49 protein-coding genes and 1 riboswitch (1 of these 50 running past the window's edge) are annotated in these 57,534 nt (G+C 51.3%); of the genes, 27 read left to right on the forward strand and 22 right to left on the reverse strand.

Going from position 1 to position 57,534, the window contains the following annotated elements; genetic code table 11:
- Positions 1-192, reverse strand: partial view of a DUF4301 family protein gene (locus tag BN8_RS27635; RefSeq protein WP_009285251.1) — the 5' end (the start) only. Its footprint begins 1,335 nt before the window's first position; only the first 192 of its 1,527 coding nucleotides appear in the window; it begins with the start codon at positions 190-192; its stop codon lies beyond the left edge, outside the window.
- 149 nt (positions 193-341) lie between these two features.
- On the opposite strand from BN8_RS27635, the gene BN8_RS27640 reads away from it, so the two are divergent.
- On the forward strand, positions 342-1,058 hold the full coding sequence (locus BN8_RS27640) for an HAD family hydrolase (protein WP_009285252.1): 717 nt from the start codon (positions 342-344) through the stop codon (positions 1,056-1,058).
- Here BN8_RS27640 and BN8_RS27645 read toward each other — a convergent pair.
- The 4 genes from BN8_RS27645 to BN8_RS27660 all read right to left on the reverse strand — a co-directional run bounded on the left by BN8_RS27645 (position 1,055) and on the right by BN8_RS27660 (position 8,563).
- On the reverse strand, positions 1,055-1,693 hold the full coding sequence (locus tag BN8_RS27645) for a hypothetical protein (protein WP_009285253.1): 639 nt from the start codon (positions 1,691-1,693) through the stop codon (positions 1,055-1,057). The two genes, BN8_RS27640 and BN8_RS27645, sit on opposite strands and share 4 nt — an antisense overlap.
- A gap of 65 nt (positions 1,694-1,758) precedes the next feature.
- Complete coding sequence (locus tag BN8_RS27650; protein WP_009285254.1) at positions 1,759-3,261, reverse strand: DUF1501 domain-containing protein; 1,503 nt, start codon at positions 3,259-3,261, stop codon at positions 1,759-1,761.
- A 36-nt stretch (positions 3,262-3,297) separates the two neighbouring features.
- Positions 3,298-6,051, reverse strand: a complete 2,754-nt coding sequence (locus tag BN8_RS27655) for a DUF1553 domain-containing protein (protein WP_009285255.1) — start codon at positions 6,049-6,051, stop codon at positions 3,298-3,300.
- Between the two features lie 199 nt (positions 6,052-6,250).
- Positions 6,251-8,563: a sialate O-acetylesterase gene (locus BN8_RS27660; protein WP_229368363.1), complete on the reverse strand. Its 2,313-nt coding sequence runs from the start codon at positions 8,561-8,563 to the stop codon at positions 6,251-6,253.
- A 244-nt stretch (positions 8,564-8,807) separates the two neighbouring features.
- On the opposite strand from BN8_RS27660, the gene BN8_RS27665 reads away from it, so the two are divergent.
- Positions 8,808-10,955, forward strand: a complete 2,148-nt coding sequence (locus BN8_RS27665) for an FUSC family protein (protein WP_009285257.1) — start codon at positions 8,808-8,810, stop codon at positions 10,953-10,955.
- Between the two features lie 8 nt (positions 10,956-10,963).
- Here BN8_RS27665 and BN8_RS27670 read toward each other — a convergent pair whose 3' ends face one another.
- Both BN8_RS27670 and uvrA read right to left on the reverse strand, forming a co-directional pair.
- Entirely contained in the window at positions 10,964-11,548 is a 585-nt protein-coding gene (locus BN8_RS27670; protein WP_009285258.1) for a hypothetical protein, read from the reverse strand.
- A 163-nt stretch (positions 11,549-11,711) separates the two neighbouring features.
- Complete coding sequence (uvrA, locus tag BN8_RS27675; RefSeq protein ID WP_009285259.1) at positions 11,712-14,657, reverse strand: excinuclease ABC subunit UvrA; 2,946 nt, start codon at positions 14,655-14,657, stop codon at positions 11,712-11,714.
- Positions 14,658-14,812: 155 nt separating this feature from the next.
- Here uvrA and BN8_RS27680 point away from each other — a divergent pair, with 155 nt between their 5' ends.
- Both BN8_RS27680 and BN8_RS27685 read left to right on the forward strand, forming a co-directional pair.
- Entirely contained in the window at positions 14,813-15,442 is a 630-nt protein-coding gene (locus BN8_RS27680; RefSeq protein ID WP_040006611.1) for an MgtC/SapB family protein, read from the forward strand.
- Between the two features lie 41 nt (positions 15,443-15,483).
- Complete coding sequence (locus BN8_RS27685; RefSeq protein ID WP_040006949.1) at positions 15,484-16,119, forward strand: hypothetical protein; 636 nt, start codon at positions 15,484-15,486, stop codon at positions 16,117-16,119.
- Positions 16,120-16,172: 53 nt separating this feature from the next.
- Here the strand turns inward: BN8_RS27685 and BN8_RS27690 are convergent, their stop codons facing one another.
- Positions 16,173-17,360, reverse strand: coding sequence for an SGNH/GDSL hydrolase family protein (locus tag BN8_RS27690; protein ID WP_009285262.1), 1,188 nt, complete (start codon positions 17,358-17,360; stop codon positions 16,173-16,175).
- Between the two features lie 138 nt (positions 17,361-17,498).
- Between BN8_RS27690 and BN8_RS27695 the strand changes: the two genes are divergently transcribed.
- From BN8_RS27695 to BN8_RS27705, 3 genes are all read left to right on the forward strand, one after another.
- The gene (locus BN8_RS27695; RefSeq protein WP_040006612.1) at positions 17,499-18,623 is read left to right on the forward strand and encodes an alginate O-acetyltransferase AlgX-related protein; all 1,125 of its coding nucleotides are present in this window, start codon (positions 17,499-17,501) and stop codon (positions 18,621-18,623) included.
- 173 nt (positions 18,624-18,796) lie between these two features.
- Positions 18,797-20,239, forward strand: a complete 1,443-nt coding sequence (locus tag BN8_RS27700; protein WP_009285264.1) for an MBOAT family O-acyltransferase — start codon at positions 18,797-18,799, stop codon at positions 20,237-20,239.
- Between the two features lie 15 nt (positions 20,240-20,254).
- Positions 20,255-21,436 carry an alginate O-acetyltransferase AlgX-related protein gene (locus BN8_RS27705; protein ID WP_009285265.1) on the forward strand — a complete coding sequence of 394 codons (1,182 nt, stop codon included), beginning with the start codon at positions 20,255-20,257 and terminating at the stop codon, positions 21,434-21,436.
- On the opposite strand, the gene BN8_RS27710 is transcribed toward BN8_RS27705, so the two are convergent.
- The 3 genes from BN8_RS27710 to BN8_RS27720 form a co-directional block, all read right to left on the reverse strand.
- Positions 21,437-23,095, reverse strand: a complete 1,659-nt coding sequence (locus tag BN8_RS27710) for a GMC family oxidoreductase (RefSeq protein WP_009285266.1) — start codon at positions 23,093-23,095, stop codon at positions 21,437-21,439.
- Between the two features lie 143 nt (positions 23,096-23,238).
- Positions 23,239-23,904, reverse strand: coding sequence for a phosphatidylserine decarboxylase family protein (locus BN8_RS27715; protein WP_009285267.1), 666 nt, complete (start codon positions 23,902-23,904; stop codon positions 23,239-23,241).
- 108 nt (positions 23,905-24,012) lie between these two features.
- Positions 24,013-25,287, reverse strand: coding sequence for a Glu/Leu/Phe/Val family dehydrogenase (locus BN8_RS27720; protein WP_192579096.1), 1,275 nt, complete (start codon positions 25,285-25,287; stop codon positions 24,013-24,015).
- A 338-nt stretch (positions 25,288-25,625) separates the two neighbouring features.
- On the opposite strand from BN8_RS27720, the gene BN8_RS27725 reads away from it, so the two are divergent.
- The 5 genes from BN8_RS27725 to BN8_RS27745 all read left to right on the forward strand — a co-directional run bounded on the left by BN8_RS27725 (position 25,626) and on the right by BN8_RS27745 (position 28,629).
- Positions 25,626-26,012, forward strand: coding sequence for a TraR/DksA family transcriptional regulator (locus BN8_RS27725; RefSeq protein ID WP_009285269.1), 387 nt, complete (start codon positions 25,626-25,628; stop codon positions 26,010-26,012).
- A 405-nt stretch (positions 26,013-26,417) separates the two neighbouring features.
- Positions 26,418-26,870 (forward strand): phage holin family protein, encoded by a 453-nt coding sequence (locus BN8_RS27730; protein WP_009285271.1) that lies wholly within the window; start codon positions 26,418-26,420, stop codon positions 26,868-26,870.
- 51 nt (positions 26,871-26,921) lie between these two features.
- A complete protein-coding gene (locus BN8_RS27735) occupies positions 26,922-27,464 on the forward strand; it encodes a hypothetical protein (RefSeq protein WP_009285272.1) in 543 nt (180 codons plus the stop codon).
- Entirely contained in the window at positions 27,370-28,191 is an 822-nt protein-coding gene (locus BN8_RS27740) for a phosphoglycerol geranylgeranyltransferase (RefSeq protein WP_009285273.1), read from the forward strand. The genes BN8_RS27735 and BN8_RS27740 overlap by 95 nt, the downstream gene beginning before the upstream one ends.
- A gap of 3 nt (positions 28,192-28,194) precedes the next feature.
- Positions 28,195-28,629, forward strand: a complete 435-nt coding sequence (locus tag BN8_RS27745; protein WP_009285274.1) for an energy transducer TonB — start codon at positions 28,195-28,197, stop codon at positions 28,627-28,629.
- A gap of 51 nt (positions 28,630-28,680) precedes the next feature.
- Here the strand turns inward: BN8_RS27745 and BN8_RS27750 are convergent, their stop codons facing one another.
- From BN8_RS27750 to BN8_RS27760, 3 genes are all read right to left on the reverse strand, one after another.
- Positions 28,681-29,607 carry an AraC family transcriptional regulator gene (locus tag BN8_RS27750; protein WP_009285275.1) on the reverse strand — a complete coding sequence of 309 codons (927 nt, stop codon included), beginning with the start codon at positions 29,605-29,607 and terminating at the stop codon, positions 28,681-28,683.
- Between the two features lie 171 nt (positions 29,608-29,778).
- The gene (locus tag BN8_RS27755) at positions 29,779-30,948 is read right to left on the reverse strand and encodes an acyl-CoA dehydrogenase (protein WP_009285276.1); all 1,170 of its coding nucleotides are present in this window, start codon (positions 30,946-30,948) and stop codon (positions 29,779-29,781) included.
- A gap of 197 nt (positions 30,949-31,145) precedes the next feature.
- Complete coding sequence (locus BN8_RS27760) at positions 31,146-31,616, reverse strand: MaoC family dehydratase (protein ID WP_040006615.1); 471 nt, start codon at positions 31,614-31,616, stop codon at positions 31,146-31,148.
- A 134-nt stretch (positions 31,617-31,750) separates the two neighbouring features.
- On the opposite strand from BN8_RS27760, the gene BN8_RS27765 reads away from it, so the two are divergent.
- Entirely contained in the window at positions 31,751-32,566 is an 816-nt protein-coding gene (locus tag BN8_RS27765) for an alpha/beta fold hydrolase (protein ID WP_009285278.1), read from the forward strand.
- Here BN8_RS27765 and BN8_RS27770 read toward each other — a convergent pair.
- Positions 32,546-33,217, reverse strand: a complete 672-nt coding sequence (locus tag BN8_RS27770) for a TVP38/TMEM64 family protein (protein WP_009285279.1) — start codon at positions 33,215-33,217, stop codon at positions 32,546-32,548. The genes BN8_RS27765 and BN8_RS27770 overlap by 21 nt on opposite strands.
- An 85-nt stretch (positions 33,218-33,302) precedes the next feature.
- On the opposite strand from BN8_RS27770, the gene BN8_RS27775 reads away from it, so the two are divergent.
- Complete coding sequence (locus BN8_RS27775; RefSeq protein WP_009285280.1) at positions 33,303-34,442, forward strand: cystathionine gamma-synthase; 1,140 nt, start codon at positions 33,303-33,305, stop codon at positions 34,440-34,442.
- 97 nt (positions 34,443-34,539) lie between these two features.
- Here BN8_RS27775 and BN8_RS27780 read toward each other — a convergent pair whose 3' ends face one another.
- Positions 34,540-36,921: a TonB-dependent receptor gene (locus tag BN8_RS27780; protein ID WP_009285281.1), complete on the reverse strand. Its 2,382-nt coding sequence runs from the start codon at positions 36,919-36,921 to the stop codon at positions 34,540-34,542.
- Between the two features lie 59 nt (positions 36,922-36,980).
- Positions 36,981-37,078, reverse strand: a riboswitch (TPP riboswitch).
- Between the two features lie 79 nt (positions 37,079-37,157).
- Here BN8_RS27780 and BN8_RS27785 point away from each other — a divergent pair.
- The 5 genes from BN8_RS27785 to serS all read left to right on the forward strand — a co-directional run bounded on the left by BN8_RS27785 (position 37,158) and on the right by serS (position 41,601).
- Positions 37,158-37,385: a DUF4926 domain-containing protein gene (locus tag BN8_RS27785; RefSeq protein WP_009285282.1), complete on the forward strand. Its 228-nt coding sequence runs from the start codon at positions 37,158-37,160 to the stop codon at positions 37,383-37,385.
- Between the two features lie 82 nt (positions 37,386-37,467).
- Entirely contained in the window at positions 37,468-38,163 is a 696-nt protein-coding gene (locus tag BN8_RS27790) for a tetratricopeptide repeat protein (RefSeq protein WP_009285283.1), read from the forward strand.
- A 160-nt stretch (positions 38,164-38,323) separates the two neighbouring features.
- Positions 38,324-38,830: a 6,7-dimethyl-8-ribityllumazine synthase gene (ribH, locus tag BN8_RS27795; protein WP_009285284.1), complete on the forward strand. Its 507-nt coding sequence runs from the start codon at positions 38,324-38,326 to the stop codon at positions 38,828-38,830.
- 85 nt (positions 38,831-38,915) lie between these two features.
- Positions 38,916-40,247 (forward strand): aspartate kinase, encoded by a 1,332-nt coding sequence (locus tag BN8_RS27800; protein ID WP_009285285.1) that lies wholly within the window; start codon positions 38,916-38,918, stop codon positions 40,245-40,247.
- Positions 40,248-40,299: 52 nt separating this feature from the next.
- Complete coding sequence (serS, locus tag BN8_RS27805; protein WP_009285286.1) at positions 40,300-41,601, forward strand: serine--tRNA ligase; 1,302 nt, start codon at positions 40,300-40,302, stop codon at positions 41,599-41,601.
- Here serS and BN8_RS27810 read toward each other — a convergent pair.
- Both BN8_RS27810 and BN8_RS27815 read right to left on the reverse strand, forming a co-directional pair.
- On the reverse strand, positions 41,598-41,867 hold the full coding sequence (locus tag BN8_RS27810) for a hypothetical protein (RefSeq protein ID WP_009285287.1): 270 nt from the start codon (positions 41,865-41,867) through the stop codon (positions 41,598-41,600). The genes serS and BN8_RS27810 overlap by 4 nt on opposite strands.
- A gap of 91 nt (positions 41,868-41,958) precedes the next feature.
- On the reverse strand, positions 41,959-43,236 hold the full coding sequence (locus BN8_RS27815; protein WP_009285288.1) for a DUF349 domain-containing protein: 1,278 nt from the start codon (positions 43,234-43,236) through the stop codon (positions 41,959-41,961).
- 72 nt (positions 43,237-43,308) lie between these two features.
- Between BN8_RS27815 and ettA the strand changes: the two genes are divergently transcribed.
- From ettA to BN8_RS27840, 5 genes are all read left to right on the forward strand, one after another.
- Positions 43,309-44,976, forward strand: coding sequence for an energy-dependent translational throttle protein EttA (ettA, locus tag BN8_RS27820; RefSeq protein ID WP_009285289.1), 1,668 nt, complete (start codon positions 43,309-43,311; stop codon positions 44,974-44,976).
- A gap of 9 nt (positions 44,977-44,985) precedes the next feature.
- A complete protein-coding gene (locus BN8_RS27825) occupies positions 44,986-45,282 on the forward strand; it encodes a type II toxin-antitoxin system HigB family toxin (protein ID WP_040006617.1) in 297 nt (98 codons plus the stop codon).
- Between the two features lie 3 nt (positions 45,283-45,285).
- Positions 45,286-45,639, forward strand: coding sequence for a helix-turn-helix domain-containing protein (locus BN8_RS27830; protein ID WP_009285291.1), 354 nt, complete (start codon positions 45,286-45,288; stop codon positions 45,637-45,639).
- Positions 45,640-45,687: 48 nt separating this feature from the next.
- Positions 45,688-46,551, forward strand: coding sequence for a CE1 family esterase (locus BN8_RS27835; RefSeq protein ID WP_009285292.1), 864 nt, complete (start codon positions 45,688-45,690; stop codon positions 46,549-46,551).
- 295 nt (positions 46,552-46,846) lie between these two features.
- Positions 46,847-47,668 carry an aminotransferase class IV gene (locus BN8_RS27840; protein WP_009285293.1) on the forward strand — a complete coding sequence of 274 codons (822 nt, stop codon included), beginning with the start codon at positions 46,847-46,849 and terminating at the stop codon, positions 47,666-47,668.
- Positions 47,669-47,730: 62 nt separating this feature from the next.
- Here BN8_RS27840 and BN8_RS27845 read toward each other — a convergent pair whose 3' ends face one another.
- Together BN8_RS27845 and BN8_RS27850 are read right to left on the reverse strand one after the other, a co-directional pair.
- Complete coding sequence (locus BN8_RS27845; RefSeq protein WP_229368369.1) at positions 47,731-48,720, reverse strand: isoaspartyl peptidase/L-asparaginase family protein; 990 nt, start codon at positions 48,718-48,720, stop codon at positions 47,731-47,733.
- 62 nt (positions 48,721-48,782) lie between these two features.
- Entirely contained in the window at positions 48,783-49,298 is a 516-nt protein-coding gene (locus BN8_RS27850; protein WP_009285295.1) for a KdsC family phosphatase, read from the reverse strand.
- A 47-nt stretch (positions 49,299-49,345) separates the two neighbouring features.
- On the opposite strand from BN8_RS27850, the gene BN8_RS27855 reads away from it, so the two are divergent.
- The 3 genes from BN8_RS27855 to BN8_RS27865 all read left to right on the forward strand — a co-directional run bounded on the left by BN8_RS27855 (position 49,346) and on the right by BN8_RS27865 (position 52,727).
- Positions 49,346-50,752, forward strand: coding sequence for a methyltransferase RsmF C-terminal domain-like protein (locus tag BN8_RS27855; protein WP_009285296.1), 1,407 nt, complete (start codon positions 49,346-49,348; stop codon positions 50,750-50,752).
- Positions 50,749-51,786, forward strand: coding sequence for an alpha/beta hydrolase (locus BN8_RS27860; protein WP_009285297.1), 1,038 nt, complete (start codon positions 50,749-50,751; stop codon positions 51,784-51,786). Before BN8_RS27855 ends, BN8_RS27860 begins: the two co-directional genes overlap by 4 nt.
- Positions 51,787-51,899: 113 nt before the next feature.
- Positions 51,900-52,727 (forward strand): enoyl-ACP reductase FabI, encoded by an 828-nt coding sequence (locus BN8_RS27865; RefSeq protein ID WP_009285298.1) that lies wholly within the window; start codon positions 51,900-51,902, stop codon positions 52,725-52,727.
- 41 nt (positions 52,728-52,768) lie between these two features.
- Here the strand turns inward: BN8_RS27865 and BN8_RS27870 are convergent, their stop codons facing one another.
- Together BN8_RS27870 and BN8_RS27875 are read right to left on the reverse strand one after the other, a co-directional pair.
- Entirely contained in the window at positions 52,769-55,852 is a 3,084-nt protein-coding gene (locus BN8_RS27870) for an AAA family ATPase (RefSeq protein WP_009285299.1), read from the reverse strand.
- Positions 55,824-57,080 carry an exonuclease SbcCD subunit D C-terminal domain-containing protein gene (locus BN8_RS27875; RefSeq protein WP_040006619.1) on the reverse strand — a complete coding sequence of 419 codons (1,257 nt, stop codon included), beginning with the start codon at positions 57,078-57,080 and terminating at the stop codon, positions 55,824-55,826. Before BN8_RS27875 ends, BN8_RS27870 begins: the two co-directional genes overlap by 29 nt.
- Positions 57,081-57,534 lie beyond the last annotated feature (454 nt).

Raw genomic sequence — 57,534 nt, forward strand, 5'->3', positions numbered from 1 at the left:
TGCGTCGAACCGGTGAATATAAGCCGACAGTTCCGTTTCGGGAACCTGCACAATCCCATCGCCGACGGTAGCGGCCTTGATTACGTTCAGGAAAGGAAAGCCCTGGACAAAATGCTGTATCTGCTGATCGATCTGGTCGAGTGAAATACCCTGTGCCAGTATCTGGTCCTGATCTTGTTCGGTGAACTGCATGGAAAAAGGCAAGAAAATTCGTTTAGAACTCCGGCAAATTGGAAATTTAGGGAACGTGACGCAAATCAAATTTACGGGGTAGTCCGAATCTTATTATCACCAACCGCCAGACCGTTGTAATTTTATCACAAAAACTATATTGCTCCACTATGCAGGTCGGAATAACAACCTCCTCGCTAAAGCTGATTGCTTTTGATGCTGATGATACGCTGTGGGTGAACGAACCCATGTATGTGAATGTACAGCAGCAGTTCCGAACGTTACTGATGCATCATGTCAGCGAAGAAACGATTGGTGCCCGGTTCTACGAAGCGCAGATGCGGAATCTGCGGCTGTTTGGATACGGGGCGAAAGGATTTATGCTGTCTATGATTGAAACGGCCATTGAACTGACCGAAGGCACCATCACGGGCTCTGAAATACAGCAAATCATTGACATTGGCAAAGAGCTACTGGCGTTCCCGATTGATATTCTCGATGGTGTACAGGACGTACTGGAAACGCTTTCGGGCCAGTATGACCTGATGGTGCTGACTAAAGGCGATCTGCTCGATCAGGAAAGCAAAATTGCGCGGTCGGGCCTGGGGCATTATTTCAAGTACGTTGAGATTGTCAGCGAGAAAAACGAGCCGGCTTATCAGCGTATCATACAACGCTATGGTTTGCAACCGGAAGAGTTTCTGATGATCGGAAATTCACTACGCTCCGATATACTGCCCGTGGTTCATGTGGGAGCCAACGCCATCCACGTGCCGTATTCTGTTACCTGGGCGCATGAGCAGGTCGAGAAAGAGCAACTGGAGGGTAAGGCGTTTCTGGCGTTTGAGCGGATTGCCGATGTTATTCCGGTTCTTAGCCGGAACTAATCAGCCGGCCGTTGCCGGGTTGTAGGTCCCTGACTGGACAGCAAGGCGGTGATGGGTGCCGCTACGAGGTCGGGGTGAAAAACCAGGCTGAAATGATCGCCGGGCACCATCACGTAAGGTTCGTCCGGCGGAGCAATGATGTTGTCGGGTCGGGCATGGATGCGTAAATCGGGTTGTGCCGACAATGGGGGGACCTTTGCAAAAAGCGTTTGAATCTGGAACCACAGGTAGCGTCGATCCATCTGGCGGGAATTGAAGAGGAGCGTCTGATAAAGCGGTCGTGATTCATTAAAAGGGTACTGTCTGACCGAAAGCTTAGTTAAGAACTGGCTTTGCGTCAGGCCCGTAAGGGATAGCAAACGAAGAAGGCTAAGGTTATGAGTGGGAAACAGAATCTTTTTCTGATTTGTCCATGAAGCAATCTGTATGACCGTAGAACCGGTCAATTCCTTGACAAAAATGGCAACCCAGCCACCCATCGAATGACCAATGACCACATCCCCGGCGCTAATGGCGTACTGACTGACCAGATAATGAGCCACCTGCCGCACATTGATTGAGCCGGATGGCTTCCAGCGCAAAAATTCATCCGTCAAGTTGATTCGTACCGGCTCAATCGTAGGTAATAACGGCATTATCTGGTCAAACACCGTTGCATCTTCAAGATAGCCGTGTATGAATAGGACGCGGGTCAAATCAACTAAGCGAGTAAAGGTTTGACAATCTTACCGGCTACATCGGTCAGACGGAAGGGGCGCCCCTGGAACTGATACGTCAGTTTTGTGTGGTCAAAGCCCAGCAGATGCAGGATAGTGGCCTGTAGGTCGTGGACATGCACTTTGTCTTTAACACCGTAGTAGCCGATTTCGTCGGTCTCGCCGTACGTAAAACCGCGCTTCACGCCCCCGCCGGCCATCCAGACGGTAAAGGCTTCGAGGTGATGATCCCGACCCATGAAGGGGAGTACCTGACCATCGCGGTTTTCCTGCATGGGTGTCCGGCCGAACTCCCCGCCCCAGACAACCAGCGTTTCGTCGAGGAGACCACGCTGCTTCAGATCTGTCAATAGGGCCGCAACAGCCTGATCGGATTCTTTACACTTCTGACGAAGGCCAATTTCAATAGCGCCATCGGCACTGGTACCGTGTGAGTCCCAACCCCAGTCAAACAACTGGACAAACCGGACCCCCCGTTCAACCAGTCGGCGAGCCAGCAGGCAATTGCGCGCAAAAGACCCTTTGTTGGGGTCAACACCGTAGCTATCAAGGATGTACTGCGGTTCACCCTTAATGTCCATAGCGTCGGGCACGGACATCTGCATCCGGAACGCCAGTTCGTACTGAGCAATACGGGTCAGGATTTCGGGGTCTTTAACATCCTCGTAATGCTGCCGATTGATTTCGCTGATGGCGTCAATAGTCTGCTTTCGTGTATCGCGGTTCATACCCGACGGGTCGGATACGTACAGCACCGGATCGCCGTCCGTACGGCACTGAACACCCTGGTACACCGTTGGTAAGAATCCACTGCCCCAGATGGATTTACCCGCATCGGGCTGTTTGCCACCCGATGCCAGCACGATAAAACCCGGGAGGTTGTCGTTTTCAGTGCCCAGGCCATACGTCACCCACGAACCAAGGCTCGGGCGGCCCAGCCGGGCGCTTCCGGTGTGCATCAGCAATTGCGCCGGCGCATGGTTAAACTGGTCCGTATGCATGGCCTTGACGAACGTAATGTCATCAACAGCGCCTTGCAGGTGAGGCAGGTAATCGGATACCCAGGCCCCCGACTGACCATGCTGCGCAAATTTGCCCTGCGGTCCCAGCATCTTCGGAACACCCCGGATGAACGCGAACTTCTTGCCTTCGAGTAGTTCCTGCGGACAATCCTTGCCGTGGTATTTGACCAGTTCGGGCTTGTAGTCAAACAGCTCAAGCTGCGAGGGTGATCCGGCCATGTGGATGTAGATCACTCGCTTGGCTTTCGGCAGATACTGCGCTGCCTGCGGTGCCATTGGCTCATCCGGTTGAAGGGCTGCGTCGGCTACGTTGACAGCCTCATCGCGACGGCCCAGGAAACCACAACTGCTCAGGATCGAACCAAGCGCCATAGCGCCCAGGCCTGTGGAACAGGTATGCAAAAAGTGCCGCCTGGTTTCGCGCAGGGCGGCCATTTGCCGAAGTTCGTTTTGAAGGTCGCTCATGGTTGTATCCGTAATAGGCTGCGGCCTGTACTACGTTTATTCTTTCGTAATGACTTCGTCCAGATTCAACATCGTATTGGCCGTTACGGTCAGGGCGGCCAGTTGCGGAGTCGCATCAGGACAACCCGCAATCTTCTTTATGTCGTCGGGCTCCTGCTGGTATTGCTGTTCTGTGGTACGATACAACCGGGCCAGCACCGCGAGTTTTTTAGGCGACAAGTCCCTCAGCATAATCCGCCGGAAACCCGCCTGAATCTGCTGCTCGGGCGACCGACCGTTTTTCTGCATGTACTCAGCCAACCGTTGTGCGGCCTCAATGTATACCGGATCATTAAGCGTAACGAGTGCCTGTAACGGCGTGTTAGTCCGTAGCCGCCGAAGCTGGCAGAACTCCCGGCTGGGGCTGTCGAATGTGATCATGGAAGGGTACGGGGCCGTTCGCTTCCAATACGTGTACAGGGCCCGGCGATACCGATCGTCGCCCTCGCTCAATTTCCACGCTTCGCCGTTATAAGGTGATTGCCAGATGCCATCGGGTTGCGGAGGCATTACGCTTGGTCCGTACATTTTCAGACTCAATAACCCACTGACAGCCAGCATCTGATCGCGTACCTGTTCGGCCGACAGGCGAACCCGTGGGCCCCGCGCCAGCAGCCGGTTAAACGGATCTTTGGCCAGCAGTTCGGGCGACGCTTCTGACTGTTGCTGATACGTAGCCGACATGACCATTCGTTTCAGCAGTTTTTTTATGCTCCAGCGGTCGGTTTCCATGAACTCAACGGCCAGGTAGTCCAGCAGTTCGCGGTGGGTTGGCTGGATGCCCTGGGTACCCATGTCCTCGACCGTCTCGACAATGCCCGTTCCAAAAAGCTGCTCCCAGAAACGGTTGACGGCCACCCTGGCCGTCAGGGGATGATCGCGGGTCACCATCCACCTGGCCAGACCCAATCGGTTGCGGGGCATATCGGGGCTCAGAGCCGGCATTGACTTCGGCACATCGGGCTTGACCTCTTTACCTTTCACCATCCAGTTGCCACGTTCAAATACGTGAGTTTTTCGAATCAGGTCGCCGGTTCCGTCGTACATGATCGGCGTCTGGTCGGTGTCTTTATTAAGCAGGTCAACGTACTGTTGTTCCTGCGGACCGATTGCATCCGCAGGCTGACCGGGTAATGCCGACTGGAAAGCTACCCACTTGATCATCACCCATTTCTTCGGCTCTTTAGGGCTATTGAGCGTTACAAACAGGTTATGCCGCCCTTGAATTGACGGAATTGGAAAGAGTTGAACCGAGTCTTTCCATTCGCTGCCGGTTTTGGGTACGGAAGTGGTCAGCAACACCGGACCATTCAGGCTGTCTTTATGCACCGTAACAACTGCGTCGGGAGCACCGGTCCCCCACGCAATCAGCAGGCGGTTTTTGCCTGTGAGCGTTACGTTCCTGATCCGGGCCGAACCCAGGTGTTGAACCCCGAAATACTTTGCATCAAGCAGCGACGCGTTGACGTACTGGTCGAAGTCGTGGGAGTTGACTTTTGGCTCCATCACGCGCAGGAACCGTTCGTATTCGGTTGCTTTCTGGCGAGGAAGCTGCGTCGTTAACCAGCGCTTCATGTCCAGGACCGCTACGGAGTCCTTTTCTTTATAGAAACGCAGTGTCGGTGTTTCGCTGACGATGTCCTCGTCGCGGCTGTTGTTAAAAAACGCCAGGTATTTATAGTACTCGTCGTTGACGAACGGATCGTAGGGGTGGCTGTGACATTGCACGCACGAGAAGGTTGTGCCATGCCAGACGTCCCAGGTTGTATTAACGCGGTCGAGAACGGCGGCAATGCGAAATTCTTCATCCTGCGTTCCGCCTTCGTCGTTGTTCATCGTGTTGCGGTGAAAACCGGTCGCAATGAGCTGGTCGTCGGTAGGCTGGGGGAGGAGATCGCCGGCCAGTTGCTCAATCGTGAACTGATCGAAGGGTTTGTCCTGATTAAACGCCTTGATCAACCAGTCGCGGTACCACCAGATCTTCCGGCCGGCATCCCGTTCATACCCCTTGGTGTCAGCATAGCGGGCCAGATCGAGCCACATACCGGCCCACTTTTCGCCATAGGCCGATGACGCCATAAGTCGGTCAACTACGTTTTCGTAGGCGTTGGGCGATGTGTCCTTCACAAAATCGGCCATCTCCTGCTCGGTTGGTGGCAGCCCCGTCAGGTCCAGCGATACGCGCCGGAGCAGCGTTGGACGATCAGCTATCGGCGAAGGTTTCATCCCTTCGGCTTTCAGCTTGTCCAGCATAAAATGGTCTATTTCGTTCCTGACCCATTTTGTTTCATCACTCTCGGCTAGGCCAAGGCGACTCCAGAACGTACCGACGTTGGGAACGTCCGGCTTTTCAATACGCTGGTATGCCCAGTGATCACCCCATTCGGCACCCTGGTTAATCCAATCGCGAAGCAGGTCAATTTCGTTTTCTTTGAGAGGAGGGTGATCGAGCGGCATCCGCTCGTCGGGGTCGGTCAGGGTCAGCCGCCGGATCATCTCACTACCGTCGGCATCGCCGGGAATGATGGCGGGCTTACCTGATTTGGTGGGAGCCAGCGCTTCGTGCTTGAACAGCAGCGAAAAACCCCCGGCCTTCTTAACACCCCCGTGGCAGGCTATGCAGTTCTTGTTCAGAAGCGGTTTTATCTGAGTATTATAATCGACCTGCCCCCCGAACATACCGAGAAACGACGAAGAGATTAACCCGATCGCCACAATCCCTACCCCAACGACTACCAACTTGAGTTTCATAGTGCGCACCCTGACAACTGGCTTACGTATAAAAGACTCGGCACCCTGTTTTTTAACCTGATTTCCAACCGCGAGAACGTCACTTGCTGAGAACTAGCTGACAAGAAACCGGATGCAGGGCGTTATTGTACAAATCGCATCTCTTATTTTAACAAACGAAGATAGGGTGTAAGTCGTTCATCAGCAATCAGATTGCCGGTTAACGAACGCGAATTTCGACCCGGGCAGTGTCGTCTTCGCCATTGGTGGTGCCATTGCCGGGTGTCGAATCGGGGTCTGGTACACCGGCAGCCGTAATTTGAGCCGGACACACCAGACGGCCCGCCTGGGTAGCTCTGGCGCGAAAACGTAATGAATACGTTGTTTTAGGGGCCAGGCTGCTTATACCGCCCGACACCGTTCCGGCACCAGGTGCCATGTCGCTGCTCGATTCGAAAACCAGGCCGGCGGGCAAATAGGCCGTTACATTCAGGAGAGTGGCTGTATGACCGCCGAGATTTGTCAGCGTCAGGGTATAGGTCAGCGTATCGTTCAGCGCAATTGACTGGCGGCTGGCCGATATAGCAAGTTGTACGTCGGCTTTGTTCGGGTCAGGAGCTGGCTGGTTACTAACCACGGCTGGTAAAGGTGCCTGGTTTGGATTGGGCGATGCGTAAACGGCTGAGCTTGTTTCGCGGGTGCGGAAACTTAGCTCCGCAGAATCGTCCTGCCCATCGGCGGTGCCTGTATCCGGCTGGCTGTCAGGGTCAATGTTGCCGGTCTGAGCAATCTCGGCGGCATTGCGGTACGTACCGGCGGCAGTCGGTCGGGCTACAAAATTGAACATAACCGATTTGCCGCTATCCAGACCGGCGACGGTGCCGGTCAGTACACCATCGGCGAGGGTTAGCCCGGAAGTCGACAGAACAGCGAGGTTTGCCGGTAGTCGATCGCGAACCGTTACGTTAACTGCACGCTTGGGTCCAGCGTTCTGAAGCAGCAATGTAAACGTAGTCTGATCGCCGGTGCCGGGCGTTCGATTGCTGACGGATAGCGTCAGGTTCAGGTCAGCCGGTCCAGCCGTAGCGGGCGGTGTACCGAGTCGGAACAGGTTGGACGGTACGGCCGGTAACCAGGGTGAAGTGGCGACCACCCGAAGCTGAAAACGGCCTGAGGTCAAATTGCCGGGTAACTGAACAGCCACGGGGCTGCTTGGTCCGGAGCCAAGGGTGGCCTTGTAGTTCCCGACAGAATCAAGCAACTGAACCTGCCATTGGTTATCGGCTGCAAAAGTACCCAGCGTAGCAAACGAAACCTGTAGCGTACTACCCGGCGATACGTACTCGGCAATGGTGCCGGTTACGGCAAACTGTTGCGGCAGTACGGGCTGCGCATTCTGAAAAAAGCTGTTGTCCAGGCTGTTGTTCCAGTTACGGGCAAACCGCGAAAGCCCCATTCCGGCAGGAATCGCGCTGGTGTTCTGATAATATTGGGGATGGGGCGAAGGCCGGAAGCTATTCCGGAAATGCACATCGGGCTGGCCGGCATTCCGGTTCACGATGGTGTCGTTGTAAGGCCCCTGAAATACGTTCAGGCTTGGGGTATTAATCACTTTCTGCTGTTCTGTAATCAGGTCCGGGCGTGTTACTGTGCCATCGTAGGAGACCCGCGCGACGACCCAGGGCATGTTGCGCCCACCGAAGTCCTGCCGGGATTTCTGGATAAGTGACTGGAGCCGACTGCGGTAGTCAGGAATACTACCCGAGCCAGCGTCGCCGTACTCGGCCTCGCCCTGGTGCCAGAGCACCGACCGGATACCGGCCATGGACGCATAATAACGGAGTACGTTCTTGAGGTTAGTATACGGTTGCAGATTCGGCCAGTTTTCGGCGCAATAGTAGCGGTTGCAGGTGGGAATGCCGTTGGCTGAGTTGATCCAGTTCTCGATGGTCGACGCATCCCAGCCAGCCGTATAGAACGCTACGGGTACGTTGTAGCGATTGACGATGTAGTCGCCGAGTTCGCCCCAGCCCCATGAGCTTTCCGCCATTGGGAATATCCGGCGGCTAGCGGTCAGGGCTTTGTACGTAGGAACCGGCATCGGATCTCCCGAAGAAAACAAAGATTGGGCGCCGGGTGGATAATAATGATTGATGGAGTCAATGGCGTTGACCCGGTCGGTCGCCGTACCCAGATCATTATCGGCAATGCCCAATCCCCTGGAGTTCGACTGACCGGCTGTGATGAACACCTCACCGATGCCGACGGGTTGTATAGTGGCCTGGCCGATGCTGACATTATTCCGAATTGCCCGGACAGTCAGGACGTACCAGCCCCCTGCACCGGTGACGAAGCCGAGAAACAAATTGCCGGTTGGGTTAGTCTGGATGGTTTGCCAGTCGGTAGCGGTTCCCTGGCCGACCGCAATGGGTGTTAACTGGGCCTCGACCCGATCAGCGACGCTGGTGAGTCGGCCGGCGATGTACAAACGACCGATGTTGTCGATACCCCGCTGAACAACCAGACGAGGCATGGGATGGGTTATGGTTACCTGAGCAAAACTAAAAAGGGGGAAACTGACAAACAGTAGGAACCACCTCAACGAACTGGGCATGAATGACGGAAAAATCAACCGCGAAAATAGATTAATTTCTGGTCATATCCGTATAGGGTTAAGTATGGAACAAAAGCCCGTTGTTCAGCGGCACAAAGGCGGTCTGAAATAGGTTTTGAGTAGATGGACACCCCTCGTCTGGGGTTCTGGTTATATTGTCGGTATGAAAGAGCAACTACGGAAAATTCGCTATTTTTTATTCGGACAGCATTTTTCCGATGGGGTACGTATTACGCTGGCGATCCTGATACCAGCCATGGTGCTGTCGCAGTTTGGGCTGTTTGATATCGGCCTGACAATTTCGCTGGGCGCTTTGAGTGTAAGTATTGTCGACTCGCCGGGGCCCGTTACGCACAAGCGAAATGCCATGCTTGTTTGTTGCCTGATGGCTGCGTTGGTGGCCATTATAACGGGCTTTGCCCGAATGAACACCTGGGTGTTGGGGGCTGAGATTCTGCTGCTAAGCTTCATGTTGTCCATGCTCGGCGTGTATGGCACCCGAGCTACGGCCATCGGTACGGCGGCTTTGCTCATCATGATTCTGGTCATGGACCGTCCCCTGAGCTTTATAGCTGTGTGGCGTTTTGGCGCATTGGTCCTGGCCGGTGGGCTATGGTACATGCTGATCAGCCTATCGTTTTTTCAAGTGCTACCCTACCGGGCTTCGCAGCAGGCACTTGGTGAGTGCATCCACGAGATTGCCAAACTTTTGTCTATAAAAGCTGACTTTTATTCCGTACAGACCAGCCTGGACGAAGATTATAAAAAGCTGTTTGCCCAGCAGGTGGTCGTTAGCGAAAAGCAGGACGCTGTTCGGGAGTTGCTTTTCAAAAGCCGCCAGATCGTGCAGGAATCAACCCCCACGGGTCGACGCCTGGTACTGACGTTTGTGGACGTAATGGACTTGTATGAGCAGATTGTTGCTTTTTACTACGATTACGCCGACTTGCGCGAACGGTTTGGGGCAACCGGTATCCTGGACGATATTTCCCGGATCATTCACCGTATTGCAATCGAGATGGATTACGTCGGTCTGGCCGTTCAGGCTAACCGACCGCGGCAGTCCCGGCTGGATCTGGGCCGTGATCTGGAACGGTTGAAGGGTAAGGTGGATACTATTGAAGCAACCGCTAAAGACAGCCATACCCTGGTGCTGAAAAAAATTCTGGTCAGTCTGCGGAACGTAGATCAGCGGTTGAGTAGTATCCTTCGCTACACTACCCGTTCAATTGATACACAGCCGGATGATTATGACCTGGAGTATGATCGGTTTATCACTCACCAGACCGTAAGCGTAACAACGATTCGCAATAATCTTACGCTTACTTCTTCCATCTTTCGGCATTCGGTTCGGATGAGCCTGGCGTGTCTGGTGGGGTTCATAATCGCTAAGTTGTCAGACTACGGTACGCACAGCTACTGGATTCTATTGACGATTACGGTTATCCTCAAACCGGGGTTTAGTTTGTCCAAACAGCGCAACTACGAGCGTCTGATGGGAACGCTGGCGGGTGGTGCCATCGGCGTGGCAGTGTTATTGACCATATCGAACCAGACCGTACTGTTCCTGATCATGCTGGTGCTGATGATTGGTACGTTCAGTTTTCAGCGGACTAACTACATCGTAATGGTAGTACTAATGACGCCTTACATACTGATCCTGTTTACGTTACTGGGAATGGGCGGTCTCCGCATTGTCGAAGAACGTGTTCTGGATACGCTGATCGGGTCAGCCATTGCCTTTGCGGCCAGCTATTTCCTGTTCCCTCGCTGGGAGTCGCAGCAATTGAAAGAGTTTCTGCGCGATGTTCTGAAGGCAAACCTGAATTACCTGCGCATCCTGGCCGACGGGTTATCGGGGCGTACCATTACCGAAACGGAGTATAAACTGGCCAGGAAAGATGTGTACGTCAGTTCTGCTAATCTTTCGGCGGCTTTCCAGCGCATGACGTCAGAGCCTCGCAGCAAGCAATGGCACCAGAACGAAGTGAATGAATTTGTGGTGCTGAATCACATTCTGTCTGCTAATGTGGCTACGATTGCCTCGACCCTACTGACCGAACAAACGTTGATAGGACACTCGGAAGAACTACTACGGCTGGTTCGGCGGGCAATCGTAGCGCTGGAAGAAAGCCTGCGTAAGCTGGGGTCATCCGTGGAGGCTTCGCTTTCCGACAGCTCAGCGATCGAGTTGGAGCACAAAGATTACCTATCAAAACCGACAAATGATCCATTGCTTAAAAGCCAGCTTGAATTTATTCAACGCGTCAGCTACGATATCGGTCGACTAACCGATACCATTCTTGTGTGATGAGTCTTTTACACCGGTTTGATTTCCTGCTGTCGGCGCGACTTGGTGAGCCTGCGTATCGCCAACCGTACTAACCCGTACAGAATCGTAGCGATGATCGTAAAAAAGGCAATCCATTTCAGATTAGTACAAACCAGACACATAGTCACGACCAGAGGTGATAGGTGAGGGTAGGTATTAAGTAAAACGACAACGCAAGCGTTTTCGAGCATGTCAATAGCCCAAACAACCAGCGGCAGCAGGTTAATCAAGCTGGAAGGCGATGCTGACGTTTGTCGGAATACCAGTGAGAGGACGATACAAAGCAAAAAGGTGTACACGATCGGATAAGCCAAGTCGGCTGTCAGTTCGGCTTGGGCGTAGTAAGCACGACCTTCCGCGCCATACTGAGCGATCATCTGCTCAATCACGGACGGATTTCCATTAAAAATCAGCAAGTCGAGCGGTCCAATGGCCTTTCTGGCGTATAGATTGAGTTGCGTTTCTATGTTTTTCAGGATATAGCCCGGAAACAGCGCGTATAAAACAAGGGATACCAGTAGAGTCTGCCAGGAGGCAATCCGATAGAAGAATGCAGATAGACGGTGTCGCATGGAGCCGGTAAGAGTTTGACAGCCAAAATACTAAACGACCGTACTCATCATCTGCACTTTTGAGTTTTCGGATATGGACCAGGTAAACGGGCTTTTAAAAATAAACCCCGGCAGAAGAATTTATTCTCTACCGGGGTGCACAAGTAATACTTATAGAAGCGAATTACACCTTCCCACGCAGGAAATCAGCCGTGTAATTCTGGCCTTCTGGTAGCTCTACCATCTGCTCGGGCGTACCGGTAAAGGTTACGTAGCCGCCCGCTTCGCCACCTTCCGGGCCGAGATCGATGATGTGGTCGGCGGATTTGATAACTTCCGTATTATGCTCAATAATGAGCACCGAGTCACCCTGATCGACCAGCGCGTTTATGGCTTTCAGCAGCTTACGGATGTCGTGGAAGTGCAGGCCGGTGGTGGGTTCGTCGAAAATGAACAGTGTCTGTCCCTTGTTTGGATTGCCCTTACTCAGAAACGACGCCAGCTTCACCCGCTGGGCTTCCCCACCCGAAAGCGTATTCGCCGATTGGCCCAACCCAATATAGCCCAATCCCACTTCCTGGAGCGGCATCAGTTTATCGGCCATCTTAGGTTCGGCTTTGCGGAAGAACTCGATCGCTTCGTCGACAGTCATATCCAGAATATCCGATACGTTCTTGTCGTGCAGGGTCACTTCCAGCACTTCCTGCTTGAAGCGTTTGCCGTTACAACCCTCGCATTTAAGGTAAATATCGGCCATGAACTGCATCTCGATCTTTACTTCGCCCTCGCCCTGACAGACCTCACAGCGCCCTCCATCTACGTTGAATGAGAAGTGCGACGGTTTGTAGCCACGTGCCTTCGCTATCTGCTGATCGGCCATCACCTGGCGGAGGTAGTCATACGCTTTGATGTACGTAACAGGGTTCGACCGGCTGGATTTGCCAATGGGATTCTGGTCAATCATTTCCACAGCCGCGATCCGATCAACGCTACCCTCCAGCGAGTCGTACTTGCCTGCTTCCTCGGCCGCGTCGCCTTTCAGACGGCAGAGTGCCGGGAACAGCACTTTCCGGATCAGCGTACTTTTGCCCGAGCCCGAAACGCCCGTCACGACCGTAAGCGTGTTGAGCGGGATGCGGACATCAACGTTCTTGAGGTTGTTTTCCCGAGCGCCTTTCAGCTCCAGAAAATTAGTGGCTGTCCGCCGGAACTTCGGCACCGGAATTGTTTCAGCACCAGTCAGGAAGTCAATAGTGTGGGAGCGTAGGGCCTCGCTACCGTTATCATTACCCTTTGCCCCATGCCCTGCTCCCTGCGCAATATCATCCCACGTGCCCTGAAACACTAACTGGCCGCCATTTATGCCCGCATCGGGGCCAATATCGATGAGTTGGTCGGCAGCTCGCATAACTTCCTCTTCGTGTTCAACTACGATCACGGTATTACCCATATCGCGGAGTGATTCCAAGACGCTGACCAGCCGTTGTGTATCGCGGGGGTGCAGGCCGATGCTTGGTTCGTCGAGAATATACATGGACCCTACCAGTGCCGAGCCGAGCGAGGTCGCCAGCTTGATTCGCTGGTATTCACCCCCCGACAGCGAGTTGGTCAGTCGATTCAGGGTCAGGTACCCCAGGCCCACGCGCTCCATGTAATCGAGCCGGTTCCGGATTTCGACCAGAATGCGGTTGGCAACCTGCTGCTGGTGAGCGGGCAGTTCCAGCGATCGGAAGAAAGCGCCCACCTGTGTGATCGGCATCAGCACCAGATCCGTAATCGACTTACCGGCCACCTTCACGTAGCTAGCGTCTTTGCGAAGTCGCGACCCCCGGCATTCCGGGCAGGTCGTTTTGCCCCGGTAGCGCGACAGCATCACCCGGTACTGCACCTTGAACGTCTGGCTCTCAACAAACTCAAAAAATGCGTTGAGACCGTTGAAGTATTGATTGCCTGTCCAGAGTAGCTCCTGCTGCTCTGGCGTCAGGTCTTTATAGGGCCGGTGAATGGGAAAGTCGAAACGAATGCCGTTTTTGAGCAGGGGTTTCAAAAACTCCTCACTCATCTTCTCACTCCGCCACGGCATAATGGCTCCCTCAAACACCGATAAGTTCTTGTCGGGGATAACCAGGTCCGGGTCGATACCCAGCACTTTGCCGAAGCCATCGCATCGGCGGCACGCGCCGTATGGGTTGTTGAAGGTAAAGAGATTGACACTCGGCTCTTCGAAGGCAATGCCGTCCAGTTCAAACTTATCGGAGAACGTTCGTGATTCTGCCGGACCGCCGGACCGCCCGACCACATCGACCCGGCAGATGTTGTCGCCCTCGTTGAAGGCGGTCTGCACTGAGTCCGAAAAGCGGTACTGCGTATCCTCATCGGGCTGGCCGGAATCGTCGAACAGTACGGTGCCGCGGTCAATCAGGATTTCGAGCGTAGCGCCGGAAGCCAGCGCGTTGATCTGCTCCTGCGGATGCTCCAGCAACTCCTCAATCTGAACCACCTGCCGACCCGTCGGACCGCCATCAGCAACAATCCGGGTGTAGCCCTTCTGCAACAGAATCTTCAATTCATAGTCGAGGGTCCGGCCGGGGTGGATAATCAGCGGAGCCATGATCATGACCCGCTGCGATGAACCATCCGGCTCGGGCTGGTGCTGGAAGATGAAGTTAACGACATCGGTAACGGTGTCTTTCTTTACTTCTCCGCCCGATATGGGTGAATACGTAACGCCCGCCCGCGCAAACAGCAGCTTGAGGTAGTCATAAATTTCGGTGGAGGTTCCAACCGTTGACCGGGGGTTGCGGGTCGTTACTTTCTGTTCGATGGCAATGGCCGGCGAAACCCCCTTGATGTACTCAACCTCGGGTTTTTCCATCCGGCCCAGAAACTGCCGGGCGTAGCTGCTCAGGCTTTCGACGTACATCCGCTGCCCTTCGGCAAACAACGTATCGAACGCCAGCGACGATTTGCCCGACCCCGACAGACCGGTCAGTACGACCAACTGGTTGCGGGGAATGGCAACGTCAATATTTTTAAGATTATGTACTTTCGCCCCCTTAATGATAATAAACTGCTTGGGGTCGAGGTAGTCAACGGAACGTAGGTTCTCGGTTTCCGTGGTCTGAATCATTCCGGTTCGTTAGCAAACTCTATCTAAGTTCTAACGGTTTTGATTGAAAGTTGGTTTCTATACACGAGGATGATTGCTAAGGATTACACAGAATTAACAAACAAGCACGTAGTCAGCCAACTGCGTAATCCGTGGCAACAACACTGTCGATGAGTATGGATTTCGCCGAAGAAGATATTATCCGATTGGTTGCCGCACTGTTGGTTGGCGGACTGATTGGGGCCGAACGTGAATATAACGGCAAAGCGGCCGGATTTCGGACAACGATCATGATCTGCGTCGGGTCGACTTTGTTTACGCTGGCCTCCGGGCGTATTGGCGGCAGTGGCGACCGGATTGCGGCCAATATCGTTAACGGCATCGGCTTTCTGGGCGCTGGTATTATCTATCGTGAAGCGAACCGGGTCAAAGGATTAACAACGGCCGCCACCATCTGGGCTGTATCGGCGCTTGGGATGTGCCTGGGCGGAGGCCAGTACGACATTGCCCTCATTGGCTTCGTCGTGATCATGGGCGCGTTGCTGTTGCTTAGCGGATTTTCGCGCCGGATCAGCAGGGTGAACCAAAGCCGCGATTATAAAATTGTGACGCAGTTTCGTAATAAGACGCTGATTCAGTACGAAAAGTTTTTTGAAGAATGTGGCCTGTCGCCAACCCGGCGCCAGCAACAACGGATTGGTACGGAGATGATTGGCCACTGGCACGTAGAGGGCTCTGAAAAGAACCACGAAAAGTGCATCAGGCGACTGTTGAATGACCCGGACGTAAAAGAATTCACCTTCTAAATTCGTTACTGTAAATGATTTTCAATTTTGTACAAACAACCATGAATCATATCGGAAAACTAATGTTACTCACCGCACTGCTGAGTAGCAGCGTTGCATTCGGGCAGTTGACCGAAGACCCTGAAGACCGCCGGGATCAGGGGAAAGACCCGCTCCGGACGCAAACGCCTGAAGGCCGTCCGTTGCCCTTTGGCCAGCGACTACGCTTTGGGGGAGGCATCAACGGCTTCCGGTTCGGAAATCCGTTCAGCCTGGGTGTGTCGCCAGTCGTAGCCTACCAGGCTACCGAACGGCTGCTGGTCGGCGTCGGTGGTACGTATAACTACACCCGCTATAAAGGCTATACGACGTCGGGTACTACGGTGCCTCTCGAAACATACAATCAGTTTGGAGGGCGTGGCTTTGCGATGTTTGAGATGATTCCGGCTATTCTGCCAAATCTATATGCTCACGGCGAGGTAGAAACCACGACTATTCAGGTAACGGAAAATCAAACCGGCCGTAAAGCCAGCTACGGCCTGACGGCTCCGTTGCTTGGCCTGACGTATTCGCAGCCAATTTCGCGCCGGTTCGGTATCAACCTCACGGCGCTGTACAACCTGAATTATAACCAGAATCAGTCATTGTCGCAGGCTATTTATGGTAGCCCGTTTGTGCTTCGGTTGTCGTTCTTCTAAGCGAAACGCATCTAAACGCAAAACGCCAGCCGGACCGGCTGGCGTTTTGCGTTTTATTTCTGAATCTGTTCCCAGACCAAATCAGCTATGACCTGCATGCCCGCGTCGTTAGGGTGAGCCGCCACGCCGGGGTCGGCGTACTGGCTGGCAAAATATTGGCCTTTCCCCTCGATCACGCTGACTTCAGCCAGTGCATACCCTTTCCTGGCCACTACGTTGCGGATAGACTGGTTGGTGCGTGGCCGGTTCCAGACGCTGGTTGTACAGACGACTTTAGCCGGGCCGGAGAATTGCACCAGCCGGTTAAGCAGGCGCTCAAACGCCTGTTCGAAATTGGTCCCATTGACGTCACCCTCGTTGACATTCTCGCCAATCCGGACAACGATCAGGTCGGGCTTGAATTCCTGCAACGGCGCATTGAATTCGTCGAGGTTGTACGAAACAAAATTCCGTTCGAACCCACCCCCCGATTGTAGTCTGAATGTTGCCTGCGGGTGGATGTTGGTCAACTGCTTATCGAGCAGATGAACAAAATCTTTATCGAGCGCAGAAGCCGCCATGCCGTTGAAATTAAACCAGCCCAGATTAGGTGCCGGGGCGTGGTTCATGATGCTGTTGCCGACCACGAACATACGCTGGAAATAGGGCGAAAACGTGGCCTGCGTCGTTTGTGATACCAGCTCGTTGATTCGAGTGCGGGCCAGAACGGGCGTTTTGGTAACAGCCGCCATCTGATTGCCTTCTGTCCAGGTCTTGCCGTTATCATACGAGTATTCCAGTACGGCGCCTACGGGCATTGATGAGGCCGACAGACGAACGTTGGTACCATAGGCGATCTTGCCTCCCTGTGGCTCAAAGCTGGGCTTGGGAAGGCCCTGCGGAGGAAGCTTAGGCGGTTGTAGGCGTTGAATGGCAATGGAAAGGCAATTGGGTTCGCAGGCTGATTTAACCGGCTTTTTAACGTCCTGTACACGCCCGATAGTTTCCAGTTGAGCGCAACCAGATTGCCAGAAACACAGCACGAGCAGACAGGTGAAAAAATAGCGAACACCTATTCGGCCGACCGTATAACGATACAAAAGCTTATCCAAAACAAAAGCAACTAAGGTCCAGCCGAGCATAGCGCCAAAAGTGTGCCAAATTTTTGCGTCAATAACCCACGGTATCAAGCCATTGACAAGCTGGCTGTCTAACACGGTTTCCATCCGTAGCGTACTATAGAACAGTAGGTTTACGAGCATATAATCGGAACAAGTCGAAAGTTGTTGGCGAGGATGCTTAATTTTGCTGACGTCTACCCATACGGCTGTTTGCTGTGTAGCAGTTGGTACTGGATAATCATCTTTCCCAGGCCGACACCGTATGATCAGCACTACTGTATGAAGAGAGTTCGCTTTTACTCATTAGCGATTGGTTTTGCCCTGATGCTGATACTGCCGACACTGGACAACCTGTTTCATCTGTCGGACCGCTTCGCCGGAAATGAAAATCGTCGGTTGAGCGAAAGACCAACGTTTCACTTTCCGCACGTTGGTACGTACGTCAGTCAGTTCGATCGGTATTTCAAAGAAAACTTCGGATGGCGAAATTTCCTGTTTTTTGTTTACAGTCGCTGGAAATATTACGGTCTGGGCACGTCGCCCCTGCCCGAAAAAGTCGTAGTTGGTCGTAACGGCTGGTTTTACCTGGGTAACAGCTATAACAACGTAGTGCAGCAGCACCAGGGGTTGATGCCGCTCTCGGTCGATTCGGCCCGGATCATCACCCAGCGGCTCGTAGAACACCAGCAGCAACTGGCCCAGCGAGGTATCAAACTGTATGTATTCATCGCCCCCGATTCGCACACGATTTATCCGGAATACCTGCCGGATCACCTGCGGGTATCAGATCGCCCCTCGCGACTCGACGTATTCAAGCAGTACGCAACGCAGCATTCGTCGTTGCCGCTGGTCGATGTGCGCGATACGTTGATGCGTAGCCGGCAGCAGTACGAAGTGTATTACCGGACCGATACGCACTGGAATGATTACGGAACGCTGGTAGGCTGCGCGGCCCTGATCGAGCGGATTCGGCAGGATGTACCAACAATCCCCCCTGTGCGCAAAGCCGATTTTCGCATCACCTCCATGAGCGGTGGCGGGGGCGATCTGGTGCAGATGCTGACACTCGAAAAAGAGGTAAAAGACCGCGTTTTCTACGACATAAAACCCGCTCCGTTTTTAACGGGCCGGCAAACGGCCACCGTACCGGATACCGTCACCGGCCCGGCCCGGTCGGGCTTCCCGTCGCTCCGTTTCATCGGCCCGGACCCCAGACGCCCCCGGCTATTGCTCATCGGCGATTCGTTCAGCCACAGCATGACCCAGTTTATGCCCGGCTACTTTGGCGAATCCTATTTCGTTCGCACCAGTCGGCTCGATCCGGCCTTAATTAGGGCCGAAAAGCCGGATGTAGTGGTGATTGAAATTGTAGAGCGAAATCTCGATTGGCTAGCTCGTTTTTAAGCAGGTTGCTCATCAGCAAGCGCGTAATTATCTACCCGCCAAGATTAATTTATGATTAAAATAATGAGAAATTGTAATAAGGGACGAATTATGACACTACTGCCCCATTTTTGTATAGAAGCAGAATAAGCGTACTTTACAGAAAATCAGTTGTAAGACCATTTGCTATAATTATGCTGTTTAGCTCAGCGACATTTCTCTTTTTCTTTCTGCCGCTCTTTCTGCTGCTTTATTACCCCTTGCCACATCGCTGGCGAAACGCGTTTTTGTTCGGTGCCAGCCTGATTTTTTATGCCTGGGGTGAGGGGCCAGTCGTGCTGATTCTGTTGTTATCGGCTTTTATCAACTTTGCAGCGGGCTGGCTTATTGAGCGCGGTCGCCGGAAAGCCGGCTTGGGATTATCGCTGGTAGGTAGTCTGTCGCTGCTGTTTTACTATAAATACACCAATTTTCTGGTTGATTCCGTACGGGGAACCATTCAGGTGCTGGGTCTGTCGGGAGCGGATAGTATGCAACTGGCGCAGATAGCCTTGCCAATCGGGATCAGCTTTTATACCTTCCAGGGTATCTCGTATACCCTCGACGTGTACTGGGGACGTATCCGGGCTAACAAAAGTTTTCTGGACTTTGGTACCTACGTGGCCATGTTTCCGCACCAGATTGCCGGTCCCATCGTTCGCTACGCCGATATTGCCCCTGAGTTGGCCGACCGCCCCGTGTCCATCGAAAAGTTTGGTGTCGGTGCCGAACGGTTTATCATTGGTCTGGCCAAAAAAATTCTGTTGGCTAATACGTTCGCCAGCGTTGCTGATACCATTTTCAACGCTCCGTCCGATAGTTATACGGCCGCTACGGCCTGGCTGGGTATCATTGCGTATACACTCCAGATTTACTTCGATTTTTCGGGCTATTCCGATATGGCCATCGGGCTTGGTAAGATGGTCGGGTTTGATTTTAAAGAGAACTTCAACTACCCATACATTTCCCGTTCTATTCAGGATTTCTGGCGTCGCTGGCATATCTCGTTGTCGAGCTGGTTCCGCGATTACCTGTACATTCCGCTGGGTGGCAACCGGGCCAGCAAGCTTCGGACGTATCGCAACCTGCTGATTGTGTTCTTCGTAACGGGTCTGTGGCATGGTGCCAGTTGGAACTTTATCATCTGGGGCCTCTATCACGGTGCGTTTCTGCTTGTCGAACGTGCTGGCCTGGGCAAGCGGCTGGAACGGACCTGGCCCCCCATCGCTCACGCTTACACCCTGCTGGTGGTGATGATCGGCTGGGTGTTTTTCCGGGCTGCCGATCTGACCTCGGCCATAACGTACCTGCAAACAATGTTTGGGTTGACGCCCGCACCGGTTGTTATGGCTTACCCATTATCGTATTTCCTGAATGCCGAAGTGCTGGCAACGTTGGTGTTGGGAATCGTGCTGGCTACCCCCGTCTACCACCGTTTTCAGCAGGTCTGGCAGCGGTTGCAGGCCCGGCTGGTGGTATCGGCCGCTCGTTATACGCTGGATCTGATCTACGTCATGAGCCTGTTTGGGCTGTTTATCATGGCCGTAATGTACCTGGCTGCTGATACGTACAATCCGTTCATCTACTTCCGATTTTAACCATTTTCCTCTCAAATGGCTGCCGCACCGACACAGTATGAAGAACAGACACCAGTAACGCTGAGTGCTGTGCAGAAGGGGAGAGGTATTAACCGATCCATACGAACGTGGCTGCTGGCGTTCGGATTTGGTTTGCTGCTGGCCCTGCCGACCGCTGAACGCTGGATGGGGTTAACAGCCAACTTTCAGAGTACGGAAAATCGTCGGCTTACACCATTTCCCACATTCCACTACCCGCACATCCTAACGTTCATTCATGAACTGGATCAGTACTGTAAGGAAAGTTTCGGCTTTCGGAACGCCCTGTTTTACGAGTACAGTACGTGGAAATATGATGTCCTGCATACATCGCCCCTGCCCGAAAAAGTAGTAATTGGGAAAGGCGGCTGGTTGTTTGTTGGAAATAGCTACAACCGCGTTATTGATCAGCACCGGGGGTTTGTTAATCTGTCGGACGACGCGCTACAACAAATTGAACAGAAATTACTGGCACGGCAACAGGAATTAAAGCGACTGGGCATCCGCTTCTACGTACTGATTGCGCCGGATTCCCACACCATTTACCCCGAATACCTGCCGGACGAGTTGCGGTCAGGGGTGCAGGATCCGTCGTCGCTCGACCGGCTTACAACCCGTATTCGTCAGCATGGAACGCTGCCCCTGATCGATTTGCGTGATACGTTGATGCAGGCTAAGAAACAATACCAGGTCTATTATCAAACCGACACCCACTGGAATGAACCCGGTGCCCTGATTGGTTGCGTAAGCCTCGTGGATCGTATGCGAAGAGACGTACCGTCGATACCGAAACCTTCTGCATACCATATCCACCGACAGGCGGGTGGATACGGGGACCTGGCTCTGATGCTTGCTCTACAGAGCCGCTTGCATGATACGTTCAAATACACAGTTGAGGTGACGCCCGATCGAAAGGCGCAGCGACTGGCTGAATATGACATGCCGGGACACTACCTGCCGTCTGGCCGTTACGCCGGACCCGACCAGGAGGCTCCCCGCCTGTTGCTGTTCGGTGACTCATTCAGCCACAACCTGATCAAATTTTTACCCGGCTATTTCAGTCAGACGTACCACGTCTACCAGACTACGTTCGACGCCGAGCTCGTCAACGCTGAAAAACCAGATATTGTCGTACTTGAAATTGTGGAGCGCGATTTGGAAAAACTGGCCTTGTTCTGATTAATTAGCCCGCGACCACGACGCGGATGCGGCCGAGGCTGGCTGACGACCGAGAATGAGATCGGCCGCTTTTTCGCCAATCATAATCACTGGCGCGTTAGTGTTGCCCGATACGATAGTGGGCATGATCGATGCATCGACCACCCGCAGACCATCGATGCCCCGGACCCGTAGCTCAGGGTCAACCACGGCCATCGGATCGGCCGAACCCATCTTGCAGGTGCCTACGGGATGGTATACGGTTTCCAACTGCTTACGAATATGGACCAGAATGGCTTCATCAGAACTCCGGTCAGGTGGGGTTTGTAAGCGTTGGCAATACGAACCAAAAGGCTCGGCCTGCATCACCTCCACCGCTTTTTTTACGCCTTCGACCAGCACTCGCTGGTCATCGTCGTGCGACAGGTATCGCGGATCGATTATAGGAGCGTCGAGTGGATTAGCGGACCGAATGCTTACGTACCCCACGCTTTTCGGTTTCAACAGCGTCGGTAGAATTGTATAGCCGTCTGTTGTCGGGTAGGTAGTTATATCATACATGTCGCCCGTGTAATCATCGCCCAGGTGAATTGGCGCAAACTGGAATTGTATGTTTGGGCGATCCGCAGCCGGATCAAGTTTAATAAAGGCGTTCGCTTCCAGCGGACTGATCGTCATGGGGCCTTTTTTGGAAAGCACATACTGCGCTAAGGCCTTAAACTGGTTAAGAGGCTTCAGCACCGAATTGCTCGAAACGGGTTGTGTACACAAGCTGCTAACGCCGGTAAACAGATGATCCTGTAAATTCTGGCCAACGCCCGGTAAATCCCGGACAACGTCGATGCCTTGTTGCCGTAACGTATCGGCGGGGCCAATTCCCGACAGCATCAGAATCTGGGGCGAATTAAACGCTCCGGCCGATAATATCACCTCCCGCCGGGCTTCGGCCGTTTCGGTCGTGTTTTTACCCGTCAAAAACTCAACACCCGTTGCCCGGCCGTTTTGGATAATAACCCGGCGAGTGTGGGCATGCGTAACGACTTTTAGGTTTGGGCGATTCAGCGCCGGTTTTAGAAAAGCCGTAGCCGCACTGTGCCGCCGTCCGTTTTTGATCGTAAACTGGAAATAACCGGCTCCTTGCTGTTCCGCGCCGTTGTAATCAGGATTGCGCCGTATGCCCGTTTGTTCGCAAGCAGTAACAAACGCTGTTGCCAGAACGGTGCGGTATTGCTGAGCAAACGTTACGTTCAGCGGACCATTCTGGCCATGGTAGGAAGAGTCTAACTGCGCAATTTGCTCATTATGTTCGGAACGAATGAAATACGGTAAAACATCGTCATAGCCCCAGCCGGTGTTGCCAAGGGCAGCCCAGTCGTCGTAGTCGAGTCGGTGCCCGCGAACGTAGGCCATGGCGTTAGTTGAACTGCAACCACCCAAGGTTTTACCTCGGGGTTGGTACATTCTCCGGTTATCTACGTCTGGCTGAGGTTCTGTCCAGTACGCCCAATCAACCGCAGAGCCGTGTAATTTCGCATAAGCAGCCGGTATGTGTATTTCCAGTTGCTTGTCTGGCCCTCCGGCTTCAAGTACTAACACCGAAATAGCTGGATCAGCAGAAAGCCGGTTAGCCAGCACACAGCCCGCCGAACCGGCTCCAACGATGATGTAGTCGAATTTCATAGCTGTACGAGCATGTACCGGTTATGAAATTACAATTTTCCCGCGAAAAAATTTAAAATAAAAAAGCTGGTGGGTGTCGTAGGGGTAGTGTCAAGTTCCGAATCTGACATCACCCCTACGACACCCACCAGCTTTTTTGTACGCTACGAAGGAAGCTCGGCCAGGACTGTCACGCCCCCTTTCGTACGGTCCCCAATTTTTACCTTTACGTCGGCGTCAAGAGGCAGGAATACATCGACGCGCGACCCAAATTTGATAAAGCCAAGTTCGGTCCCCTGTTCAACGGGCTGGTTCTCTTTCACGTACCAGACAATTCGGCGGGCTACAGCACCGGCGATCTGGCGCAACAGTACCTCGACCCCATTAGCCAGTTGGATGACAATAGTGGTACGTTCGTTTTCAGTGCTCGATTTAGGATGCCAGGCCACCAGGTATTTTCCAGGGTAATACTTGAAATACCGAACGATACCGGTCACGGGATTGCGGTTGACGTGTACGTTCAGGGGCGACATGAAGATGGAAATCTGACGGCGCCGTTCTTTAAAATACTCGCTTTCCTCGGTCTCTTCAATAACGACAATGGTGCCATCCGCAGGTGCAATGACCTGGCTTTCGGCGCGGGTTAACTGGCGGTTCGGAACTCGAAAAAACTGAACAACCAGCCCGAAGAGAACCAGACTTGCCACTAACAGGACAATGATGGCAGTCGGTTGGCTGGAAAACAGATAAAAGTAAGCGAGAAGATTCAGGGCTAGTAAAACCAGCCCTGTCGTGAGCATAATCGTATACCCTTCGCGGTGTAAGCGCATGAATGTTCGGTTCGGTTTTCGGTTTATGGCAAACTAACCCTGACGGGGGTTATGTACCCGGCAAAGATAAGCAACCTGTTGCCGTAAACCGAAAACCTACTACCGTTGTTAATAACCACCCCGATACTTATACGTACTGGCTACCTTGTCGATCGCGACGATATAGGCTGCCAGACGCATCGGAACCTGGAAGCGCTGCGACGTTTCGAACACCCGATCAAAAGCATCTTTCATGACCCGGTCGGCCCGGCGATTGATGCGGTCGAGCGTCCATTTGTACCCAATGCGGTTTTGTACCCACTCGAAATACGAAACCGTAACCCCACCGGCGTTGGCCAGAATATCCGGTACGACCAGAATCCCCTTGCTGTTGATGATTTCATCGGCGCTGGCCGACGTAGGACCATTTGCGCCTTCAACAATCATCTTGGCCTGGATAGACCCGGCGTTCTCATCCGTGATAACGTCTTCTTTGGCAGCAGGAACCAGAACATCGACCGCCAGCGAAAGCAGTTCTTCGTTCGTAATCTTTTCCGCTCCACTGAAGCCGTCCAGCGTACCGTTGTTCGCGTTACGGTAGCTCATAGCCGCCGTGATGTCGATACCTTTCGGGTTGTAGTAGCCACCCGAAATATCACTGATAGCCACTACGGTAACGCCCCGTTCGTGAAGTAGTTCGGCAGCGAAAGAACCAACATTACCAAAGCCCTGAATAGCCGCCGTTGCCCGGTACGGGTTCATGCGGAGCTTATCCATGGCCGACAGCGCTGCAACGGTTACGCCCCGACCGGTAGCCTCCGTACGACCCAGCGAGCCGCCCAACACCAGCGGTTTACCCGTCACAACGTTGTTGATGGTCATGCCCTTCGATTTCGAGTATTCATCAACGATCCAGGCCATTTCGCGGGGGCCGGTTCCCATGTCAGGGGCCGGAATGTCGCGATCGGGACCAATAACATCGAGCATCGCCACCGTATACTGGCGGATGAGTCGTTCGATTTCGCCGGCCGACATCTCCCGGGGGTTACAGGCGATACCGCCCTTGGCTCCTCCATATGGAATATCAACAACCGCGCATTTCCAGGTCATCCAGGCTGCCAGCGCCCGTACCTCGTCGAGGTTTACGCCCGGGTCCAGCCGGATACCGCCTTTGGCCGGGCCAAGAATGTTAGAGTGTATGACGCGATACCCTTCAAATACCCGAATGGCACCGTTATCCATTGTAACGGGCAAGCCCACAATAACCTGACGGGCGGGCACTTTCAGAATATCATACATCTCATCGGAGATGCCCAGCATCCGGGCTGCCGCATCGAAGCGCGACATCATTGACTCAAGTGGATTTTCCTTATCTTTTATAGGAGCCGGTTCAATATAAGCCATGGCCATAGTATTACTTCTCTCTTAAAACAAGTTTATTGATGAAGTGTCTTACAAACATAACAAAACCTAAACGATAATGTGAAAGGTATATTTTTTCCCAATTTAATCTAAAAACAAACCAGCCGTATATTACCCAACCGGCAGTTAGTTTACCCCAAATTGTTGTTCACAATGAATTAACATAGCCAAATAATAGTTTGAAAAATAGAGTGATAGCATTTAGATAAAAAACGAAAAATTTTGCCGGTAAGCGGTTAATCAATTGAAAACCGCTAAGATTCCGTTAATTTTGTAATATACTTGGTCGTTCACTATTACACTACTTTCGACTACTCGCTATGGTTCAGGAAGAAAAGAAACGCTATTCGGAGGAAGAGCTAAAGGAGTTTGAAGAGTTAATTAGCCAGAAGCTCGATGCTACCCGGAGCGAGCTGAACTACATTAAAGAGACGCTGAGCAAGCGTAATGATAGTGGTACGGACAATACGTCGGGTAACTCAAAACTTCTTGAAGACGGTGCAGATACCAGCGAACGTGAAAACCTCAGCCAGTTAGCGGCCCGTCTGCAAAAATTCATTCAGCAACTGGAAGCGGCTATGGTCCGCATCAAGAATGGTACGTATGGCATCTGCAAAGACACCGGTAAGCTAATTCCGAAAGAAAGACTTCGGGCTGTGCCTCATACGCAGCAGACCATTGAAGCCAAGCTGCGGCAGGCAAACTAGAGAATACGTACATACGCGGTAAATTTCGTAGTGTAAAGGCCGCTACGGTTGGTTTACCTGCCAAACAATAAAGGAGGTCCGGCGTTTCGCCGGACCTCCTTTATTGTTTGGCAGGTAGAAAACGTAACAAATTGGCATCTCTCATGAACTCGCCTATTGCATACAAAGTGCGAGTTTTTTCCACATACCTGTTACCAAAAATCGCTAACTTTTTACAGCTCCAGATGTTGCGTCAGATCAAGAGCTATTAAGTAATCGATAAAAAAGGTTTTGAATACCTTTTTAGCGGTGAAAAAGGCGGTGTAACGCAAAAAACGATCATTTAATACACTACTGGCTATTTTTTCAGAACAAAATGGACAATTTTTTGTAGATACGGCAGGGTAAAATCAAATACATACGGTCATGTTAGAACGCCTTGAAGAAATACGGGAAAATATATTCCGCTATCTGGAGGCCCGGATCGAGTTGTTTACGCTCGAAACGCGGGGTAAAGTAGAGGAAGGAGTTGTGGTGGGAGTTCATGGAATTGTACTGGCTTTACTCGGTACAATGACGACAATTTTTCTATTTAGCCTCCTGGCTGCCTACCTGAATGAATTGACGGACAGCCGCTACATTGGCTTTCTGATCGTCGCGCTCTTTTTTCTGGTATTAACGGTTATCTGGGCCGTTGCCAAAGACTTTTTCAAAGGGAAGATCCGTTCGATTGCGTACGGTATTTTAAAGAAAAACCAGGAGAAAAAAGCAGAAGATAAATCTCAGGCTGTTCAGGACCTGATGGATCAGGCCCGTACGACCATCAGCAACGATGATCGCTATAACCAGACAACTCCTTCTAGCCAGCCGGTTCGCTAAAAATCGGTACGCTCATCAATTCGTTTACACTAACTTTAATTTGTTAAAAGCATGGAAGACCCTAAGGTACCTTTTGCTGACACAACCGCCCGCCGGGCTCAATTAATGGCTGCTACGGAGCGCTTTAAGTCATCAATCAACAATAGTGTGGATGCCATCAAAGGCGATGCAACTGAAGTTGGTAAAACGGCTGCGCTTGTGGCAGGTGTTGGATTAGCCGTATATTTGATAGCAAATGCCATTTTGCCAAAGTCGGATGAGTACCGGTATGCCGAAAAGTACGGTGAGCCAGACGACGATGACTATGAATATGACGACGACGGAGTAAGCGCTGATGTTAAGTCGGCTCCAACCCATCGTAAAGTAATTGAACAGCAAGCAAAAGAGACGCAAAAATCATCAGCTATCAGCGGTCTGATTGGCGGTTTGGTTACGTCCGTTCTGACCAACATTGCCCGCGAACAGCTGTCTGGTCTTTTGGCCCGTATCCGTAATAATAATGCGATCAATCCAACCGCAGAACCAAAGCATCGGGAAGAGCAGTATCACGAAATGGCCCCAACAGGACCTGCTGACTACTCTACGCAATTATAAACAAACAGGCCAGAAGGCGTTTGCTGTCTTGCTCGATCCGGATAAGGTCGAGCAAGACGCGTTTATAGCCCTGTTGGACCGTACGCATACATATCCGGTCGATTTCTTTTTTGTAGGCGGTAGTTTAATCACCAGTTATACCCATAAGGAACTGATTAACACAATACGCCAGCATTCGGCAACGCCGATTATCCTCTTTCCGGGCAACCCGCTGCACATCGAGCCATCGGCAGATGGTATTTTGCTTCTTTCGCTTATTTCCGGCCGTAACCCGGAGTTTCTGATTGGTCAGCACGTTATTGCGGCTCCGCTGCTTAAGCAAAGTAATCTTGAAATTCTGCCCACTGGCTATATGCTCGTTGACGGGGGCGCACAGACGACCGTTTCGTATGTCAGTGGTACCATGCCGTTGCCGTACGACAAACCCAGCGTAGCAGCCTGTACGGCTATGGCAGGGGAGTTGCTCGGTCTTCGGTTAATATACCTGGATGCTGGAAGTGGAGCCCGTCGGCCTGTATCACCCGCTATGATTACGGCTGTCAGGGAAGTAGTTGATTTGCCGATTGTTGTAGGTGGCGGTATCAATACGGCTGAAAAAGCGTATGCGGCTTTTCAGGCTGGAGCCGACCTCGTTGTGGTAGGGAACGGTATTGAGCAAAATCCGGATCTACTGCCCGAGCTATCGGCGGTCGTGCAGGGGTTTAACCAATCATTAGTGCAATCGTAGCGTATGAAATCAATTATTACCGGATTGCTGCTGGGTACAGCAATTCTGTTGGGACAGCCGTCGTTTGGTCAGACGTCCATTCAGCGAAACGGCGAAACAATCTACACCGAAGTCGAGCGACAGCCTGAGTTCCCGGGGGGCAAGCGGGCTCTGAGTACGTACCTGATGAAAAATGTCAAGTACCCAAGCGCCTTATCCAAAACGAACTACGATCCCGGTAAGATTATCGTCAGGTTTGTTGTCGGCAGAAATGGAGTAGTCAAAAACGTCGAAATTTCGTCGAAGCCGGCGGCTGCTGAAGCGCAGCAAAGTCTGCAAAATTACCTGGCTTCCATACTGAACGCGATCGAGAGGATGCCGCGCTGGCGACCTGCCGAAGTAAACGGGGAGCGTGTGGCCAGTTTATACGTTCTGCCCGTACAAGTTTTTGTAAATTAAAAAAAGGAGTGAGAAGGGGAGAAATCCCCTTTCTCCTTTCCTCCCTTCTTATTACACATTCATCAGCGATTCGCGACGACGCATCTTACCGGCTGGAATACCGAACATCATCTTGAATCGGCGGCAGAAGTACGCTGTATCCTTGTAGCCGACCTCAGCCCCAATGGCCCGGATGCTCTTCTTACTGGTCCGCAGTAAACCAACGGCAGCCTCCATACGCTGGTATTCAATGTAATCCTGTGGGTTAATACCCGTCAGCATCTTGAAATACTGACCAACGTAATCTTCCGATACGTTGGCCACGTTAGCCAGAACTTTGTTCGACAGATCGCCCCCCAGGTTTTCTTTGATGTAAGCAAAGATGTCGATCAGGCGAGGGTCCTTGAAATACGTGCTATTTGTCACAAGCTGCTCAACAAACAGTCGATTCTTCAGGATGTACCGAATTACCTCGATGACGATTTCCTCGGTCTTGATCTTAATAATCCGCCCTTTACCAGCCAGATCGGTCATTTCTTCGGCCAGGATCTGGTTGATTGTATTGGACAGATGATCCTCACCTTTGATGATGAACGGCGGTACGTCCAGTGAATTGAAAAAGTTAACCGAGTCAAACACCTTGGCTTCGAACGATACGAAGCCGAATGAGTTCGGCTGGTGACCAATGAGCCGGGGGTCGTGGTTACCTTCAAAGTACAACTCCCGGTGCGTCATAAACTCTTCGTTCGAGACAACTTTCGTGTTCGACGAATCACCGTATGTAACCGTCACGTGTTTGCCGCCCGGAATAAAGAGCATATCACCTACGTCGACCTTGATTTTTTCTTCGCCGATTGATACTTCACCACTGTAGAGAATCAACAGCGTATTCTCAACGTCGTAGTAGTTTTTGATCGTAATCGGTTGCAGAATCCGGATGTTACGGGCCTTTATAAACTTAACACCCAGCGATTCGATAATTTTATTGTAATCTTCCATGGCTGAAAGGGATGTTCCGCGTGGTTGCTTGTTGTTGAAATTTGCACAAAACTAATAATTTGTACAAAACTAATACAAGTATAAAAGTTTCCAAAAAATAAAAAAAAGAGTGCGTATTCGCAATGAACACGCACTCATGTTTTAAAAAATTTACTTTTATCGAGAAACGAGCTAGTGAACAAGCTCCCGGGCGATCACCAATTTTTGGATTTCAGAAGTACCTTCGTAAATCTGAGTAATTTTAGCATCCCGCATCATGCGCTCCACGTGAAATTCTTTCACGTAACCGTACCCACCGTGTATCTGAACCGCTTCGGTAGTGGCCCACATGGCTACTTCAGAAGCATACAGTTTAGCCATGGCGGCTGCCTGAACGTAATCTTTGTGTTCATCTTTCAGGCGGGCGGCTTTGTACACCAACAAGCGAGCAGCTTCAATCTTAGTTGCCATTTCTGCCAGTTTGAATTGAATGGCCTGATGGTCAAAGATTTGCTTGCCAAATGCCTTCCGTTCCTGCGCATAGTTGAGCGACAGTTCATAAGCACCTGCCGCAATACCCAGTGCCTGAGCCGCAATACCAATCCGTCCACCGTTTAGAGTAGACATGGCAAATTTGAAGCCGAAGCCATCGTCGCCAATGCGGTTTTCTTTTGGCACCTGTACGTCCGTAAACAGCAGCGAGTGGGTATCCGACGCCCGAATACCCATTTTATCTTCTTTCTTACCAACCGTAAAACCGGGCGAACCTTTCTCAACAATCAGGCAGTTGATGCCGCGGTGTTTCTTCTCCCGGTCGGTCTGGGCGATGACCAAGGCCACACCGGATGAATTACCGTTCGTAATCCAGTTTTTGGTACCGTTCAGTAAATAGTAATCACCTTTGTCTTCGGCAGTGGTCTGCTGCGACGTAGCGTCCGAACCGGCTTCAGGCTCAGACAGGCAAAAAGCACCAATCATTTCGCCGGTTGCGAGCTTCGTCAGGTATTTTTGCTTTTGAGCTTCACTGCCGTATGTTTCGAGGCCCCAGCACACCAGCGAATTGTTAACCGACATGATAACCGAGGAAGAAGCATCAACCTTAGAGATTTCTTCCATGGCGAGTACGTAGGAAACGGTGTCCATACCCCCTCCGCCATATTCAGGCGAAACCATCATGCCCAGAAAGCCGAGTTCGCCCATGCGTTTTACCTGCTCAGCCGGAAACCGGGCTTCGTTATCACGCTCGACGATACCTGGCAGCAGTTCGTTCTGCGCAAAATCGCGGGCAGCTTCCTGCACAGCGAGGTGTTCTTCAGATAAATTAAAATTTAAACCCTGTAATTCCAGCGTTGCTGTTGCCATGGCAAATACGTGGTTATGCGTTTGTTGTGAATGGTGTAAAGATAAGAAAAAGTTGACTTTAACCGTATGCACGCATACTGTTACAGAAGGGTATTATCGCCGGTTGTACCGACTTATAGAGGCTAAACTTCAGTTTTAGTTGCTTTATTGAATCCTTGAACTTGTGAGAATCTATGTATGCTCCGGCTATGAAGTTTCTATTCAAAAAGTAGCATAATAAGCTCGGCAACACAGGCAGGTTTGTGTTCGCCCTCTATCTCAAATGCACATTCGATGATGGCTCGCACCCCGTTACCGTCCTCGTTTTTGTTTTGTGGTTCGGCATGATGAAGCCAGGCCTTCGCCCGCAGACGGCTACCAGCAGGAACGGCATTGGTAAAACGAATTCTATTAGCACCGTAATTAATCGCCAGTTTCACCGACTCAACGGAATAAATTTCACCAAGTAGTTTGGGGGCCAGTGACAACGTCAGGAAACCATGGGCAATAGGTGCTTTGTAGGGTGATTCCCGAGTTGCCCGTTCGGGGTCAGTATGAATCCACTGATGGTCGCCGGTGGCCTGAGCGAACAGGTCAATCATTTCCTGGTTGATCGTCATATACTCCGATTCACCGAGCGATTGGCCCGCGTGGGCCGAAAATTCTGCCAGATTAGCAAAGGTTTGCATGAAACGAGTTGGGTAAATGTAATAGGACGCAAAAAGAAATGGGAAGAGCAAAGCTGACATACATACGCGTACCTTGTTTCTCTTTACTCCTCGTTCGTTCTGAGTAATACTATAAGTTTTGCATTTTTGTCGGCATGACCCCAGTCGTTCATGTTGAGTTTTTTGAGTTTCGGGGCAGTTTAATAAGCTTCCGTCGCTATGGTCACGGCCCTACGGCTCTGCTGGCCTTTCATGGTTTTGGGCAGAGTAGCGAGATGTATACGCAGCTAGGGCAGGTTCTTCGCGAACACTTCACCGTGTATGCGCTCGATCTGTTTTACCATGGCGAAAGTTGGTATGCCGACGATCAATTAATAACCAAAACATACTGGCAAGGTTTGGTCAACGCTTTTTTGCAGGCTATGGCCATTGATCGCTTTTCATTGATGGGATTCAGCCTCGGCGGACGGTTTGCGCTAGCCCTTGCCGAAACATTGGCTGGCCGCCTTGATCAGTTGATCTTGATCGCTCCTGACGGAATCACCCGCAGCCCCTGGTATCGATTGGCAACCGGTTCGACTCCGGGACGATGGTTGTTCTGCTTCTTCTTACGGCACATGAGCCTGCTTACTTCGGTCGGGCATGGTTTGACGGCGGTTGGATTACTGCACCGGACGGCCATGCGTTTTGCGGAAAATGCTATGGGTACCGCCGAACAGCGGGAACAGGTCTATCAGTCGTGGACGAAGTTTCGGCTGATTCGCCCGGATCTGAACGTAACTAGCCAAGCACTTGATCAGCATTCAGTACGTGTTCGCGTCTTCACGGGCTATTATGACCGTATTGTGCCCGGAACATACGCACAGCCGTTGCTTCGTCGACTTCGTTCCTACGAGCTGACGGTCCTGAAAGCAGGTCATAACCGGCTGGTCGACCAGGTAGGAGAAATCTTAGCGAAACGCCCGTTGTAAAACTTGCCAGAGACCAATAATTGATACCACGATCAGGCCAATGACGACCAGTTGTGCCCAGGTGTTCTGGTTTGGATTTTCCAGCAGGGTACGGATTTCGCGGGCTTCGTGGCCCGTCCAGATTGCCAGCAGGGTCCGTGGCATCATGCCCAGCATACCCCCCAGCACAATATTCGACAGGCGGGCACCCGACAGGGCAAAAAGCAGATTAGTCAGGCCAAACGGAAGAACCGGAGATAGTTTGGCATAAAAAATTACCCTGAACTCACGTTCCTTAATTCGTTCGAGCACCTGGCTGGCCTTGGGATTTTGTTGGAGCAGATGCCTGAAGCGGTCATGGTCAATCCACCGTACCAGCAGGTTGATGAATAGAATGCCGCCCAGGTTAATCAGGAACAACGGCGTAATGGCCTGCCAACCCAGGAAGTAGCCAAAAATCAACGCCAACATAGTAGGGGGCGTCAGGGCGGCCGAGGTAACACAGCAAAGCGCTGTGAGCCCGACCCACTGCCAGACGCCAAATGTAGTAACAACGGTCTCGTACCGGACGGCATAAACCGTCAGAAGCGAGGTAAAAATAATCGGGGTTACCGACAGGAGAATGCCCGCAATAGCCGGGCCGGTCAGTTTTTTTACTAGGGCTTGTTTCACTACAGTAGAAAACTGACTAGCGAGGATTGTGGTTCATTAGAATAGCGTAGCTTACTAGTGCGGGCTATATGTATTACTTTCGGATATGAAATTTGCAACCAAAGCCATCCATGCCGGTGTTGAACCGGACCCAACGACGGGTGCCATCATGACGCCCATCTACCAGACATCAACTTACGTTCAGGAATCGCCGGGTAAGCATAAAGGCTACGAATACGCCCGGACGCAAAACCCGACCCGAACTGTTCTGCAAAACAACCTGGCTGCGCTCGAAAATGGCAACTATGGAATCTGTTATTCGTCGGGCCTGGGTGCTACCGATGCTATCCTGAAGCTATACAAACCGGGTGATGAAATTATTGCCAGCGCCGATTTGTACGGCGGAACGTACCGGATTATGGTACGTGTCTTCCAGGAGTACGGGCTCAAATTCAAGTTCGTCGGGCTGGATAATCTGGCCAATCTGGAAGCGGCTATTACGCCGGCCACAAAAATGGTCTGGATCGAAACGCCGACTAACCCGCTGCTGCGGCTGGTAGACATCAAGGCGGTTGCGGCCATCACCAAGGCACGTAACATCCGGCTGGTTGTGGATAATACGTTTGCGTCGCCTTACCTCCAAAACCCGCTGGATCTGGGGGCGGATATCGTCGTGCATTCGGTGACAAAATACCTCGGCGGTCACTCTGATACGGTTATGGGGGCTGTCGTCCTGAATGATGAGGAAACGGCCCAGCGACTGGCGTTTATTCAGAATGCCTGTGGGGCCGTGCCCGGTCCGCAGGATTGTTTTCTGGTGTTGCGTGGCATCAAAACGCTCCACCTGCGGATGCAGCGTCACTGCGAAAACGCGTTGAAAATTGCTCAGTTTTTAAAGCAGCACCCAAAGGTCAGTCAGGTTAACTACCCGGGTCTGGAAGATCACCCACAACATGAGTTGGCCAAAGAGCAGATGCGTGGGTTCGGTGGAATGGTGTCGTTCACCCTTCACGGCGATTCGTTGGAAGAGGCTGTTCGAGTAATGGAAAGCTTTCAGGTTTTCTCGCTGGGCGAGTCGCTGGGTGGAGTTGAATCGCTTTGTACGCACCCCGCTTCTATGACCCACGCCAGTATTCCAAAAGAAGAGCGGGAAAAGAATGGCCTGAAGGATACGTTGATTCGGCTCAGCGTGGGCATTGAAGATGTCGACGATCTGATCGAGGATTTGAAGCAGGCAATTGGGTAAATAAAACAGAACCCGTACGACGCCGATAGGGCGGATTCAGACTGGTAAAGTCAGCGAAAAATCCGCTCAATCAGCGTCGTACGGGTTCTGATCATTATTAAAATCTCACTCGTACACCCGCCAGGAAATTCCGTCCGGCCTGCGGATAGTAACCATTGTCAGCCGTTACGCGGCCTTCTGAGATATAAGCGTACGTATAGCCATTTGACTCGTACAGTTCGTTCAGGACATTATTCAGCAGTAGCGTAAACGCAATTTCCTGCGCAAACTTTGGCTTGAACGCGTAAATAATCCGGATGTCGTTTACGAAATATGGGTCCAGTTTTCGACGCTCATTTGACGTATTGTCCAGGTACTGCTTACCTACGTATTTTGAGAGTAGCCCTACTTCAAGGCCTTTGACGGGCGTATACAGCAACTGAGAGCCAGCGATTACGTTCGGAGAAAATGAAATGTCCGTTTCCTGATACGACCTGGCTTCTTGCTGACCATTATCAAAGTTGTCGAGGTACTCCGTGAAGTTCTTAATCTTGTTCCGGCTAAACGTAGCGTTCGCATTCCAGCGGAGCTGACTGGTCAGTCGGGCACCAAGTTCCAGTTCGATACCAGCCCGGTAACTATTCGGGATATTGACTCGGTTATAAGCGCCTACGTCATTTAGTTGGCCCGTCAATACCAGTTGATTTTGGTAGTTCATGTAATACGCATTGGCCGTAAACGCCAGCCGTTCGGCTTGAACCTTGTAGCCGGCTTCGTAATCAAGCAGCCGCTCGGCTTTTGGGCGGCTCGCCGGAGTTGACTGCGTGTAATCGTTCCGGTTGGGTTCCCGGTGTGCCACACCAACCGACGCATAGACCGAACTGCGGTCATTCAGGGTGTAGGTGAAACCTGCCTTAGGGTTGAAAAACGTCAGGTTCGCGTCCTGCTGAACATTCTGTAACTGGCTGTTAAAGCCCAGAAATGAGTAGCCCACCGTCCGGATCTGCGCATCAACGTAGCTGTTGAGTTTGGGCGTAAACTGGTAGAAGGCTTTGGCATACAGGTTAAAATCGGTCTTCATCGCATCATCCTCGTAGTAGCGATCCCGAATGTTGCTGCTACCGGCAAAGCGTGCCCAAACGATTTCGCCAAAGTGTTTGCCTTTATACTGGTTCCAGCCCCCGCCGAAGTTCGCAGTAAGTTTACCGAAGCTGTTGTAATCCAACGAGAAAACCGTACCGTAGTAGTCGTTGTCTAACCATAGCCGACGGATGATATCCGACTGACGGATGGTCGAATCACCAATGACGATGGGTTGTAGACCATAATTGCTAAGCTCGTCGTCCGTCCGGAACTGCTCGTAGTAGCCTTTCCCTTTCGTGTAAAACAGCGAGGCATTTAGCCGAAGTTTACGATTCAGTTCGTGAGACGTAATGAACTGGTAGTTATCCTGCTGATAATTATCAGTTTCGTTGTCGTAGGTGTATGGGTTGTAAGTCCGATTGGTCTTTAATAAACTTTCCGGAACTCCACCCCACGACTGATACGTCTGCTCCTGCCCCGAAAAGACATTAAGCCGAAAAAAGCTTTTGTTCGTATAGTATCCTCCCGACAGGTAAAAAGAGCGTAAATCAGAGAATGACCGGTCAATGTATCCGTCGGAATAGATTTTCGATAAGCGGGCGTCTACTACGAAGTGGTTGTTGAGCAGACCCGTTCCGGCCAGTACGTTTACTTTGCGGGTGCCAAACGAACCGGCCGACAGGCTCGTTTCGGCGTAGGGTTGTTTCTCCAGGCTGCTGGTTTGTATGTTAACCGAAGCACCAAAAGCACCGGCCCCATTAGTCGACGTACCAACGCCCCGCTGGATCTGTATGCTGCTAACCGACGAAGCAAAGTCAGGGAGATTCACGAAAAACGTTCCCTGCGACTCCGCGTCGTTATACGGTATACCGTTGAGGGTTACGTTGATTCTGGTCGCGTCGGACCCGCGAATGCGGAAACTGGTGTATCCCACACCCGCGCCCGCGTCCGATGTCGTTACGAGCGAAGGGGTGTAGTTGAGCAGTACCGGAATGTCCTGCCCAAGATTCAACTTGTTCAGTTCCCGGCGGGATACGTCGGTGTAGGCAATTGCCGACTTCTGATTAGCCCGCGTCGCGCTGACGACCACTTCATCGACGAGCACCGCCGATTTTTTGAGTGCAATGCTCAATGTTACGTTCTCATTGAGGGTCAGCGCCTGTGTAGCAGGTTCATAACCGAGCAACGAGACCCGTAGTGTGAGCGGCCCCGGCTTGAGGTTGTCGAGACGGAACGTACCGCTGGCATCTGTAAACGTACCTTTGTACGTACCTTCGAGCGTAACGGCTGCTCCTGGTAACGTACCGCCGTCGGCATCATTGACGGTGCCCGAAAGGGTTAATTGTGCCCACGCGGGCAGGGTTGATTGCCAAAGCAGGGCAATCAGCAGAAAAAGATAGGTCGTACCTTTCTTCATAGCGAAAAATGGTTACGATAGGCAAGGGGCCAATCCTACCTTCGGTTTGACATGATTTTTGTTATAAGAAATCCAGTTCCCTTCGCCGGCATTACCCGGAGCAGGTTCGATGGGTATAATCTCAGCCCGTTCTGTTAGGGCACCCCTTTATAAGATTAGCGGGCGCAAAGGTAAGCGTTTTTAATAAAACAAGACCATCAGCAAGACGTTTGGTATAATAACCAGTTGTTACATATATGAATGAGTTTGATCTGGTCGTGCTAAACGAAGACATTGCAAACAGTCGATTGAAAGCAGGTGATATTGGCACTATCCTAACCGTGTATGCGGAAGGAAAAGGCTACGAGGTAGAGTTCGTAACGTTGACCGGCGAGACGGTGGCAGTTGAAACCTTATTGCCACATCAAATCCGGGAAGTAAGAGCCTCAGAAGTGATGGCTGTGCGCGATACGGCCGTTCGCTAAGAATAGTTTCAGTAAACTTTTGAGTGCTACACTTTTCCGCAATCTCAAATATTCCTAATTTTGCAATCCAAATTGCAAAAGCATGAGCAAGAAGAACACCGGACTGGACTTTTTAGAGGACCCGGACGCATTAGAGGGGAAACTGGAAGAGATGGGTGACTTTTTCCAACAGAACCGGAATATAGTTTTAGCGGTGGTCGGCGGTATTGTCCTGCTGCTGGCTGGCTTCATTGGATACCGGTTCTACGTGGGCAGTCAGGATGAGACCGCTCAGAGTGAACTGTTTCCATCGGTTTACCAACTGGAAGCTGACTCGTTGAAGAAGGCTCTTACTGGCGACGGGCGCGCACCGGGATTACTCGCCGTGGCTGATAACTATGGCGCAACGGATGCCGGTAATCTGGCTGAGTTCTATGCTGGTACGGCACTGCTGAAGCAGGGCAAATACGACGAAGCTATCGAGCATCTGGAAGATTTCAAATCGTCTGATCTGTTGGTGCAGGCCCGTGCTTATGCGTTGGTTGGCGATGCCTACATGGAAAAGAAAAGCTACGCCGAAGCGGCTGATGCTTACCAGAAAGCGGCTGACTATAAGCCAAACAAATATTTTACGCCGAGCTATCTGCTGAAGCTGGCTACTGCCTATGAGCAGGCCAAGCAGAATGATAAAGCCATTGACGCTTATAACGAGATTATCGATAAGTACGCTCAGTCTGCCGAGGCCGTAAGTGCTAAGAAGTATAAATCGTTGCTCGAAGCGACGGTCGGCGAGTCATAAGCGTATCTGAACAAAATCAATACAGCAAAGGGACAAAGCCGGTCGAAGGGTTTGTCCCTTTTTTCATACATAAAAAATAACTGTCGCGGATTTCACGAGTACATTGTGTTCGCAACTGATCAATGTTTATTGTGGCAATCTGACTTTTATCAATCTGCTCATGGCATCTGAACTAAAAAATCTAAGCGTTTTTTCCACCGACAACCTGCCTGACGTCAGCATTCACCGGTTCGCCATTGTCGTTGCCGAATGGAACAGCGATGTAACGGAAGCTCTCTTCAATGGGGCTTACCAGACGCTGCTTCACTACGGTGCCAAACCTGATAATATTATCCGGGGGAATGTACCTGGAAGCTATGAATTAACGCTCGGTGCTCAATGGTTTGCCCAGCGCGATGATATTGACGCCGTAATTTGCCTCGGCTGTGTTATTCAGGGCGAGACGAAGCACAACGATTACATCAACCATGCTGTTGCTCAGGGGCTGACGAACGTCAGTATCAAAACCGGGAAACCCGTCATTTTCGGGGTGCTGACGCCAAATGATCAGCAGCAGGCCCTCGACCGGGCGGGGGGCAAACATGGTAATAAAGGCGATGAGGCTGCCATGACCGCTATTAAAATGCTTGGGCTTCAAAAACAGGTTTATTCATTTCAATTTAAATAAGGAGTAAACGGTGGATGACAAAAACATGAACACGTATGCTCGCTCATCCACCCGTTCGCTCATTCACTCTTTCGCTCATTAAATCATGCACGTCTGGAAATTTGGAGGCACTTCGGTAGGTAAGCCGGAGCGGATGCATTCAATTCGTCAACTCATCACCAGCGACGATATTCGTAAAGTGGTGGTGCTGTCGGCACTGTCTGGTACAACAAATGCCCTGCTCGCTATTGGAGAATCGTTGAAGGCAAACAACGATGCCGATGCGAATCAACAGATTGATACCTTAAAAGCCCATTACGATGGGTTCATTCAGGATTTGTATAAGACCAGTACGGGACTACAGGCCGGCAAGCAGATTATTGATAACGAATTTTCATTCATTCGGTCGCTAACGCGCATCAAGCCTTTTACGTTGAAGCAGGAAAAGGAACTGGTGGCTGAAGGCGAACTGCTGAGTACGCAGATGTTTCAGGCCTATCTGAACGAAGAGGGTATCAGTTCAACGTTGCTGCCTGCCCTTGAATTTATGCGGATTGATGCCGATAACGAGCCGGAGCTGGATTACACCGAACAACGACTGGCGGAAATTTTATCCCAGCATGAGGATAAACAAATTCTCGTTACGCAAGGCTTCATCTGCCGGAATCCACGCGGTGAAGTAGACAACCTCAAACGCGGTGGCTCAGATTACACAGCGTCGCTGATTGGAGGAGCAATCCGGGCCGAGGAAATTCAGATCTGGACGGACATTGATGGGATGCACAACAACGATCCCCGGATTGTGAAAAAGACTTTCCCGATTCGCGAACTGACCTTCGACGAAGCGGCTGAGTTAGCATACTTTGGGGCTAAGATTCTGCATCCATCGACCATCACCCCGGCCAAAATGAAGGGTGTGCCGGTGCGGCTGAAGAATACTATGGACCCCGAAGCGCCGGGTACGCTCATTGCCGACCGTACTTCCAATCAGGTTTTTAAAGCGGTGGCGGCAAAAGATGGTATCACAGCGCTATACATTCATTCGACCCGGATGCTGAACGCGTACGGTTTTCTGCGTCGGATCTTTGAAATTTTTGAGAAGTACAAAACACCGGTTGATCTTATCGCTACGTCCGAAGTTTCCGTTTCGGTGACTATCGACAATACGGCGAACGTACAGCCGCTGATGGACGAATTACGTACCTTCTGCGATCTGGAAGAGCCGGACTACGAGCAGACCATTGTTTGTATTGTTGGCAACTTCAGCGCCGATAATCCAGGCATTGCGTCGCAGGTTCTGAAAGCACTGGAAGGAATTCCAATTCGCATGATTTCCTACGGAGGGACGGAGCACAACATTTCACTGCTGATGCACAGCCGCTATAAAGCTGATGCGCTGAATGCACTCAATGACGGGCTCTTTAACCTAAACGAGTAGGTCCCGGCAATAATATCCACTCATCTACGGGTTGAAACCCCGTGTCTTATTTATGCTACAAATTGCCTTCATCCGCGAGAATAAAGAAGCCACATTGGCAGGTCTACGTAAAAAGTACGTAGCTGATGCCGAAGCCATCGTTGACCGGGTACTGCAACTCGATCAGCAACGGCGGGATACGCAAAAAGAACTGGACGATGTGCTGGCCCGGTCAAATGCCAAGGCCAAAGAAATCGGTGCTTTGCTGAAATCTGGCGATAAAGCGGCTGCTGAGGCTGCTAAAACGGAAACCGCCGAACTGAAGGTTATTTCCAAAGGGCTCGACGAAGACCTGACGTTCATTGAGCAGCAGTTGCAAAACGTACTGGTTACACTTCCTAACCTGCCTCATAGCAGCGTGCCCGAGGGCCGTACTGCCGAAGACAATGAAGTAGTGCTGGAACACGGCGAAAAACCAGCGTTGCCGGCCGGGGCTTTGCCCCACTGGGAACTGATCAAAAAGTACGACCGTGACGGCGGACCATTCATCGACTTCGAGCTGGGCGTTAAAATCTCCGGCGCGGGATTTCCCGTGTACAAAGGCAAAGGAGCCCGTATACAGCGGGCCTTAATCAACTTCTTCCTTGATCAGGCACTGGCAGCCGGTTATCTTGAAATTCAGCCGCCAATTGTTATCAACGAAGATTCTGGCTTCGGTACGGGACAACTGCCTGACAAAGAAGGGCAGATGTATTACGTCAAGGAAGACAAGCTGTATCTGATTCCAACGGCCGAAGTGCCTATCACGAACCTGTACCGCGATGTTATCCTGACCGATAACGACCTGCCGGTCAAGAATGTGGGGTATACGCCCTGCTTCCGGCGCGAAGCTGGCTCCTGGGGAGCGCACGTGCGGGGGCTTAACCGGCTGCATCAGTTCGACAAAGTGGAGATCGTGCAAATCCGGAAGCCCGAAGAGTCGTATCAGGCCCTGGAAGAAATGAGCCAGTACATACAGTCATTGTTGCAGAAACTCGAATTGCCGTACCGGGTGCTGCGGCTCTGCGGGGGCGATATGGGCTTTACGTCTGCCCTGACGTATGATATGGAAGTATGGTCGGCAGCTCAGCAGCGTTGGTTGGAGGTTAGCTCCGTGTCAAACTTTGAAACGTATCAGGCCAATCGGCTGAAGCTACGTTCCAAAGCAGACCGTAGCGACGGACCGAGCAAAACGCAACTACTACACACGCTGAACGGTTCGGCCTTAGCATTACCCCGGATTCTGGCGGCTATTCTGGAAAACAACCAGACCCCGGAGGGCATCCGAATTCCTAAGGTGCTGGTACCGTACTGTGGCTTTGATGTGATCAATTAGCAATCACAGGAGTAGTTGCCGTAGCCGGGATACCGGGGCGAAAGCTGACCGCTGATGCTAACGACCCGGTTGAACGGAACCTGTTCGCCATTCGCCAGTTCCAGTACGTCCACTCCATTAGTAGCGGTTGCGCTTTTTAACAGCACATCGGCCTTGATAAATTCGTGCAAGTCCGTCATATACTCAAGACGGACGAATTGACGCCGGGCGGCTGCATCACGCAACGTATCAGCAAACGTGTCAAATGCGGTTTGTATCGTTTCCATACCGTACTAACACTGTCTGAATCGAATCAGTTTACAAACAAAAGTGGGCCATGAATTGCTTCATGGCCCACTTTTGTTTGTAACATATCAATTAATACCCTACCGTTTCCAACTGCTTCTGAAACTCACGTAGAATTGTTTCCTTCATAGCAATCTTGCGTTTCTGAGTATTGATTTTGTTCAGAATTTGCTTGTCGGCATCGTTGTTCGGATCGAGTGAATCCGCATCCTGTAGCGCCAGTTGCAGATCACTTTTCTCCCGACGAACCAGATATTCCATTTCCCGAATCTTCGTTCGAATCTGCTCGGACTGGCTTTTTAGTTCAAACGCCGGATACTTGCGACTCAGCACACGACCTAAGTAGCTTAGCTCAAATATCTTGTCGCAGGCGGCCCGGAAACGCTCGTTCAGTTGCTTATCCTGCATTTTGAACGGCACTTTAACCTCCTTCCAGCTATTGAGCAGCACTTTAGCCCGCTCCGCAGCCGCGAAAATATCCGATTGCTTGGCCAGCCGTTCGGCTTCATCGGCCATTTTCATCTGAGCCTCAATGCGTGGGTCAATCTTCTTCTGAATGACGATACCTTTAGCTTCGTTGTACTTGGTATAAAAGTTCGTTGTTGCTTTCTTGAACTGCTTGTACAACTTCCCGCTTTTTTTGATGGGTACTTCCCCCACCATTTTCCAGGCATTGTTCAACCGACGGATTTCTTGGTAAGCCGCGTCCAGATCCGGGTTACGGCCAGCCCTAAACGCCAGACGAATCAGCTCATCATACTTGTCCAGACGCTCCTGAATAACCTTGTTCTGCTCGTTGAAGAATTCGCGCCGACGCTGGAAGAAACCGTCCAGCAACTCCTGAAAGCGACCTTCAACCTCGGCTTCAACGGACTTATCGACAGGGCCAGTTTTGATCCATTTTGTCTTTATTTCCTGTAATGCATCGGCCGTAGTACGCCAGTCAGTACTGTCGGCAATGGCTTCTGCTTCAGCAATGAGTGCCCGTTTGATTTCGAGGTTTTTAAGCTGGTTTGTTTTGATCAGTTCCGTCAGAATGGCTTCCTGATCATCCAATCGCTTGAGCAGGGGCGGGAAATCACCAAGCGCGTCAAAACCAAGCAGCTTCTTGCGAAGCTGAACCAATTTAGTCAGGTAGGAGCCCTTGTTCTGAGCCTCCTCGATGTCGTGCTCTAGCTGGCTTACCTTGTTTTCGGCAATGATGAAGCGATTCTTAAAGTAGTCGAGCGCTTCCTGCTCTGTTCGTTTGACTTCGCCGATCTGGCGGTCTTCATATTCAAGGTAGCCTTTCAAAAATACCTTTCCGTCTTTGACGTAACCGTATTCATCTACCAGTGAAGCGTTTTCCATTATTTTCCTGGGTTAGGGCTGCGCTCTGGGTTAATTTTAGGATATTTGCCAACCACAAAAATATTGAAAATAATGAGTCAAGAAACCATTATATTCTCTATGGCGGGCGTGAGTAAAATTATTCCGCCAAACCGACAAATCCTAAAGAACATATACCTTTCCTTTTTTTACGGTGCCAAAATCGGCGTTTTGGGGCTTAATGGCTCCGGTAAGTCTACTCTTTTACGAATTATTGCCGGGGTTGATAAGAGCTATAATGGAGAGGTTGTATTCTCGCCCGGATACTCCGTTGGTATGCTCGAACAGGAGCCGCAACTGGACCCTACCAAAACCGTTCGGGAGGTAGTAGAAGAGGGTGTTCAGGAAGTCGTGAACCTGCTGAAAGAGTTCGACGAAATCAATGAAGGCTTCAACGACCCCGATGCTGATTTCGATAAACTGATTGCCCGGCAGGCCGAGGTACAGGAGAAACTCGATAGCCACAATGCCTGGGAGCTTGATACCAAACTGGAGCGGGCTATGGATGCCCTGCGAACGCCCCCGTCCGAAGCGGTCATCGGAAACCTATCCGGGGGTGAAAAACGACGCGTCGCTTTGTGCCGACTCTTGTTGCAGGAGCCGGACGTATTGCTGCTCGACGAGCCCACCAACCACTTAGATGCTGAATCGGTCTTATGGCTGGAAGAACACCTGCGCCAATATAAAGGAACGGTTATCGCTGTAACGCACGACCGGTACTTTCTGGACAACGTAGCGGGCTGGATTCTCGAACTGGATCGGGGCGAGGGCATCCCCTGGAAAGGAAATTATTCATCATGGCTGGAGCAGAAAGAGGCTCGTCTGGCCAAAGAAGAAAAGTCCGAATCGAAGCGGCAGCGTACGTTACAGCGTGAATTGGAATGGGTACGGATGGCACCTAAGGCCCGCCAGGCTAAGTCGAAAGCTCGTTTGGGCGCTTATGAAAAACTACTGAGCGAAGACGCTAAACAGCGGGAAGATAAACTCGAAATCTTCATCCCGCCCGGCCCGCGGCTGGGTGCTAAAGTCATCGAAGCCGAGAACGTGGCCAAAGCGTTTGGCGATAGACTTCTGTTCGAACACCTGGAATTCCGATTACCCCAAGGCGGCATTGTCGGAATTATCGGTCCGAACGGTGCTGGTAAAACGACGCTGTTCAAGCTGATCACCGGCCGCGAAAAGCCCAATGCTGGTACGTTCGATGTGGGAGAAACCGTTAAATGGGCCTACGTCGACCAGGAGCACGACGGCCTCGACCCAAACAAAACCGTGTTTGAAACCATCTCAGGAGGTAGCGAATGGGTTATACTCGGCGGTAAACAAAGTAACGCGCGTGCCTATTGCAGCCGCTTCAACTTTACCGGCTCAGACCAGGAGAAGAAGATCGGTAACTTGTCGGGTGGGGAGCGTAACCGCGTTCACCTGGCAATGATGCTGAAAGAAGGCGCTAATTTGCTGCTGCTCGATGAGCCGACCAACGACCTGGATGTAAACACGCTCCGGGCATTGGAAGAAGGTCTGGAAAACTTCGCGGGCTGTGCCGTCGTTATCAGCCACGACCGTTGGTTCCTCGACCGGATCGCGACGCACATTCTGGCGTTCGAAGGTGATTCGCAGGTGTATTGGTTTGAGGGTAACTTTTCCGAATACGAAGAAAACCGCCGGAAGCGGCTTGGCACCGACGCTACGCCGACCCGGATTAAGTATAAGAAGCTGGTATAGGTTGTGGCGATGCATATTATATCCGTAAGTACCCTAAAGGCGTTCTGGGAGAAATACCCGGACGCTGAAGGGGCCCTTCGGGCGTGGCATAGTGAGGTTAAGAAAGCAACGTATCAAAATTCGAACGAAGTTATCCGTGATTACCCGACGGCCGACACGGTGAGGAATAATCGGATTGTTTTTAACATCTGCCATAACAAGTACCGACTCGTTGTAACATTTCGCTACAAATACAAACGAGTTTATATTCGTTTTATCGGTACTCACAAAGAGTACGATACTATAAAAGACATCGCCAACATCTGAGTCATGAACATTAAGCCTATCAAAACCGAAGCCGATTACCAGGAAGCTCTTGGTCGGATTGACGCGTTGATTGACTGTCCGGATGACAGCGAAGAAGCCGATGAACTGGATGTGCTGTCCATTTTAGTCGAAAATTACGAGAGCGAACACTATCCAATTGCTCCCCCCGATCCAATCGATGCAATTCGTTTTCGGATGGATCAAACCGGCATGTCAGAGAAAGAAATAGGAGTCTATCTTGGTGGGGAACAAACGGCCGAAGCAATACTCAGTCGGCGCCAGCCACTTACACTTGACATGATTAAGCGGCTCTATCAGCAATTACATATTCCAGCGGAGAGTTTACTGGCGTATTGATATTAAACCGACGCAGGCGACCCGGCGCATTTGACATGTCAACAAATTATGGCTAAATACGCCTTGCTCCTGTTGCTCATTTGTATCATTAGGCCAGCCAAAAGTCAGATAGTTCATGATTCACTGCTGATTGATGGGCATTACCGATCCTTCCATTTTCTGAAACCGGCGGCCAAAAACGCAAGCGTGATTTTTGCCCTGCATGGGTCGGGTGGAACAGGCCTTCAGGTTCGGGACGGAGCAAAAAAGCTGGAAGCTATAGCCCCCGCAGAAAACCTGTTATTGGTTTATCCGGACGGTTATAAAAAATACTGGAACGAGTGCCGGAAAGCTTCGCCTGCTGAGGCTAATGCGGTCAATATTGACGAGAATGCCTTTTTTGGGGCTATGATCGATTACTTCAGGAAAAACTACCGAATTAATGAGCAGAAGGTTTTTGTGGTTGGTACGTCCGGTGGGGGACATATGGCCTATAAACTGGCGCTAACCATGCCCGAACGATTTCGGGCGATTACAGCTATTATTGCCAACTTGCCTGATACGAACAACTTCGATTGCCCCGAACGACGCGCTGCCCTGCCCGTCCTGATCATCAACGGTACCGCCGACGACATCAACCCCTACCAGGGTGGAGAGGTGAAGCTGGATTCACAGATGAATCTGGGATTCGTTCGGTCAACAGACCGGACGTTTCAGTATTGGTCGGCTTTGGCGGGTTACTCTGGTGAACCAGCCAAACAACTCTTACCAGACACAGACCCCAACGACGGGAAAGTTATTGAGAAATACACGTTTCGTGAAAAAGGCAAGCCCGAAGTAACGCTTCTGAAAGTAATCAACGGCAAGCACGATTACCCAAACGACATCAACGTCTATCTGGAGGCTTTAGCGTTTTTCAAACGACAACTGTAACGTTCCATTGGTAATAAAGGTGTTTGTTTTCGTTGGGTTAAACCATCGGCATTCGGCGCGCTTTAGGTAGCTACCCAAATGACTTTCGTAACCCAAAATCAGGCCACTTCGGCGTCTCATTCAACACCAACTAGCCTGTCCCAATACGTCAATATCGTCAGCGCGATTGATGCCCGGTCAGATATAAAGATCATGCACAGTAGCCGCAGGCGGGGCGTCAGCGAATTTCGAGAGCGTATCCGGGGTGTTATGCGCATTTACTGTACTTTTGTTTCCAGTAAAGAAAACGCATTTTATGCACTACGGCTATTTCAACGGCACCATTACGCCTGCTGACCAGATTGGTGTTGGAGTTACGGATCTCGGGTTGCTCCGGGGCTACGGCTTATTCGATTATTTCCTGACCTACAACGGCCGTCCGTTTCAATGGGACTGGTACTGGCAGCGTTTCCAGAACTCGGCCATGCGCATGCATCTGCCGTTGCCCCTTGGGAAAGAAGAGACGTATGCCGTAGTGATGGAGCTGATCGACCAAAGTGGCCTGCCCGATGTAGCCGTACGTTTTGTCTTAACCGGTGGCTATGCGCCTGACAGCATAAGTGTTGTTCGACCGAATTTGCTCATCATTACCGAAGATATTCACCCAGTCACCCACCGCCAGTATGAGGAAGGAATCAAAGTCATTCTGGATGAATACGTTCGGGAAATGGCCGAGGTGAAAAGCACCAATTATAAACGGGTGATTCTGATGGCCGATGCCATCAAGGCCGCTGGTGCACAGGATCTTCTGTATCAGAAAGGCGGAGAAATCAGCGAGTTAAGCCGTAGTAATTTTTTCATCATCAAAGGCGAACGGCTCATAACGCCCAACCGGCATATTCTCCACGGCATCACGCGCCGGACTGTTATGCAACTGGCCCAGGACGACTTTCAAGTCCAGGAGCGGCCGGTTCTGCTCTCCGAATTGTATGATGCCGACGAAGCGTTTACCACCAGCTCGACCAAGAAAGTGCTGCCTATCGTTCAGATTGGAGACCTGACCATTGGCGAAGGAAAACCCGGTCCCAAAGCAAAATACCTGCTGGAGCGATTCGACGACCTTGCGAAGAATTGGTGAAGGGAGTAAAGGAGGGGAGGAAAAGGAGAAACGTAGTATATCTCCTTCCTCCTATTCTCTCTTTACTCCTTATAAATTAATACCTGACTGCTGCCGTTGGCTTTGATATAACCTCGGTACATGCCTTCTGAGTTGAACGGCATAGCGATATTACCGTTGCGGTCGAGAGCGATGACGCCACCTTCGCCACCGTGTTCGACCAGTTTCTTCATCACGACTTCATCGGCGGCCTGCTGAAGGCTCAGGCCCTTATATTCCATTAGAGCAGAAATGTCATAACTAACCACGGAGCGAATAAAGAACTCGCCATGACCCGTGGCCGATACAGCGCAGGTGGCGTTGTTTGCATACGTACCAGCTCCAATAATAGGGGCGTCGCCAACCCGTCCGTACCGTTTGTTGGTCATTCCGCCCGTCGACGTACCAGCCGCCAGGTTGCCGTACTGATCCAGTGCAACGCAGCCAACGGTTCCGAACTTTTTACCTTCAACGAAGATCTGATCGTCGAACAGTGCTCCGGTCGTATCGCCGGTATGATCCAATACGGTCTTTTCTTCTTTGATTGCTTCCTGCAATGCCCGCCAACGGGCCTCTGTGTAAAAATACGTTGGCTCGACCAGTTCCATGTTCTGCTGTTTGGCAAACAGTTCGGCCCCCTGGCCCATAAGCATTACGTGCTCTGATTTATCCATCACGCGCCGGGCCGTGCTGATCGGATTTTTGATGTTGGTGACACCCGCAATGGCTCCGGCTTTCAGCGTCTTGCCGTCCATAATGCTGGCGTCAAGTTCGTGCTTGCCGTCGTGCGTGAATACAGCGCCTTTGCCGGCATTGAACAAAGGTGAGTCTTCCAGCACGTGGATCGCAGCTTCGACCGCATCCAGACTTGTTCCTCCTTTTCTCAAAACGGCGTAGCCTGCCTGCAGCGAACGATTGAGCGTTTCGCGATATGCTTTTTCTTTCGCGGGCGTCATGTTTTTGCGCGAAATGGTACCCGCTCCCCCGTGTATGACAAGCGCTATAGTTTGGTTGGTTTGTGCGTCTGCTGCCATTGTAGTTCCTGCCAGTGACAATACAAGCAAAAGTCGTTTCATCATAAGTTGTTCACCAATCCTTATTTATTGAACCACAGACCCTGCGCTTTCATAACGTGTTCAACCACGTCCCGTACCGCCCCCCGGCCACCAGTTTTAGGCGATACGTAGTCGCAGATAGCCTGAACCTCATCCGCAGCATCGGCCGGGCACGTACTCACCAGCGCTGGCCGACGAAGAATCTCGTAATCAGGTATGTCGTCACCCATATATAGAACTTCCTCTTCCTTCAGGCTGTCGCGGGTCAGGTAGCCAAGGTAGGCATTGATTTTCTGGTCGTTCGGTCCGCCCATAAACAGGTCTTTGACGGCCAGGATGGTTAGCCACTTCCGGACACCTTCCGTATTGGCCGCCGAAATGATCGCTACCCGAAAACCGGCACGAATAGCGTGTTGGATTGCATAGGCGTCGTGGATGTAAAACGTGCGGAAGCATTCGCCTGAATCCAGGGCGTTAATGCCGCCGTCGGTGAGTACACCATCTACATCGAAAATGAACGTTTTGATTTGCTTAAAACGGTTGAATAACTCAGACATAATGCAAGTTTAGCGAAAAGGGATAGCCAGTTCCGTAATTTTACTGGATGAATAATCAAACCCCGTCACCGTCGAACTTGTTGCCGACAGAACTACCTCTGGCGTTCAGAGCGCAGATGCAGACGCTGTTAGGAGAGGAGTTACCATCGTTCGAGGCTGCGCTGGTTCAGGAGCCACCCGTCAGCATACGCATAAACCCCCGCAAACGCGTTCTGGATACGGAAAGCCTTGAACGGGTGCCCTGGTGTGCCGAAGGGTTTTATTTACCCGAGCGCCCCAGCTTTACACTTGATCCGCTGTTTCAGGCCGGGGCTTACTACGTACAGGAAGCGTCGTCGATGCTACTGGACGAAGCCCTGCGGCAGACCGTCAAACTGGAGCGGCCACTACGGGTACTCGACCTCTGCGCTGCCCCAGGCGGAAAAAGTACGTTGCTGGCGTCGGCGCTGCATCCGGAGAGTCTGCTCATCTGTAATGAAGTGATTCGTAGTCGGGTGCCCGTGTTGCGCGAAAACATTGATAAATGGGGTTACCCAAACGTAGTAGTCAGCAATCATGATCCCGAAGAGTTTGGCAACCTCAACGGTTTCTTCGACGTAGTGGTTGTAGATGCCCCCTGTTCGGGAGAAGGCTTGTTCCGGAAAGACCATCAAGCCGTGCAGGAGTGGTCGGAAGCAAACGTACAGCTTTGCTCAGCCCGGCAAAAGCGCATTTTGTTGGCAGCCGCGCCCCTGATTGACCAGGGGGGTATACTCATCTACAGCACCTGTACGTACAACGACGCCGAAAACGACGATAATCTACGGTATCTGGCTCAGAATGGGTTCAGAGGTCGGCGTCTCAACCTCCCGGCCGAATGGAAAATCGAAGAACGGCAGACTACTGATGGTGCGTTTGGTTATCAGTGCTACCCGCATCGGGTCAAAGGCGAAGGCTTTTTTATCAGCGTATTTCAGAAAACGGGCTTTACGCCGGCGGTTAAGCTGAATGCCCGGACATTTCGGACGATCAGACAACTACGTCCCCGCGAGACGGCGCAGGCAGCACAATGGCTGAAAACACCTACCGAATACTCATTTTGGGAAAAACCTAATCAGGATGTAATTGCCCTGCCGAAGGCATTGGAAAAAGATTTTTTATTTTTGGATAACGCCTTGCGTAACAAAGGGTTTGGGCTGGATATGGGTGTATTCAAGGGTAGTGACTTTATCCCGGCTCACGCCCTGGCACTCAGTACGGCCATTGCCGAAAAGCTGCCCGCTGTATCGTTACCTAGGGAGGACGCATTACGGTACTTTAAGAAAGAGAACCTTAGTTTGAGTGAACCTGCCAAGGGATGGTTGCTGGCTCGCTACGAAGGCTTAAACATAGGCTGGATGAAGGGGGTCGGTAACCGCGTTAATAACTACCTACCTAAAGACTGGCGTATCCGCATGGATATTCGAGAGCTATGAAACGTTTCCTTATCATCACTGGCCTGGTACTGGCCGTCATCATCGTTGGGTATTCGGTTGGGCCGAGCAACCATTTCGACTCGATTAAAGACGAGCCTGTTTCCTTAGACCCTGACCTGGTTAAACTTGAACAGGCTATTGCCCTCAATGAGAAAGACGCTCCTCTTAAACCCGATAACGAGGCCCGGATCGTATGGGCCGACAGCAACCGAAAAGAGAAAACATCGTATAGCATCGTATACATTCATGGCTTTACGGCCAGTTGGGCCGAGGGCGATCCTGTTCACAAACAACTGGCCCAAAAGTTTGGGTGTAACCTATATCTGGCCCGTATGCACGGCCACGGTGTCGATTCGCCGGATGCGCTCAAAGATCTGACGCCTGGTAATTACGTAGCATCTGCCGAGCGGGCGCTGGCCATTGGGCGGGCGCTGGGCAATAAAGTTATCCTGATTGGTACGTCGGCGGGGGGGATGCTGTCATTATATCTGGCTGCTCATCACCCCGATATTGCAGGGCTGGTGCTTTATTCCCCTTGTATTGCCGTAGCCAATCCGGCGTTGAAGCTGGTTACTAAACCGTGGGGTACGCAGATTTTAGATCAGGTTTTCGGCGGTAAGTATGTGGTCAACACGTATCAGAACCCGGGTCGCAATCAATACTGGTTCACCAAATACCACACGAACGGCCTGCTTACACTCCAGACCCTGATCGACGAATACATGACCGGAGACGTATTTCAGAAAGTGAAACAGCCGGTATTCGTAGGATACTACTACAAAGACGAAGATCATCAGGATAAGGTTGTTTCAGTTCAGGCCATGCTCTCCATGTATGAACAGCTCGGAACTCCAGCCGATAAAAAGCAACAGGTTGCGTTTCCCGAATCCGGCGAACACGTCATCTCATCGCGGTTCACGTCACATGATTTAGACGGTGTTTACAACGCCACTGAAAAATTTATGGAAGAAGTGCTGGATGTAAAGCCTGTATCGACCGTAACCACTACATTGGCTCTTAACCCGAAAAAATAGTCTAACTTTGACCCGGTTCAATCGATCCTGATTCACAATCGATGTAGTAAAACGACAAAACGGTTTGCGGTTCTGCACTACAAACCGAAAACTGTAAACTGAAAACTGTTTAAATGGCTTACGGATTACTGAAAGGAAAACGCGGCATCATCTCAGGGGCCCTCGATGAAAAATCAATTGCCTGGAAAGTTGCTCTCAAGGCAAAGGAAGAAGGCGCCACCTTTACCCTCACCAACGCGCCGATCGCGATGCGGATGGGTGCTATCAAACAACTGGCGGAGCAGTGCGAAGCCGAAATCATTCCGGCAGATGCGACGTCAACAGAAGACCTCGAAAATCTTTATAATAAGTCAACCGATATTCTGGGCGGCAAAGTAGACTTTGTCCTGCACAGCATCGGCATGAGTCCAAACATCCGGAAAGGCAGACAATACACCGATCTGAACTACGAGTGGTTTAAACAGAGCCTCGACGTTTCGGCCATGTCGCTGCACAAAATGCTGCAAACCGCTTATAAACTCGACGCCATTAACGAATGGGGATCGGTAGTTGCGCTGTCGTACATGGCGGCCCAGCGCACATTCGGGTTCTATTCCGATATGGGCGATGCCAAGGCGCTGCTGGAGTCAATTACCCGTAGTTTCGGCTACCAATATGGTAGATACCGAAAAGTTCGCGTTAATACGGTGTCTCAGTCGCCAACCGTAACGACGGCCGGATCAGGCATTGGTGGTTTTGATAAATTCTTTGACTTTGCCGAAGCCACAGCCCCGCTTGGCAACGCATCCGCCGAGCAGTGCGCCGACTACGTTGTTACGTTGTTCTCTGATCTGACGCGGATGGTAACCATGCAGAATCTGTTTCATGATGGCGGGTTCTCAATGACCGGTGCCTCCGAAGAAGTTGTACAGGCGTTCTTGGAAAGTCGACAGAACGCATAAGTAAATCAAAAAAGGCTACCGAAGCGGTAGCCTTTTTTGATTTAGTAGGATTCTACTACCTTGATTTTACTGGTTCCGTCCGCTCCTTTTTCTACTTGAATCTGAACGCTGATGCGCTCCTTGATTTCGTGTCGGTGTGAAATAATGCCAATGGTTTTTTTGCTGTCGTGCTGTAGCTTTTCCAGCATAACGATGGCTGTATCCAGGCTTTCGGGGTCAAGCGTACCAAAACCTTCGTCAATAAAGAGACTCTCAATCTGTACGTTCTGCGAAGCCAGGTCAGACAAACCCAGGGCCAGCGCCAGACTGAGGGTAAACGTTTCTCCTCCCGATAAACTTGACACCGACCGCTCCGTACTACCCTGGTACTGATCAATGACGTATAGCTCATCCTGGCCATCGCGTGGCTTCAGCAGCAGGTAGCGATCCGATAGCTCGCGTAGCCGTCGGTTCGATAGACCGATTAGTTGAGCCAATGTCAGGCCCTGCGCAAACTTACTGTATTCATCACCTTTAGCGCTGCCGATCAATTGGTTGAGTTGCCGCCACGGCTGGGCTTCCGTTTCGAGCTTAGTTAGCTCGTCGGTGAGTTTTTTCTGGCGTTTTCGCTGATCGCGGTCATGTTCGAGCTGTTTTCTGATATACCCGACGCCTTCCCGGGCTTTGCGCTCAATCGTTTTTTTCAGCAGGAGCTGCTGAGTCGTCTCGTCGGCCGAGAAGGAGGTCTGGCGAGCTGCCCATGCTTCGGCTCGTTTGGCTTCTTCGTCCTGGCGTCGGCGCTTGATCTCGTCGGCTTGCCGTTCCAGTTCATTCTGCTGTTCCTGAAGTTGTCTGACCTGGGCAGCCTCCAACAAACAGGCACGGGCGGCTGCTACGTCCGACAGGCCACGCTCTTCCAGTTGAGGTTGCAGCAATTCTGTCAGACTAGTCCAGTCCTGATCAACGGTCTTGCATTCATCCGTTACTTTTTGCAGGAGACCTGTTTGGGTGGCTAATTGAGTCTGTAGGTGATAAAAGCGTTCGGTCAGTTGGTCGCAAACTTCCCGGATATTGTCATCTGGATAGATTGCTGCTTTTTGCCGGGTAAATTCTTCCATCCGTTGTCGGCTCTCAGCCAGCGCATCAAAGTCGTCGAGGAGTCGTCGTAACGTAGTATCCTGCGCCCACAACGAGCGCAGGTTGTCTAACTCCTGCCGCTGCAACATGAGCAGCTTTTTGGTGTCTCTCAGTGACTCCGGACCTACCGTCGAATCGATCGCCAGCATCGTCAGTTGATCCGTCACCTCTTTCTTTTTAGCGACCCAAAGCTGTCGTAGTTCATTCCGACGCTCATTAAACGCCCGTTCATTCGCTTGGTCTTCGATCAATTCCAGGCGAAGTGCTTCGTATTCTTTTTGTTTTTCCTGCCAGTCGGCCGTAGCAATACGTAGCAACAACTCATTTTCGCCCGTCTGCTGCACGTAGTGCTGTGCGTATGGGTGTTTCAGCGAACCACACAGCGGACAGGGAGACCCGCTGGTCAAACCTTTCCGTAACTCATCCAGATTCGCTTCGGTTTGCAGGCGGGTTCTGATGGCTTCCAGTTCATTTTTCCGCGCTTCCAGTTGTTTGACTTCCTGCTCAAGTTTAGCCAGTGAGTCGGCTTTGTGCTGGATGAGCTGATCAATCTGTTCTGCCTTGGCTTTTAGCGTCATTCCCTCCGACAACCGGGTTTGTTGTTCCTCCAGCACCGTAATCAGTGACGAAAGCTGATTTTCCCGCTCAAACAGGTGAATGATTTCCTGATTAATGGTTTCCGTTGATACGTGCGAGTACTCCTGTTCTAATTGAACGAGTTGGACCGAAAGGGTTTGGTACCGATCGGCTACTTGCTGGGTTGCTTCCTCCGGGTTTGTCAGATCAAGAACCCGAAACCACTCATGTGAAGCCGTTTTAAAAGTTTGCTGGATGCTTTGCAACGGACGCTGACTACGTTCATGTTCCGCTGCAATCCTGTTGGTTAGTTCAAGTACCTGCTCCCGGAAAGCATCAATTTGTTTCTCAAACGTATCCGCTGTTACGGCCGGTGCATTTGTTAAGGCTCTGGCTTGATCGAGTACGTCGTTAAGCTGATTCGTGAGCGTCTGAATTACCTGTTGGAGTTGTTGGCGAGAGGCTGTGGCCGTATCACGACGAAATGCGAGGTTACGGATTGTTTCGAGCGTAACGGCCAGGTCGGCTACCTGCTTGTGGCGCTGCAATTGCTGAGCACTGGTCGAAAACTCATCAAGCTTTTGTGCAAGGGCAGTCTGACGCTTGTCCAGAAGGCTGAGTTGGTGATCGGCTTCCGAAACCTGTCGCCAAAGGGTCTGCTCATTGGTAAGCTGGGTGATTTCCCGGTCCAGCGCCTTGAGTTGAGCGTCGGTATCTTTCTGTTGTGCTTTAAGGTCCTGGACGGCTTCTTCGCTCAGTACCTGAATCAGTTCAACCTCGCGCCGTTTGGTGACCAGATACTCGTCAAACTGTTTGTTGGTAGCATAGGCTCGTTGACTCAACTGGCGGTAAATCTCCGTTCCGGTTATGCGTTCGAGCATCTTGCTTCGCTCCGCTGACTTCGACTTTAAAAACTGATCGAAGGCACCCTGCGCGAGTACGATCGAGCGAACAAACTGCTCATACGTAAGCCCGATCAATTCTTCGTTCTTCTTAGGGAAATCGCGTAAGTCTTTGATAGGAAATAGTTCGCCCTGTGGCTGATCGTCTTTCAACCGGGCTACTTCCATTTCATAATTATACCAGTTTCCGTTGCGGTTCTTCTTAATAGACCAGCGAGACCGGTAAACATCGCCATTCACTTCATATTCCACCTCAGCGTAAGCGGCTGCATTGGCTTCGCGGGCCGCCTGCTGGTTAACCAATAAGCCTTCTTCTGTAATATTAGTCAGCGATATGGCCCCCGAAAGCCGTGGTACGCGGTTGAACAACGCCAGTGTAATAACATCAAGTAGGGTCGATTTCCCAGCGCCGGTTGGGCCGGCAATCACAAAAAGGCCGGTTGAGTTTAAAAGACCTTTCGTAAAAACAATAGGCGGATGTTCGCCGTAAAACGAATTGATGTTACGAAAGCGTATTTGTCGAATTTTCATGCAAAAGTGGAGCCGCCTGCTCCGTAACCAGCTTGTAAAGTTTCTTATAAGTCTCCACCAATGTCACCCGGTCGTCTCCCTCAACGAGCGAAGCATCCAGCCGGCGTCCGAAAACGTCCAGGTACGTAAGATCTTGAAGAACTGTATCCGCGATGTACAGGGAATCCAGTCCTTTTAACTTATTGCGGAATACCAGCCTGGTTTTGGCAATCTGAAAAGTAGCCTGGGCATAATCACGTTGCAGTTGTTCAAAATGCTTGCGAACACTCAGGCTCTCGTTTTCTTCCTCAACCAGCACTTCCACCAGCATCGACAATGTATCTTCTGGTGAACACAGATTCTCCAATGCTTCGCGCACTTCGTCCATCGTACCGCCAACGTGCCGCAACGTTCTGAAGCGCGGCACCGGCACGGATTCTACATTCACCAATTGACCGTTATCAACAGTTAGCTCAAGAAGCTGATGTCTATTATCGCGTTCCCCGAAACTCAACGGAATAGGTGAGCCACTGTAGCGAATTGTCTGGTGATTACCAATGGTTTGCGGAACATGAATGTGGCCAAGCGCAACATAGTCAAATCCGGCAGGGAAATGCTCCGACGAAAAAGCCGCCTGTCCACCAACGCTGTGAATTTCCCGTTCGCTTTCCGAAATCGTAGCTCCATTGACATACAGATGCCCCATGGCTAGTCTGGGTACATCCTTGTAATCCTGACAGCAGTAGTCAACGATTCGTTCGTAGTGATTACGAATCCCGGTTCGGACGGCTTCAATACGCTCGTCAAAACTTTGGCCAGAAACAGATTGCCGTAAATCTGCATCCCGCAGATAAGGAACGGCTGCAACAAGTAAATCGGTTGAGCCCGTTGCCAGCCGAATCACTTCGTCCGAAAAGTTATTAGTCGTACAACCGACAACATGAATATTCAGGTGACGTAGTAACTCCCGGGGCGCGTTCAGCTTACTGGCCGAGTCATGATTGCCACCGGTTATAATCAGCCTCCGACCAAGCGGAAGCATACGGGTCAAAAACTTGTAATAAAGCGACATAGACCCATCATTTGGGTTTGTCGTATCAAATACATCGCCCGAAATCAGCAGAACATCAATGTCACGTTCATCAACCAGCGTAGCTAACCAGTCGAGGAATAACTCATGATCATCGCGGAGATCATGTTTATATAAACGCTTTCCTAAATGCCAGTCTGCTGTGTGCAGTATTTTCATAACGCCACGTTTAGAAGAGAGTGACCGGGTAAATAACATACTGACTGCAAGATAAAGCGTAGGGACAGCAAAACGAAGTCAAGGGCGGTCAAAAGCTTGATTTGCCCTCTTAATTATGCTATGCTAACTGTTGTGAGAAAAATTTTCAGGAAATTTTCAGGCCTAAAGCTCAAGCTATCAAACAGTTGTAAAATTAGCTGCGTAGGAGCTCTTAATTATTTTTGGATGGGGTCTTGACAAGGGTGGTGAAAGGCCCTACCTTTGCAGTCCCAAATGAGGGAAACAAGCTCGATCGACAAACACAACACACTGTCTGTCAGCTTGTTACAAGTAAGTAGCTGACAATCAAATGCAAAAATAATTTTCAGCAAACACTTGACACGGGATAACAAAACACGTACTTTTGCACTCCCAATTGATTGAAACAGGGACTTAAGCGAATCAATCGCTTGCT

This window comes from Fibrisoma limi BUZ 3, from assembly GCF_000296815.2.
In the GTDB taxonomy this organism is placed as follows: Bacteria; Bacteroidota; Bacteroidia; order Cytophagales; family Spirosomataceae; genus Fibrisoma; species Fibrisoma limi.

What these genes read in the sequence shown, in the direction of transcription:
- ettA (WP_009285289.1), top strand. Translation starts at nt 43,309, where the DNA reads ATGAGTCAAGAAACCATTATATTCTCTATGGCGGGCGTGAGTAAAATT.
- BN8_RS27665 (WP_009285257.1), top strand. Translation starts at nt 8,808, where the DNA reads ATGAAAGAGCAACTACGGAAAATTCGCTATTTTTTATTCGGACAGCAT.
- BN8_RS27785 (WP_009285282.1), top strand. Translation starts at nt 37,158, where the DNA reads ATGAATGAGTTTGATCTGGTCGTGCTAAACGAAGACATTGCAAACAGT.
- BN8_RS27830 (WP_009285291.1), top strand. Translation starts at nt 45,286, where the DNA reads ATGAACATTAAGCCTATCAAAACCGAAGCCGATTACCAGGAAGCTCTT.
- BN8_RS27850 (WP_009285295.1), bottom strand. Translation starts at nt 49,298, where the DNA reads ATGTCTGAGTTATTCAACCGTTTTAAGCAAATCAAAACGTTCATTTTC.
- BN8_RS27660 (WP_229368363.1), bottom strand. Translation starts at nt 8,563, where the DNA reads ATGCCTCGTCTGGTTGTTCAGCGGGGTATCGACAACATCGGTCGTTTG.
- BN8_RS27790 (WP_009285283.1), top strand. Translation starts at nt 37,468, where the DNA reads ATGAGCAAGAAGAACACCGGACTGGACTTTTTAGAGGACCCGGACGCA.
- BN8_RS27710 (WP_009285266.1), bottom strand. Translation starts at nt 23,095, where the DNA reads ATGAAATTCGACTACATCATCGTTGGAGCCGGTTCGGCGGGCTGTGTG.
- BN8_RS27700 (WP_009285264.1), top strand. Translation starts at nt 18,797, where the DNA reads ATGCTGTTTAGCTCAGCGACATTTCTCTTTTTCTTTCTGCCGCTCTTT.
- BN8_RS27775 (WP_009285280.1), top strand. Translation starts at nt 33,303, where the DNA reads ATGAAATTTGCAACCAAAGCCATCCATGCCGGTGTTGAACCGGACCCA.
- BN8_RS27725 (WP_009285269.1), top strand. Translation starts at nt 25,626, where the DNA reads ATGGTTCAGGAAGAAAAGAAACGCTATTCGGAGGAAGAGCTAAAGGAG.
- BN8_RS27760 (WP_040006615.1), bottom strand. Translation starts at nt 31,616, where the DNA reads ATGCAAACCTTTGCTAATCTGGCAGAATTTTCGGCCCACGCGGGCCAA.
- BN8_RS27860 (WP_009285297.1), top strand. Translation starts at nt 50,749, where the DNA reads ATGAAACGTTTCCTTATCATCACTGGCCTGGTACTGGCCGTCATCATC.
- BN8_RS27740 (WP_009285273.1), top strand. Translation starts at nt 27,370, where the DNA reads ATGCGATCAATCCAACCGCAGAACCAAAGCATCGGGAAGAGCAGTATC.
- serS (WP_009285286.1), top strand. Translation starts at nt 40,300, where the DNA reads ATGCTACAAATTGCCTTCATCCGCGAGAATAAAGAAGCCACATTGGCA.
- BN8_RS27745 (WP_009285274.1), top strand. Translation starts at nt 28,195, where the DNA reads ATGAAATCAATTATTACCGGATTGCTGCTGGGTACAGCAATTCTGTTG.
- BN8_RS27730 (WP_009285271.1), top strand. Translation starts at nt 26,418, where the DNA reads ATGTTAGAACGCCTTGAAGAAATACGGGAAAATATATTCCGCTATCTG.
- BN8_RS27715 (WP_009285267.1), bottom strand. Translation starts at nt 23,904, where the DNA reads ATGCGCTTACACCGCGAAGGGTATACGATTATGCTCACGACAGGGCTG.
- uvrA (WP_009285259.1), bottom strand. Translation starts at nt 14,657, where the DNA reads ATGATTCAGACCACGGAAACCGAGAACCTACGTTCCGTTGACTACCTC.
- BN8_RS27735 (WP_009285272.1), top strand. Translation starts at nt 26,922, where the DNA reads ATGGAAGACCCTAAGGTACCTTTTGCTGACACAACCGCCCGCCGGGCT.
- BN8_RS27800 (WP_009285285.1), top strand. Translation starts at nt 38,916, where the DNA reads ATGCACGTCTGGAAATTTGGAGGCACTTCGGTAGGTAAGCCGGAGCGG.
- BN8_RS27840 (WP_009285293.1), top strand. Translation starts at nt 46,847, where the DNA reads ATGCACTACGGCTATTTCAACGGCACCATTACGCCTGCTGACCAGATT.
- BN8_RS27685 (WP_040006949.1), top strand. Translation starts at nt 15,484, where the DNA reads ATGAATCATATCGGAAAACTAATGTTACTCACCGCACTGCTGAGTAGC.
- BN8_RS27645 (WP_009285253.1), bottom strand. Translation starts at nt 1,693, where the DNA reads ATGCCGTTATTACCTACGATTGAGCCGGTACGAATCAACTTGACGGAT.
- BN8_RS27720 (WP_192579096.1), bottom strand. Translation starts at nt 25,287, where the DNA reads ATGGCTTATATTGAACCGGCTCCTATAAAAGATAAGGAAAATCCACTT.
- BN8_RS27835 (WP_009285292.1), top strand. Translation starts at nt 45,688, where the DNA reads ATGGCTAAATACGCCTTGCTCCTGTTGCTCATTTGTATCATTAGGCCA.
- BN8_RS27875 (WP_040006619.1), bottom strand. Translation starts at nt 57,080, where the DNA reads ATGAAAATACTGCACACAGCAGACTGGCATTTAGGAAAGCGTTTATAT.
- BN8_RS27755 (WP_009285276.1), bottom strand. Translation starts at nt 30,948, where the DNA reads ATGGCAACAGCAACGCTGGAATTACAGGGTTTAAATTTTAATTTATCT.
- BN8_RS27650 (WP_009285254.1), bottom strand. Translation starts at nt 3,261, where the DNA reads ATGAGCGACCTTCAAAACGAACTTCGGCAAATGGCCGCCCTGCGCGAA.
- BN8_RS27780 (WP_009285281.1), bottom strand. Translation starts at nt 36,921, where the DNA reads ATGAAGAAAGGTACGACCTATCTTTTTCTGCTGATTGCCCTGCTTTGG.
- BN8_RS27690 (WP_009285262.1), bottom strand. Translation starts at nt 17,360, where the DNA reads ATGCTCGTAAACCTACTGTTCTATAGTACGCTACGGATGGAAACCGTG.
- BN8_RS27855 (WP_009285296.1), top strand. Translation starts at nt 49,346, where the DNA reads ATGAATAATCAAACCCCGTCACCGTCGAACTTGTTGCCGACAGAACTA.
- BN8_RS27750 (WP_009285275.1), bottom strand. Translation starts at nt 29,607, where the DNA reads ATGGAAGATTACAATAAAATTATCGAATCGCTGGGTGTTAAGTTTATA.
- ribH (WP_009285284.1), top strand. Translation starts at nt 38,324, where the DNA reads ATGGCATCTGAACTAAAAAATCTAAGCGTTTTTTCCACCGACAACCTG.
- BN8_RS27705 (WP_009285265.1), top strand. Translation starts at nt 20,255, where the DNA reads ATGGCTGCCGCACCGACACAGTATGAAGAACAGACACCAGTAACGCTG.
- BN8_RS27655 (WP_009285255.1), bottom strand. Translation starts at nt 6,051, where the DNA reads ATGAAACTCAAGTTGGTAGTCGTTGGGGTAGGGATTGTGGCGATCGGG.
- BN8_RS27815 (WP_009285288.1), bottom strand. Translation starts at nt 43,236, where the DNA reads ATGGAAAACGCTTCACTGGTAGATGAATACGGTTACGTCAAAGACGGA.
- BN8_RS27845 (WP_229368369.1), bottom strand. Translation starts at nt 48,720, where the DNA reads ATGGCAGCAGACGCACAAACCAACCAAACTATAGCGCTTGTCATACAC.
- BN8_RS27765 (WP_009285278.1), top strand. Translation starts at nt 31,751, where the DNA reads ATGACCCCAGTCGTTCATGTTGAGTTTTTTGAGTTTCGGGGCAGTTTA.
- BN8_RS27680 (WP_040006611.1), top strand. Translation starts at nt 14,813, where the DNA reads ATGGATTTCGCCGAAGAAGATATTATCCGATTGGTTGCCGCACTGTTG.
- BN8_RS27695 (WP_040006612.1), top strand. Translation starts at nt 17,499, where the DNA reads ATGAAGAGAGTTCGCTTTTACTCATTAGCGATTGGTTTTGCCCTGATG.
- BN8_RS27810 (WP_009285287.1), bottom strand. Translation starts at nt 41,867, where the DNA reads ATGGAAACGATACAAACCGCATTTGACACGTTTGCTGATACGTTGCGT.
- BN8_RS27870 (WP_009285299.1), bottom strand. Translation starts at nt 55,852, where the DNA reads ATGAAAATTCGACAAATACGCTTTCGTAACATCAATTCGTTTTACGGC.
- BN8_RS27865 (WP_009285298.1), top strand. Translation starts at nt 51,900, where the DNA reads ATGGCTTACGGATTACTGAAAGGAAAACGCGGCATCATCTCAGGGGCC.
- BN8_RS27670 (WP_009285258.1), bottom strand. Translation starts at nt 11,548, where the DNA reads ATGCGACACCGTCTATCTGCATTCTTCTATCGGATTGCCTCCTGGCAG.
- BN8_RS27825 (WP_040006617.1), top strand. Translation starts at nt 44,986, where the DNA reads ATGCATATTATATCCGTAAGTACCCTAAAGGCGTTCTGGGAGAAATAC.
- BN8_RS27640 (WP_009285252.1), top strand. Translation starts at nt 342, where the DNA reads ATGCAGGTCGGAATAACAACCTCCTCGCTAAAGCTGATTGCTTTTGAT.